General features: G+C 64.8%; 46 protein-coding genes (2 of these 46 cut by a window edge). 30 read left to right on the top strand and 16 right to left on the bottom strand.

The features are described from left to right. Positions 1 to 575, top strand: the 3' end of a protein-coding gene (locus ABID59_RS16195) for an MFS transporter (RefSeq protein WP_354084006.1). It extends 766 nt beyond the left edge of the window; 575 of the gene's 1341 nt are visible here — the last part of the coding sequence; the start codon falls outside the window, past its left edge; it ends in the stop codon at positions 573 to 575. A 64-nt stretch (positions 576 to 639) separates the two neighbouring features. On the opposite strand, the gene ABID59_RS16190 is transcribed toward ABID59_RS16195, so the two are convergent. The 3 genes from ABID59_RS16190 to galE all read right to left on the bottom strand — a co-directional run bounded on the left by ABID59_RS16190 (position 640) and on the right by galE (position 4312). Continuing rightward, on the bottom strand, positions 640 to 1341 hold the full coding sequence (locus ABID59_RS16190) for a fumarylacetoacetate hydrolase family protein (RefSeq protein WP_354084005.1): 702 nt from the start codon (positions 1339 to 1341) through the stop codon (positions 640 to 642). Between the two features lie 35 nt (positions 1342 to 1376). Next, the gene (locus tag ABID59_RS16185) at positions 1377 to 3179 is read right to left on the bottom strand and encodes an ABC transporter ATP-binding protein (protein ID WP_354084004.1); all 1803 of its coding nucleotides are present in this window, start codon (positions 3177 to 3179) and stop codon (positions 1377 to 1379) included. 119 nt (positions 3180 to 3298) lie between these two features. Continuing rightward, positions 3299 to 4312 carry a UDP-glucose 4-epimerase GalE gene (galE, locus tag ABID59_RS16180; protein ID WP_354084003.1) on the bottom strand — a complete coding sequence of 338 codons (1014 nt, stop codon included), beginning with the start codon at positions 4310 to 4312 and terminating at the stop codon, positions 3299 to 3301. Between the two features lie 126 nt (positions 4313 to 4438). Here galE and ABID59_RS16175 point away from each other — a divergent pair, with 126 nt between their 5' ends. Next, entirely contained in the window at positions 4439 to 5476 is a 1038-nt protein-coding gene (locus tag ABID59_RS16175) for a glycosyltransferase family 4 protein (protein ID WP_354084002.1), read from the top strand. A gap of 523 nt (positions 5477 to 5999) precedes the next feature. After that, entirely contained in the window at positions 6000 to 7715 is a 1716-nt protein-coding gene (locus tag ABID59_RS16170) for an arylsulfatase (RefSeq protein WP_354084001.1), read from the top strand. Between the two features lie 115 nt (positions 7716 to 7830). On the opposite strand, the gene ABID59_RS16165 is transcribed toward ABID59_RS16170, so the two are convergent. Both ABID59_RS16165 and waaF read right to left on the bottom strand, forming a co-directional pair. After that, entirely contained in the window at positions 7831 to 8361 is a 531-nt protein-coding gene (locus ABID59_RS16165; protein WP_354084000.1) for a D-glycero-alpha-D-manno-heptose-1,7-bisphosphate 7-phosphatase, read from the bottom strand. After that, entirely contained in the window at positions 8354 to 9424 is a 1071-nt protein-coding gene (gene waaF, locus ABID59_RS16160) for a lipopolysaccharide heptosyltransferase II (RefSeq protein ID WP_354083999.1), read from the bottom strand. Before waaF ends, ABID59_RS16165 begins: the two co-directional genes overlap by 8 nt. Positions 9425 to 9586: 162 nt before the next feature. Between waaF and rfaD the strand changes: the two genes are divergently transcribed. The 4 genes from rfaD to ABID59_RS16140 all read left to right on the top strand — a co-directional run bounded on the left by rfaD (position 9587) and on the right by ABID59_RS16140 (position 15372). Beyond that, entirely contained in the window at positions 9587 to 10567 is a 981-nt protein-coding gene (gene rfaD, locus ABID59_RS16155; protein WP_354083998.1) for an ADP-glyceromanno-heptose 6-epimerase, read from the top strand. A 28-nt stretch (positions 10568 to 10595) separates the two neighbouring features. Beyond that, the gene (gene rfaE1 / locus ABID59_RS16150; protein WP_354083997.1) at positions 10596 to 12080 is read left to right on the top strand and encodes a D-glycero-beta-D-manno-heptose-7-phosphate kinase; all 1485 of its coding nucleotides are present in this window, start codon (positions 10596 to 10598) and stop codon (positions 12078 to 12080) included. Next, positions 12077 to 13366, top strand: a complete 1290-nt coding sequence (locus tag ABID59_RS16145) for an O-antigen ligase family protein (RefSeq protein WP_246229862.1) — start codon at positions 12077 to 12079, stop codon at positions 13364 to 13366. Before rfaE1 ends, ABID59_RS16145 begins: the two co-directional genes overlap by 4 nt. A gap of 83 nt (positions 13367 to 13449) precedes the next feature. After that, the gene (locus ABID59_RS16140; RefSeq protein WP_354083996.1) at positions 13450 to 15372 is read left to right on the top strand and encodes an SDR family NAD(P)-dependent oxidoreductase; all 1923 of its coding nucleotides are present in this window, start codon (positions 13450 to 13452) and stop codon (positions 15370 to 15372) included. Here ABID59_RS16140 and ABID59_RS16135 read toward each other — a convergent pair. Continuing rightward, on the bottom strand, positions 15350 to 16123 hold the full coding sequence (locus ABID59_RS16135; protein ID WP_354083995.1) for a glycosyltransferase family 2 protein: 774 nt from the start codon (positions 16121 to 16123) through the stop codon (positions 15350 to 15352). The two genes, ABID59_RS16140 and ABID59_RS16135, sit on opposite strands and share 23 nt — an antisense overlap. A 103-nt stretch (positions 16124 to 16226) precedes the next feature. Next, a complete protein-coding gene (locus ABID59_RS16130) occupies positions 16227 to 17186 on the bottom strand; it encodes a lysylphosphatidylglycerol synthase transmembrane domain-containing protein (RefSeq protein ID WP_148751281.1) in 960 nt (319 codons plus the stop codon). 151 nt (positions 17187 to 17337) lie between these two features. Between ABID59_RS16130 and ABID59_RS16125 the strand changes: the two genes are divergently transcribed. The 8 genes from ABID59_RS16125 to ABID59_RS16090 all read left to right on the top strand — a co-directional run bounded on the left by ABID59_RS16125 (position 17338) and on the right by ABID59_RS16090 (position 26298). Then, entirely contained in the window at positions 17338 to 18327 is a 990-nt protein-coding gene (locus tag ABID59_RS16125) for an SDR family NAD(P)-dependent oxidoreductase (RefSeq protein ID WP_354083994.1), read from the top strand. Positions 18328 to 18334: 7 nt separating this feature from the next. Then, positions 18335 to 19747, top strand: coding sequence for a mannose-1-phosphate guanylyltransferase/mannose-6-phosphate isomerase (locus tag ABID59_RS16120; protein WP_354083993.1), 1413 nt, complete (start codon positions 18335 to 18337; stop codon positions 19745 to 19747). A gap of 182 nt (positions 19748 to 19929) precedes the next feature. After that, on the top strand, positions 19930 to 20934 hold the full coding sequence (locus ABID59_RS16115) for a Gfo/Idh/MocA family oxidoreductase (RefSeq protein WP_354035067.1): 1005 nt from the start codon (positions 19930 to 19932) through the stop codon (positions 20932 to 20934). A gap of 52 nt (positions 20935 to 20986) precedes the next feature. After that, positions 20987 to 22138, top strand: coding sequence for a DegT/DnrJ/EryC1/StrS family aminotransferase (locus ABID59_RS16110; RefSeq protein WP_354083992.1), 1152 nt, complete (start codon positions 20987 to 20989; stop codon positions 22136 to 22138). A 47-nt stretch (positions 22139 to 22185) separates the two neighbouring features. Then, a complete protein-coding gene (murJ, locus tag ABID59_RS16105) occupies positions 22186 to 23712 on the top strand; it encodes a murein biosynthesis integral membrane protein MurJ (RefSeq protein ID WP_354083991.1) in 1527 nt (508 codons plus the stop codon). Positions 23713 to 23963: 251 nt separating this feature from the next. Further along, the gene (locus ABID59_RS16100) at positions 23964 to 24368 is read left to right on the top strand and encodes a YjiS-like domain-containing protein (protein ID WP_354083990.1); all 405 of its coding nucleotides are present in this window, start codon (positions 23964 to 23966) and stop codon (positions 24366 to 24368) included. Between the two features lie 287 nt (positions 24369 to 24655). Continuing rightward, positions 24656 to 25696 carry a glycosyltransferase family 2 protein gene (locus tag ABID59_RS16095; RefSeq protein WP_502916802.1) on the top strand — a complete coding sequence of 347 codons (1041 nt, stop codon included), beginning with the start codon at positions 24656 to 24658 and terminating at the stop codon, positions 25694 to 25696. Further along, the gene (locus ABID59_RS16090) at positions 25696 to 26298 is read left to right on the top strand and encodes a class I SAM-dependent methyltransferase (RefSeq protein WP_354083988.1); all 603 of its coding nucleotides are present in this window, start codon (positions 25696 to 25698) and stop codon (positions 26296 to 26298) included. The genes ABID59_RS16095 and ABID59_RS16090 overlap by 1 nt, the downstream gene beginning before the upstream one ends. Positions 26299 to 26323: 25 nt before the next feature. Here ABID59_RS16090 and ABID59_RS16085 read toward each other — a convergent pair whose 3' ends face one another. Further along, a complete protein-coding gene (locus ABID59_RS16085) occupies positions 26324 to 27865 on the bottom strand; it encodes a glycosyltransferase family protein (protein WP_354083987.1) in 1542 nt (513 codons plus the stop codon). A 275-nt stretch (positions 27866 to 28140) separates the two neighbouring features. Here ABID59_RS16085 and ABID59_RS16080 point away from each other — a divergent pair, with 275 nt between their 5' ends. The 3 genes from ABID59_RS16080 (at position 28141) to ABID59_RS16070 (ending at position 32641) form a co-directional block, all read left to right on the top strand. Continuing rightward, complete coding sequence (locus tag ABID59_RS16080; RefSeq protein WP_354083986.1) at positions 28141 to 30450, top strand: xanthine dehydrogenase family protein molybdopterin-binding subunit; 2310 nt, start codon at positions 28141 to 28143, stop codon at positions 30448 to 30450. Positions 30451 to 30561: 111 nt separating this feature from the next. Further along, a complete protein-coding gene (locus ABID59_RS16075; protein WP_354083985.1) occupies positions 30562 to 31011 on the top strand; it encodes a cytochrome c in 450 nt (149 codons plus the stop codon). A gap of 346 nt (positions 31012 to 31357) precedes the next feature. Further along, entirely contained in the window at positions 31358 to 32641 is a 1284-nt protein-coding gene (locus ABID59_RS16070; RefSeq protein WP_354083984.1) for a cystathionine gamma-synthase family protein, read from the top strand. A gap of 108 nt (positions 32642 to 32749) precedes the next feature. Here ABID59_RS16070 and ABID59_RS16065 read toward each other — a convergent pair whose 3' ends face one another. Further along, positions 32750 to 33169 carry a CHRD domain-containing protein gene (locus ABID59_RS16065; RefSeq protein ID WP_148751292.1) on the bottom strand — a complete coding sequence of 140 codons (420 nt, stop codon included), beginning with the start codon at positions 33167 to 33169 and terminating at the stop codon, positions 32750 to 32752. A 153-nt stretch (positions 33170 to 33322) separates the two neighbouring features. Here ABID59_RS16065 and ABID59_RS16060 point away from each other — a divergent pair, with 153 nt between their 5' ends. Beyond that, on the top strand, positions 33323 to 34249 hold the full coding sequence (locus ABID59_RS16060) for a c-type cytochrome (protein ID WP_354083983.1): 927 nt from the start codon (positions 33323 to 33325) through the stop codon (positions 34247 to 34249). Here ABID59_RS16060 and ABID59_RS16055 read toward each other — a convergent pair. After that, positions 34246 to 34491, bottom strand: a complete 246-nt coding sequence (locus ABID59_RS16055) for an Lrp/AsnC ligand binding domain-containing protein (protein WP_129271476.1) — start codon at positions 34489 to 34491, stop codon at positions 34246 to 34248. The genes ABID59_RS16060 and ABID59_RS16055 overlap by 4 nt on opposite strands. 114 nt (positions 34492 to 34605) lie before the next feature. Continuing rightward, a complete protein-coding gene (locus ABID59_RS16050; protein ID WP_354083982.1) occupies positions 34606 to 36585 on the bottom strand; it encodes an ATP-binding protein in 1980 nt (659 codons plus the stop codon). 280 nt (positions 36586 to 36865) lie between these two features. On the opposite strand from ABID59_RS16050, the gene thiD reads away from it, so the two are divergent. The 4 genes from thiD (at position 36866) to ABID59_RS16030 (ending at position 40786) form a co-directional block, all read left to right on the top strand. Then, a complete protein-coding gene (gene thiD, locus ABID59_RS16045; protein WP_148751295.1) occupies positions 36866 to 37666 on the top strand; it encodes a bifunctional hydroxymethylpyrimidine kinase/phosphomethylpyrimidine kinase in 801 nt (266 codons plus the stop codon). 215 nt (positions 37667 to 37881) lie between these two features. Continuing rightward, positions 37882 to 38694 (top strand): UDP-2,3-diacylglucosamine diphosphatase, encoded by an 813-nt coding sequence (locus ABID59_RS16040; protein ID WP_354083981.1) that lies wholly within the window; start codon positions 37882 to 37884, stop codon positions 38692 to 38694. Beyond that, positions 38694 to 39737 carry a glycosyltransferase family 4 protein gene (locus ABID59_RS16035; RefSeq protein ID WP_354083980.1) on the top strand — a complete coding sequence of 348 codons (1044 nt, stop codon included), beginning with the start codon at positions 38694 to 38696 and terminating at the stop codon, positions 39735 to 39737. The genes ABID59_RS16040 and ABID59_RS16035 overlap by 1 nt, the downstream gene beginning before the upstream one ends. 65 nt (positions 39738 to 39802) lie before the next feature. Continuing rightward, complete coding sequence (locus ABID59_RS16030; RefSeq protein ID WP_148751298.1) at positions 39803 to 40786, top strand: threonine/serine dehydratase family protein; 984 nt, start codon at positions 39803 to 39805, stop codon at positions 40784 to 40786. Between the two features lie 74 nt (positions 40787 to 40860). Here ABID59_RS16030 and ABID59_RS16025 read toward each other — a convergent pair whose 3' ends face one another. Beyond that, a complete protein-coding gene (locus tag ABID59_RS16025) occupies positions 40861 to 42606 on the bottom strand; it encodes a caspase family protein (protein ID WP_354083979.1) in 1746 nt (581 codons plus the stop codon). 240 nt (positions 42607 to 42846) lie between these two features. Beyond that, positions 42847 to 44133: a hypothetical protein gene (locus ABID59_RS16020; protein ID WP_354083978.1), complete on the bottom strand. Its 1287-nt coding sequence runs from the start codon at positions 44131 to 44133 to the stop codon at positions 42847 to 42849. Between the two features lie 75 nt (positions 44134 to 44208). On the opposite strand from ABID59_RS16020, the gene ABID59_RS16015 reads away from it, so the two are divergent. Next, positions 44209 to 45405, top strand: a complete 1197-nt coding sequence (locus ABID59_RS16015) for an MFS transporter (RefSeq protein WP_354083977.1) — start codon at positions 44209 to 44211, stop codon at positions 45403 to 45405. Here ABID59_RS16015 and dgcA read toward each other — a convergent pair. Next, on the bottom strand, positions 45375 to 46370 hold the full coding sequence (gene dgcA, locus ABID59_RS16010; RefSeq protein ID WP_354083976.1) for an N-acetyl-D-Glu racemase DgcA: 996 nt from the start codon (positions 46368 to 46370) through the stop codon (positions 45375 to 45377). The genes ABID59_RS16015 and dgcA overlap by 31 nt on opposite strands. Positions 46371 to 46504: 134 nt before the next feature. Here dgcA and ABID59_RS16005 point away from each other — a divergent pair, with 134 nt between their 5' ends. Genes ABID59_RS16005 through ABID59_RS15995 form a run of 3 tightly spaced genes read left to right on the top strand, consistent with a single transcriptional unit; the run spans position 46505 to position 49321 of the window. Continuing rightward, positions 46505 to 47638, top strand: coding sequence for an MlaE family ABC transporter permease (locus ABID59_RS16005; RefSeq protein ID WP_354083975.1), 1134 nt, complete (start codon positions 46505 to 46507; stop codon positions 47636 to 47638). 2 nt (positions 47639 to 47640) lie between these two features. Next, complete coding sequence (locus tag ABID59_RS16000) at positions 47641 to 48423, top strand: ABC transporter ATP-binding protein (protein WP_354035096.1); 783 nt, start codon at positions 47641 to 47643, stop codon at positions 48421 to 48423. A 16-nt stretch (positions 48424 to 48439) separates the two neighbouring features. Then, the gene (locus ABID59_RS15995; RefSeq protein WP_148751304.1) at positions 48440 to 49321 is read left to right on the top strand and encodes an MlaD family protein; all 882 of its coding nucleotides are present in this window, start codon (positions 48440 to 48442) and stop codon (positions 49319 to 49321) included. A gap of 226 nt (positions 49322 to 49547) precedes the next feature. On the opposite strand, the gene ABID59_RS15990 is transcribed toward ABID59_RS15995, so the two are convergent. Further along, positions 49548 to 55118: an apolipoprotein A-IV repeat region-like domain-containing protein gene (locus ABID59_RS15990; RefSeq protein ID WP_354083974.1), complete on the bottom strand. Its 5571-nt coding sequence runs from the start codon at positions 55116 to 55118 to the stop codon at positions 49548 to 49550. Between the two features lie 391 nt (positions 55119 to 55509). Here ABID59_RS15990 and ABID59_RS15985 point away from each other — a divergent pair, with 391 nt between their 5' ends. Both ABID59_RS15985 and ABID59_RS15980 read left to right on the top strand, forming a co-directional pair. Next, entirely contained in the window at positions 55510 to 55884 is a 375-nt protein-coding gene (locus ABID59_RS15985) for an Hpt domain-containing protein (protein WP_354083973.1), read from the top strand. A 111-nt stretch (positions 55885 to 55995) separates the two neighbouring features. Continuing rightward, on the top strand, positions 55996 to 56316 hold the full coding sequence (locus ABID59_RS15980; protein ID WP_148751307.1) for a 2Fe-2S iron-sulfur cluster-binding protein: 321 nt from the start codon (positions 55996 to 55998) through the stop codon (positions 56314 to 56316). A 6-nt stretch (positions 56317 to 56322) separates the two neighbouring features. Here ABID59_RS15980 and ABID59_RS15975 read toward each other — a convergent pair whose 3' ends face one another. Further along, positions 56323 to 56793: an acyl-CoA thioesterase gene (locus ABID59_RS15975; RefSeq protein WP_354083972.1), complete on the bottom strand. Its 471-nt coding sequence runs from the start codon at positions 56791 to 56793 to the stop codon at positions 56323 to 56325. Between the two features lie 182 nt (positions 56794 to 56975). Between ABID59_RS15975 and ABID59_RS15970 the strand changes: the two genes are divergently transcribed. Next, positions 56976 to 57671: the 5' portion of an NAD(P)/FAD-dependent oxidoreductase gene (locus ABID59_RS15970; RefSeq protein ID WP_354083971.1), read on the top strand. It continues 333 nt past the right edge of the window; only the first 696 of its 1029 coding nucleotides appear in the window; it begins with the start codon at positions 56976 to 56978; its stop codon lies off the right edge, out of view.

Raw genomic sequence — 57671 nt, 5'->3', positions numbered from 1 at the left:
CGCGCATGTCGGAGCAGGCGCCGTTCTACATCTTCACTGCCTTCGTGTTCTCCTATGGCATCGGTACCCTGCACGTTTCGCGCGACTTCCTGCTGACCGCGGTGCTCTCGGCCTCGGTGCTGTCCTTTGTCTCGATCCCGCTCTGCGGGCACATCTCCGATCAGATCGGCCGCAAGAACATGTACATGCTCGGCGCTGCTGCCACGGGCATCTTCGGCTTCATCTATTTCGCGATGCTCAATACCGGATCGCCAACCATCATCTTCCTGGCGATCATCCTGTCGCTGATTCCGCATGACATGCAGTATGGGCCGCAAGCCGCGTTGATCGCCGAGAGCTTTACCGGGCGCCTGCGCTACAGCGGCTCCTCGCTCGGCTATCAGCTCGCATCCGTGATCGCCGGCGGCCCCGCGCCGCTGATCGCCGCCTGGCTGTTCGGCACGTTCCACTCGGCGACCGCCATTGCGGTCTATATCGCGATTTGCGCAGTCATAACGCTGGCCGCAACCGCGATGATGACCGATTACACCGGGAAGGACATCAACGCGGTGGGCGCGCACGAGCGGCGAGTTTGAGACCACAAAAAGCCCCGGACGCCATCTCCGGGGCTTTGCTTTTCCCGTGATCTCGAGGTCAGCCTTACTCCGGCTGGCCGATGCTCACCTTCAGCGTGCCGACGCCGTCGACGCCGCATTCGAGCTTGTCGCCGGGCTGGAGCTGCGACACCCCGGCCGGCGTGCCGGTCATGATGATGTCGCCGGCGGCGAGCTTCACCTGCTGCGAGAGCTGCCAGATGATTTCCGGCACGTTCCAGATCAGCTCGTTGAGGTCGCCCTTCTGGGCTTCCTTGCCGTTGACCGTGAGCCAGATCTTGCCCTTGGCGGGATGGCCGATCTTCGAGACCGGCTGCACCGCAGAGGCGGGCGCCGAGCCGTCGAACGACTTGCCGATCTCCCACGGGCGCTCCTTCTTGCGCGAGGCGATCTGGAGGTCGCGGCGGGTGAGGTCGATACCGACGGCGTAGCCGTAGACGTGGTCGAGCGCCTTGTCGGCGGGAATGTTGAGGCCGCCGCTCTTCATCGCGACGATCAGCTCGACCTCGTGATGCAGATCCTTGGTCAGCGGCGGATAGGGAATGGTGGCGCCGTCCGGCACCAGCATGTCGGCGTGCTTGGCGAAGAAGAACGGCGGCGCGCGCTCGTCATTGCCCATCTCGCGGATGTGCTCGAGATAGTTGCGGCCGACGCACCAGATGCGGCGCACCGGATAACGGCCGGCCTCGCCGACGACGGGAAGCGAAGCCTGCGGCGGAAGCGGAATGACGTAGGAGGCGGCGTTCATGAAGCGATCTCGCTGCTCTTGAGGTGGACAGAACTCTATGCGGTGGCGCTGATCGGCGCCAGAGCGCCGGCATCGTGATGCTGCAGGCGGAAGAACGAGGCGTAGCGGCCCGAGCGGCGCAGCAGCTCGTCATGCCGGCCCTGCTCGACGATCTCGCCGCCTTCGACCACCAGGATCGCATCCGCATGCATGATGGTGTGCAGCCGGTGCGCGATCACGATGGTGGTGCGGTTCTGGCAGAGATGCTCGATCGCCTGCTGGACCTGGCGTTCGGACTCGGAATCGAGCGCGGCGGTGGCTTCGTCCAAGAGAATGATCGGCGCGTTCTTGATCAGCGCGCGCGCAACCGCGATGCGCTGGCGCTGGCCGCCGGAAAGCTGCGTGCCGTGCTCGCCGACCGGCGTGTCGTAGCCGAGCGGGAAGCTCATGATGAAATCATGCGCGCAGGCTGCCTTCGCGGCGTCGATGATCTCGCTCTCGCTCGCGCCCGGTCTGCCGAAGGCGATGTTGTTGCGGATGGTATCGCGGAACAGATAGACGTCCTGGCCGACATAGGCGGTCTGCGCCCGCAGCGATTTGCGCGACACCGCTCCGATCGGCTGGCCGTCGATCACGATGTCGCCTTGCGTCACCTCGTAGAAGCGCAGCAGCAGCGCCAGCACGGTCGACTTGCCGCCGCCGGAGGGGCCGACCAGCGCGGTGACCTTACCGGGCTCGGCGACAAAACTCATGCGGTTGAGCACGATCTCATTGGCGCGATAGCAGAAGCTGACGTCGCGCAGCTCGATCCGCGCATCGGAGAGCTTGAGGGCCGGCTTGTCGTCGTCGGAATGCTCGCTGGCCGGGCTGTCGACGACTTCGAGCAGCATGCGCGCGCCGACGAGCTGGCTGTTGAGGTCGATGTTGAGCCGCGCCAGCCGTTTGGCCGGTTCGGTCGCCATCAGGAAGGCGGTCATGAACGAGAAGAACGCGCCGGGCGTGGCGTTGAGCGCGACCACGCTGTAGCCGCCATAAAGCAAGCAGCCGGCGACCGCGAAGCCGCCGAGCATTTCCATCAGCGGGTTGGAGCGGTTGGCGACGCGGGCCATCTTGTTGGCGTTGCGCTCGACGATTCCGATGTTCTCGTCGATGCGCTTCTGCATGGTGTCTTCGAGCGTGAACGCTTTCACCGTGCGGATGCCTTGCAGCGATTCCTGCATCGTTTCCATGATGTCGGCGGTGCCGGTGAACTGGTTGAAGGCGAGGCCCTTGATGCGCTTGACCAGCTTGCGCAGCACCAGCATCGCCGGCGGCACCGCGACGAGCCCGATCAGCGACATCAGCGGATCCTGCCACACCATCACGCCGATCATGGCGAGCAGCATCAGCAGATCGCGCCCGATGGCGTTGACCAGCATGTTGAGCACATCGGTGATCGACTTGGCGCCGGCCGTCAGCCGGGCCAAAAATTCGGACGAATGCCGCTCGGAGAAGAAGCCGACGCTCTCGCGCATCAGCTTGGCAAACAGCTGGCGCTGGTTGGTGGCGAGGATGGCGTTGCTGATCTTGGTCAGGATCACCATGTGGCCGTAGGTCGCCACGCCCTTGATGAACAGCAGGATCACGGTGACGCCCGAGAACATCGCGATGCCCGGGATGTTCTTGTCGACATAGGCCTGGTTGATGACCTGGCCGAGCACGTAGGTCGCGCCTGCGGTGGCGCCTGCGGCCGCCGCCATCAGCGCAAAGGCGACGAGGTAGCGCCGCCAGTAGACGACGCCCTGTTCCGTGACCAGGCGGCGAATGAGGACCATCGCCTCATAGGGATCGTCGGTGATTTTCTTTGGAAACTGGGCCATCCGTAGTCCATTGACGGCCAAGGCGAAAAGCCTGCCCGCGCGTCAGGGATCGAATGGCCTCTGTGCCCGCTAAAGCTACGCTTTTCAAGCCCAATTAAGGGCTTGCGCCTGGAGAGGTTTTAGGCCGAGACGGCGTGGCGGAGCTCGCCATGGCGCTCGCGGAACAGCTTGTCCTCCCAGGCCAGCGCGTGCGCCGCGATGGTCTCGAGGTCCTCATATTGCGGTTTCCAGTCGAGCAGGCCGCGGATGCGGCTGGTGTCGGCGACCATGGTCATGATGTCGCCGGGCCGACGCGGGGCGTATTGCACGGCGAAGCTGCGGCCCGACACCCGGCGTACGGCGTCGATGGTTTCGAGCACCGAATAGCCGCGGCCATAGCCGCAGTTCAGCGTCGTCGAGGCGCCGCCATTGCGCAGGTAAGCCAGCGCCGAGCGATGCGCCTGCGACAGGTCCGTGACGTGGATGAAGTCGCGGATGCAGCTGCCGTCCTGGGTCGGGTAGTCGGTGCCGAACACGTCGATCTTGGCGCGCTGCCCGGTCGCGGCTTCCACCGCGATCTTGAGCAGATGCGTGGCGCCGGCGGTGGCAAGGCCAATGCGGGCCTGCGGGTCGGCACCGGCGACGTTGAAATAGCGGAGCACGACGTACTGCATGCCGTAGGCGGCGGCGACGTCGTGCAGCATGATCTCGGTCATCAGCTTCGACGAACCGTAGGGCGACAGCGGCCGCGTCGGCGCGTGCTCGGGCACCGGCACCTGGTCCGGATTGCCGTAGACGGCGGCGGTCGAGGAGAAGATGAAGCGGCTGATGCCGCGCTTGACCGCGACGTTGAGCAGGTTGCGCGCGGTCATAAAATTGTTGCGGTAGTAGCCGAGCGGATCGCGCATCGACTCCGGCACGACCACCGAGCCGGCGAAATGGATGATGCTCTCGATGTTGTGCTGGGCGATCACGCCCTCGAGCAAATTCTCGTCGCCGGCATCGCCGATGAACAGCGGCACGCCTTCCGGCAGGTAGGCGGAGAAACCGGTGGAGAGATCGTCGATCACGACGACGTCCTCGCCGGCTTCCGCCAGCGCGAGGACCGTGTGACTTCCGATATAGCCGGCGCCGCCGGTGACTAGCACAGTCATGATCTCACCCGTCTTCGATCAACGCACCAAGTTAACGTTTGCGCGGTGAAGAGGGGGTTTCGGCAGCCCTGAACTGGTCACTATGCTTAATGTTGCGTATAGGGGGCGCATCAGACGGAGCATGACGTGGCGAATTTCCCGGACGATCTGCAGGTGATCGTACCAAATCTGCACAGGCGCTATTCCGGGGTCACCGCGACCAACCGGATGGTGGCGCCGCGGCTGGCAAAACTCTATCGCGCCGCATGGTTCGGATCGGACGCGCCGGAGGGAATCGCGCGGCTTGATGCCGCCGATGTCCTGAAACTGTGGCGCCGCAAGTCGCCGCTGATCTGGCATGCGCGCCGCAACAACGAGATGATCGCAGGCGTCGTGCTGCGCGCGCTCGGCTGGCCGCTCAAGCTCGTCTTCACCTCGGCGGCGCAGCGGCATCACAGCTGGATCACGCGCTGGCTGATCCGGCAGATGGACGCGATCATCGCGACGTCAGACATCTCGGCCTCGTTTCTCAAAGTGCAATCGACCGTGATCCCGCATGGCGTCGACACCGATGTCTATGCGCCGCCAGCAGATCGCGCCGCCGCGTTCGCGGAAAGCGGCTTGCCGGGCCGTTACGCCATCGGCTGCTTCGGCCGCGTGCGCGCGCAGAAGGGCACCGATGTGTTCGTCGATGCGATGTGTAGATTGCTGCCGCGCTATCCGGATTTCACGGCCGTGATCGTCGGACAGGTCACGGCCGAACAGGCGCCCTTTGCCAACGATCTGAAGAAGCGCATCGAAGCAGCCGGCTTGCCGTCGCGCATCGTCATCACCGGCGAATTGCCGATCGAACAGGTGCAGCGCTGGCACAAGCGGCTGACGATCTACGCCTTCACCTCGCGCAACGAAGGCTTTGGCCTGACGCTGATCGAGGCGATGGCGGCCGGCAGCGCGCTGGTCGCTGCGCGCGCCGGTGCGGCCGAACTCGTGGTCGAGGATGGCGTGAGCGGCGTGCTGATCCCGACCGGTGATGCGGAGGCGCTGATGGCTGCGCTCGAGCCGCTGATGCGCGACGTGGCTCTCGCGACCGCGATGGGCGAGCGCGGTCGCGCCCGCGTGCTCGAAAAGTTCAGCCTCGACGCCGAGGCGGCGCGGATCGGCGAGATCTATCGTCCGCTGCTCTGAGCGACCGCAGACAAAAACGCGAAACAAGCCCATGCACAGTAGCCCGAGGCAGCAAAATCAACGGCTTGCCGGGCAGGCACGGGAAGGTGCGGATTTTACGAATTTCATTTGACTCGTCGGGCAAAACAAGGGCACGATGTCATGATCGGCGTAGCTTCGGTGGCTACTTGAGTCAAAACGCCGCCTTCGCAAGCGTCAGCGACGCTGCCCTTTCTCCGCGAATGAACTGACAACGTCACTAAGGCAAGCGGGCGGAAATCGAGACCTTTTGCTGGATCACGGCCATGCTCTCGCGGCTTGTGTTCATTTGATTTTAATCGACCCCCGGTTGCCATTTTGCTTTTATGCAATCGGGCCTCCCACGAAAGCCCTTTGTCCGCGAGGTGCCTAAGAGGCGGCTGGCATCTTTGCTCTCTCGATTTATAGCCGCCGAGAACACCCCGGCCGCGCGCAATGCCGAGCCGGGTCGACACTTCTGCAAGCCATGTCGGCTTCAGGTGCATGCCAGGAGGAGGATCATGTCATGAGTAACGATAGGATTCCGGCAAAGCCCGAGACAACCTCACGGCCAACGGGTCCAGAATTGAAGCGCCGCGATCTCTTGTTGAGCGGTAGCTCTCTCACCGCGGCTTTGGCACTCTCCGCCGTCGGTCCGATAAGTTTCGCGCAAGCGCAGCAGCCAACCGCGGCCCAGGCCCCAACCCCGGCCGGGCAACGGCCCAATATCGTCGTCATCATGGGCGACGATATCGGCATCTGGAATATCGGTGCTTACCATCGTGGGATGATGGCTGGCCGGACGCCGAACCTCGATAAGATTGCGGCCGAGGGCATGCTGTTTACCGATTACTACGCCGAGGCGAGTTGCACCGCGGGCCGCGCCAACTTCATCACTGGCGAGCTCCCGATCCGCACCGGCATGACGACAGTCGGTCAAGCAGGCGCCCCCACAGGCTTGCCCGCGGAGGCCGTGACGATTGCCACCGCGCTAAAAGGGATGGGTTATGCCACTGGCCAGTTCGGCAAGAACCACCTTGGCGACAAGAACGAGTTTTTGCCGACAGTGCACGGCTTCGACGAATTCTTTGGCTATCTGTACCACCTCGATGCGATGGAAGACCCGGCCCACCCGGCCTATCCGCAGGAGCTGCTGAATAAAGTCGGTCCGCGCAACATGATCCATTCGTGGGCAACGACTGTGGACGATGCCACCGTCGATCCGCGCTGGGGCAAGGTCGGCAAGCAGAGGATTGAGGATGCCGGAACGCTTTATCCCAAGCGGATGGAAACCGTGGACGACGAGATCCGCGACTTAGCGCTGGGGTTCATTGAAAGGGCAAAGGCGGAGAACAAGCCGTTCTTCTTATGGCTCAATCCAACCCGCATGCACATCGTCACGCACCTGTCGCCGAAGTACCAGGCGATGCGCAACTCCAAGAACGGCTGGTCGATTCATGAAGCCGGCATGGCGCAGCTCGACGACGATGTCGGCATCGTGATGCAAAAGCTCAAGGACATGGGCGTGGATGACAACACCATCGTCATCTTCACCACCGACAACGGCACCGAGGTCTTCACCTGGCCGGATGGCGGACAGACGCCGTTCGCGCAGAGCAAAGGTACGGTCATGGAAGGCGGCTTCCGCGCGCCGGCGATGATCCGCTGGCCGGGCAAGGTGCCGGCCGGCAAGGTCGAGAATGGTATCATCTCCGGGCTGGACTGGTTCCCGACCTTGCTGGCCGCTGCCGGCAATCCGAACATTGCCAACGAGTTGAAGAACGGCAAGCTCATCGGTGACCGCAGCTACAAATGCCATCTGGACGGCTACAATCAGATGGACATGATCACCGGCAAGGGACCGTCGAACCGGCACGAAATCTGGTACTTCGGCGAAAGCGAGCTGGGGGCCGTGCGCATCGACGACTACAAATATCGTTTCATCGACCAGCCCGGCGGATGGCTCGGCGAAAAGAGCAAGGTCGACGTACCGTACCTGATCAACCTTCGCCTCGATCCGTTCGAGCGAACGGGCTGGCCAGACAGTGGGACCAAATACGGCGCGCAAGAATACTTCGACTGGTTCAAATATGAGTTCTGGCGATTCGTGTTTGTCCAGCAGGAGGTCGAGAAACTGGCCATGACCGCCGTCGAGTTTCCGCCAATGCAGAAGGGCGCGAGCTTCAACCTCGATGCCGTGAAGGCGAAAATCGAGGCTGCAAGGACGGCGATGGGAAAATAAGCTGTGCCTATGATCGTCATGGTGGGACGGCCCGCATCCGGGCCGCCCCACGCCCCAGGCGACATGCATCAACGTTGGTGATAGTCGCTTTGCGGGAGTCGAGCGGACCGGCCGTCTAAGCCCGCCTGTTCCGCGCCAGCACCCCCGCCACGAACGCGTCGAGGTCGCCGCCTGGAAAGAGAAAGCCAGGCAGCCCGAGCGCCTTGCCGGCTTCGATGTCCCGGGCCTGATCTCCGATCACGAAGCTGCCGTCGAGTTGCACCGGCCAGTGCTGGACGAGATCGCGCAACATGCCGGGCGCGGGCTTGCGCCAATCATGCTCGGCGATGTAGCCGGCGACCGTTCCTTGCGGATGATACGGACAGAAGCGGATGTCATCGACACGAGCGCCTTCGCGGGCGAGCTCGTCGCGCATCCAGCCGTGCAGCCGGTTCACGTCCTCTTCGGTGAAGAGGCCGCGCGCGACGCCGGACTGGTTGGTGAAGACGAACACCCAATAGCCGGCCTCATTGAGACGGCGGATGGCTCTGGCGACGTTGGGCATCCAACGGATGCGGTCGCGCGTGCCGATATAGCTATCGTCATGGTTGATGACGCCGTCGCGATCGAGGAATGCGGCGGGCTTCGCCGCGCGGCCGTCAGACATTTGCAAGCCCCTGAGTCCTGGCCAGCACGTCTCTTGCGATCTCGACCACGTCCTGTGCCGCGATGTCACGCATGCAGCGGTGGTCATTCATCTTGCAGATCGTGCTCTGGCAGGGCTGGCAGGCGAGCGCGCTCTTGTTCTGGACCACGGTCGCGGCGAGGCCGTTGAGGGGCGCCCAGAGAGAGGGGCTGGTCGGGCCGAAGATGCCCATGGTGGGGGTGTCGAGCGCGGCCGCGATATGCATCAGGCCCGAGTCGTTGGAGATCGCGACGCCGGCCGCGGCCATGGCGAGGACGCCGTTGCGCAGATCGTTGCCGGTGAGGTCCCTCACGCCCGCGCCACCGGCCGCGACAATCTCCTGGGCGAGGCCCTTTTCTGCGGGGCCGCCGACCACCCAGACCTCGAGCCCGCGCTCGACCAGCAGGCGGGCAGCCTCCGGATAGAAGGTCCAGCGTTTTGACGCCCCGACCGAGCCGGGGGCGAGCGCCACGGCGGCGCCGGCGCTGAGGCCATTGGCCTGCCGCCAACCGGCGATCTCCTCGGCCGGCACCCGCAATTGCGGCACCGGCCATTCCCGCGGCAGGGGCGCGCCGTCGGGCTGGGCCAGCGCGGCGTTCTTGTCGATGAAGCGGGGCAGCTTCTTCTCGCCCCAGCGCCAGCGGTTGAGCAGGCCGAACCTGAATTCGCCGACGAAGCCGACCCTTTCAGGGATGCCGGCCAGCGCCGGTGCAATGGCCGCCTTCCAGGTCCGCGGCAGCACTAGGGCGGTGCCGTAGTTCCGCTCGCGCAGGAGCCGCGCCAGGCCGAGCTGGCGGCCCACGGCGAGGCGGCTGCGGGGCAGGTCCCAGACAAGCCCGGCGCGTACCCCGGGCATATAGTCGACTAGGGGCGCGCACAGAGGCGTGGTCAGGAGATCGACCGGCCGATTCGGCCATCGCTCCTTCAGCACCCGAACCACGGTGTGATTCCGGACGAAATCACCGATCCACATATAAGGGACGATCAGGATCGGGCGGGTGTCGCTCCGATCCTCACTTCCGCCAAATTGCGAATCATTATTCATTCGTTGAAGGTGCCCGCCGACGCTCTGATGAGGCGGTTCGGTTAGCCGCTCCGGACCGGCAGGTAAAGCCGGGAGAAGTGCCGGTCCCAAAATGCTTACACTTTGGCAGATGATGCGCTACGGCAGATATCGGGCCGCAAAAACTCGGGCAGGGTGATTGGAATGTTGCTGGTGACCGGCGGGGCCGGTTTTATCGGATCGAATGTCGTCGCGGCGCTGAACGACGCCGGCCGCAGCGACGTCGTGGTCTGCGATCTCCTCGGCAGCGACGGCAAATGGCGCAATCTCGCCAAACGGCAGCTTGTGGATATCGTTCCCCCGGCCGAGCTGCCTGACTGGCTGAAGGGCCGCAAGCTCGATGCCGTGATCCATCTCGGGGCGATTTCCGAGACCACGGCGACCGACGGCGACCTCGTGATCGAGACCAATTTCCGCTTCTCGATGCGCCTGCTCGACTGGTGTACGGCCAATGCGGTGCCGCTGATCTACGCGTCGTCGGCTGCGACCTATGGTGACGGCGCGGAAGGTTTTGACGACGATGCCTCGCTGCCGGCGCTGAAGAAGCTGCGGCCGATGAATCTCTACGGCTGGAGCAAGCAGCTGTTCGATCTCGCGGTCGCCGAGCGCGTCGCGCGCGGCGAGAGGCTGCCGCCGCAATGGTCGGGCCTGAAATTCTTCAATGTGTTCGGCCCGAACGAATACCACAAGGGCACGATGATGAGCGTGCTGGCGCGCCGCTTCGACGACGTCAAGGCGGGCCGCGTCGTGCAGCTGTTCAAGTCGCATCGCGACGGCATCGCCGACGGCGACCAGCGCCGCGATTTCATCTATGTCGACGACGTCGTGCGCGTGATCCTGTGGCTGCTGGCAACGCCATCGGTGTCGGGGCTGTTCAATGTCGGCACCGGCAAGGCGCGCAGCTTCCGGGAGCAGATGCTGGCTGCCTATGCCGCGCTCGGCACCAGGCCCAATATCGACTATGTCGACATGCCCGAGCAGATCCGCGGCAGCTATCAGTATTTCACCGAGAGCAAGGTCGATCGTCTCCACCGCGCCGGCTATAACGGCGGCTTCACGACGCTCGAGGACGCGGTGAAGGCCTATGTCGCCGATTATCTCGACCGGCCCGACCGTTTCCGTTAAGGCCCCAAGGATCTGAGGCCCAATCACCATGCCGACGCCCATTCTCGATTTCGATGCCCTCGCGCAAGCCATCTCCGGCCGCACGGTGCTCTGCATCGGCGACATCATGCTGGACGAGTTCGTCTATGGCGAGGTGTCGCGGATTTCGCCGGAAGCGCCGACGCCCGTCATCGCGGCCCAGCGCAGCGAGATCCATATCGGCGGCGCCGGCAACGTCGCGCGCAATATCGCCTCGCTCGGGGCCCGCTGCGTCTTCGTCGGCCTCGTCGGCGAGGACGATGCAGGGGCGCGGCTCAAGGCCGCGCTGGCGGATTATGCCGGCATCGAGAGCGTACTGGTGTGCGACCCGTCGCGGCCGACCACGCGAAAAGTCCGCTTCGTCTCCGAGCATTTTTCCACGCATATGCTGCGCGCGGATTGGGAGCAGGCGATAGCGGCCTCCGACGAGGTCGAGACCAGGCTGATCGAGGCGATCCTGCCGCAGATCGCGCGCGCCGACATCGTGCTGCTGTCCGACTACGCCAAGGGCGTGCTGACCGCGCGCGTGATCCGCCACACCATCGACGCCGCGCGAAAGCTCGGCAAGCCCGTGATCGTCGATCCCAAGAGCCTGAACTGGGCGATCTATCGCGGCGCCACGCTGCTCACGCCCAACCGCAAGGAATTTTCGGAAGCCACCCGTAGCCGCGCCGACACGGTGCAGAGCATCGTCGATGCCTCGGAAGACGTGATGCGGCTGGCTGATTGCGAAGCGATCCTGGTCACCCAGGGCGAGCACGGCATGACGCTGGTGCCGCGCAAGGGTGAAGCCGTCCATGTTCCGGCTTTCCCGGTGAAGGTGCGCGACGTCTCCGGCGCTGGTGATACCGTCGCCGCCGCGCTCGCGGTCTCGATCGCGGCGGGCGCGGATTGGGACACGGCGCTGCGCGTTGCGAGTGCGGCCGCCGCCGTCGCGGTCGGCAAGCAGGGCACCGCCAGCGTGAGCGCCGACGAGCTGCGGCGAAAGATCCTGCCGCATGCCACTCTCGCGGCCGAGGAGAAGGTCGTGAGCGCGCCTGATACGCTCGAGGCCCAGCTCGCCGAATGGAAGGGGCAGGGGCTGCGCGTCGGCTTCACCAATGGCTGCTTCGACATCCTGCATCCCGGCCATGTCAAGGTGCTGACCGCGGCGCGCGCCGCCTGCGACCGCCTGATCGTCGGGCTGAACAGCGACGCCTCGGTGCGGCGGCTGAAGGGCGCGGATCGCCCGGTCCAGGACGAGCGGGCGCGTGCCGAAGTGCTGGCCGCGCTCGAAGCCGTCGATCTCGTCGTGATCTTCGAGCAGGACACGCCGATCGACCTGATCGCGCGCATCACGCCGAGCGTCCTGGTCAAAGGCGGCGATTACACCCGCGAGCAGGTGGTCGGCCACGAGGTCGTCGAGGCCGCGGGCGGCACGGTCGTGCTGGTCGACATCCTCAAGGGCTTCAGCACGACGGCGCTGGTCCATCGCGCGCGCGGAGAGACGAAGTGACGGAGCTCGTGCGGGACACGATGTGGGGGACGACGCTGCGGCGCTTGCGCAGTCCGGCGGCATGGTCCGAGACGGTCGACCTGTTTGCCATCCTGACCGCGGCCTCACTGCCGTGGTCGACGTCGCTGGCGGCGATCTTCAACGTCACGATGCTGATTTGCATGGTGCCGTTTCTCGACGTCAGGGACTTCCTTCAGTCGCTGAAGCGACCGGTCTGCGCACTGCCGATCGCCCTGTTCCTGCTCGCGCTCGTCGGCACGCTGTGGTCAGGGGCGCCCTGGGGAGCGCGGCTCTACGCCGTGAACCCGACGACGAAGCTGCTCGTGCTCCCGGTCCTGATCTATCATTTCGAACGCTCGTCGCGCGGGCACCTTGTGTTCATCGCATTTCTGGTTTCCTGTGCGCTGCTCTCAGTGATGTCCTGGCTCGTGGTTTTCCATCCCACGTTCTCCCTGAAGCCGCCTGACGAACCCAATTCGCGCGGCATCTTCGTGAAGAACTACATCGACCAGAGCCAGGAGTTCACGCTGTGCGCGGTCGCGCTCGCGTTTCCGATCGTGAAGCTGCTGCAGCAGAACAGGGTCTGGCTGGCCGGGCTGCTGGCGGCGGTCGCGCTCAGCTTCTTCGTCAACATGGCCTTTGTAGTAATCTCGCGCACCGCACTCGTGACCGTACCGATCATGCTGGCGGTGTTCGGGCTGCTGCATTTGAAATGGCGCAGCATCCTGATCATCTTCGCGGCTCTCGTAGCCCTCGCCGCGCTGACATGGAAGACCTCGTCGACGCTGCACAACACGATTGAAACATTCTCCGTTCAGTACGAGCTCTACAAGGACAAGGGCATCCCGACATCGATCGGACTTCGGCTCGAGTTCTGGCGTAAATCGCTGGGTTTCTTTGCCGAGGCGCCGGTCGTCGGTCATGGAACCGGCTCGACGCGCGGCCTGTTCGAGCTGGCTGCGACCGGCGGCCCCTACCAGGCCTCAAGCGAGGTGATCGGCAATCCCCATAACCAGACGCTGAACGTGGCCGTGCAATGGGGCGTTGTCGGCATCATCATCCTGTATGCGATGTGGGCGGTGCATCTCCTCCTGTTCCGCGGCGACGCGCTCGCCAGCTGGATCGGCTTGCTGGTCGTTGTCCAAAACGTATTCACCTCGCTGTTCAATTCCCATCTTTTCGACTTCCATGAAGGGTGGATGTACGTGCTCGGTGTCGGTGTGGCCGGCGGCATGGTGCTCAATTCGCGCCGGAACGGCCGCAGCCCGGGAGAAGCCCGCGCCTGAGCTTCGGAGCGCTGGCAAGTCCCGGCGAGATGCGCTATCAGCGCGGTCAGGTTGTATGCAGCATTGGAGATATTCGGCCGCAGATGACGCGTCTTTCGCATCTTACCTTGCGTAACTTCCTGATCGCGCTTCACGACCTGGTGGCGACGGCCGCGGCCCTGTTCGTTGCGTTCTATCTGCGCTTCGAGGGCGGCGCGGGCTTCACAGCCCGCTTGCCGCTGCTGCTGCAGATCCTGCCCTATTTCCTCGCCTTCAGCGTGGTCGTCTTCTACGTCTTCAACCTGACGACCACGAAGTGGCGCTTCATCTCGCTGCCTGATGCGCTCAACATCATCCGCGTCGCCACGGTGCTCACCGTCGCTCTCCTCGTGCTCGACTATGTCTTTGTCGCCCCGAACGTGCACGGCACCTTCTTTCTCGGCAAGATCACCATCGTCCTTTACTGGTTCCTGGAAATCTCCGCGCTGAGCGCGCTGCGGCTGACCTACCGCTATTTCCGCTATACCCGCGTGATGCATCACGTCAGGACCGAAAATGCCGCGATGACGCTCCTGATCGGGCGCGCTGCCGATGCCGAGGTCGTGCTGCGTGGCGTCGAGAGCGGCGCCATCAAGCACCTCCGTCCGGTCGGGGTGCTGTCGCCGTCCCGGGCCGATCTCGGCCAGCTGATCCGCAACGTGCCGGTCGTCGGCGCGATCGACGACATCGAGGACGTTATCGCCAGCTTCGCGAAGCGCAACAAATCGATCGCCCGGGTGGTGATGACACCCTCGGCCTTCGAGCCGGAATCGCATCCCGAATCCGTGCTGATGCGGTCGCGGCGGCTTGGCCTGATCGTCAGCCGCCTGCCATCACTCGAGCAGGGGGATATGCCGCGGCTCACCTCGGTTGCGGTCGAGGACCTGCTGCTGCGGCCGAGCGAGACGATCGACTACGTGCGGCTGGAAGCCCTGATCAGGGACAAAAGCGTCATCGTCACCGGCGGTGGCGGCTCGATCGGCTCGGAGATCTGCGAGCGCGTGGTTGCGTTCGGCGCGGCGCGTCTTCTGATCGTCGAGAATTCGGAGCCGGCCCTTTATGCGGTCACCGAGGCGCTCGTTGCGCGCGGTTCCGGCGCCGAGATCGAAGGCCGGATCGCCGATATCCGCGACCGCGAGCGCATCACGCGTCTGATGGCGGAGTTCAAGCCGGACATCGTGTTCCATGCCGCCGCGCTCAAGCACGTTCCGATTCTGGAGCGGGACTGGAGCGAGGGCGTCAAGACCAACATCTTCGGTTCGATCAACGTGGCCGATGCCGCGCTTGCGGCAGGCGCCGAGGCCATGGTGATGATCTCGACCGACAAGGCGATCGAGCCGGTCTCGATGCTCGGCCTGACCAAGCGATTCGCCGAGATGTATTGCCAGGCGCTCGACCACGACCTCGTGGCGCAGGCCGGCGGCAGCAGGCCGGCGATGCGCTTCATCTCGGTCCGGTTCGGCAATGTGCTGGCCTCGAACGGGTCGGTGGTGCCGAAATTCAAGGCGCAGATCGAGGCCGGCGGTCCTGTCACCGTGACGCATCCCGACATGGTCAGGTATTTCATGACGATCCGCGAGGCCTGCGATCTCGTCATCACGGCCGCCACCCACGCGCTCGGCGCCAAGCGTTTCGACGTTTCGGTCTACGTGCTGAACATGGGCCAGCCGGTGAAGATCGTCGATCTGGCGGAACGGATGATCCGGCTGTCCGGTTTGCAGCCCGGCCACGACGTCGAGATCGTGTTCAGCGGCATGAGGCCGGGCGAGCGGCTGAACGAGATCCTGTTCGCCTCCGAGGAGCCGACCGTCGATATCGGGGTCGCAGGCGTCATGGCGGCGAAGCCGAACGAGCCGCCGATGCAGACGTTGCGCAAATGGATCTCCGCGCTCGAGCTCGCCATCGCGCATGATGATCGCGCCACGATCAGGACCATCCTGAAGGATGCGGTTCCGGAGTTCGGCCTCAACGCGAGCGCTGCATCCTGAGGGACGCCGGCGAGCGGAGCTGAAAGATCCGCCGGGCAAAGCGCAGGAAGAACGCGGCGTCGACGAACGGCGCGTTCAGATGCTGCCGGCGCGACCGCAGGCACTCCAGATTAGCGCGCAGGGTCACGCGCCAGCCACTGGTGCTGATGCCGCCCATCTGGAAATCGGCGATGACGCGCGGAAGGTAGGCGACCCTGTAGTCGTTCAGCGCCAGAGCACGCAGCATGTAATCGTAGTCGGCGGTCGTGACGTAGCTCAGATCGTAGTCGCCGACCGTCTCGGCGACCTGGCGCCGCATGTAGAACGTCGGATGCGGCGGGACCCAGCCGAGCTGAAACGAGTAGCGCCCGTAGTGTCCGCCACGCCAGGCACGCACGAGGGTCTTGGATTGGTGATCGGTGACCATGTCGAGGTCGCCATAGACGACATCGGCCTGCTCCAGCGCCGCCGCGATCGCCGCCAGCGCGCCGTCGTCGTGGAACGTGTCGTCCGAATTGAGGAAGCCGATCGCATCGCCCTTGAACAGATGCAGCCCCTTGTTCATGGCGTCGTAGACACCCTTGTCGGGCTCGGAGATCACGCGGATCTCGCTGGAGCCGAACGACTCCACGATCTTCAGCGTCGCATCCTTTGAGGCACCGTCGACCACCAGCATCTCCTTGTCGGGATGCGTCTGGGCGAGGAAGGATTCGATGGTGGCGCCGATCGTCGCCTGGGAGTTGTAGCTGGCCGTGATGACGCTGATCTTCATTCCGGATCCGTGATGCTACGCGCCGGAGATTATAGGAAACAACCCCGAGGGTTGATAGATCGGCGCAGAAGTCGCGGTGCTTCCGTGCCGGACCTGTGAACGCTTATTCACGCGCTGCGATCGGCGCCGAGCCGTGCGCGGCTTTCTCCGCGCTGAGGATCCAGACCAGGCCGCCGAACGCGCCGACGATGAAGGAGACCGCGCCGAACAGCAGCGAGACGTTGACGCCTTCGTTGGCAGCCAACCCTGCGAAGCCGAAGGCCAGCCCCATGCTGGCCTCGCGCACGCCCCAGCCGGCGATCGAGATCGGCATCAGCGTGATCAGCATCACCGGCGGCACCAGCAGGAAGACCTGCACGAAGCTGACCGGCGCTGCGATCGACTGCACCACGCACCAGGCGATGACGACGGCGAGCACGTGAACCAGCAGCGACAGGATCGCGATAACAGGTCCGCGCGTGCGGTTGAAGATCACCCGGTTGGCGATCACCGCGCAGGCGTGGATGTGGTGGGTGGCCCACCAGGCCTTCAGCCACGACCATTTCAGCGCGCCGAAGATCAGGAAGCCGATGCCGCCGGCGAGTGCGGCGAAGTCGACGAGCAGCAGCGCCGAGCGGCCGTGCGGATCGGCGATGAGCGTGTAGCTCCAGGGCAGGCTCGCGACGATGAGGACGGCCAGCGCGACCAGGCCGATCGCGCGATCGACGAAGATCGAATAGGTCGCCGCGCGCCATCCGGCGCCGGTGCGCGCCACCAGCCATAGCCGGACCGCATCGCCGCCGATTGCGGACGGCAGGGTCTGGTTGAAGAAGGAGCCGATCACGTTGTAGCGCATCGCGCGGCCGAGCTCGAGCGGCGCACCGCATGCGGCGCTGACCTCGCGCCAGCGCAGCACGCCGACGAAGATTTGCAGGAACGTCACCGCGATCGCCATGCCGATCCAGAACAGGCTGGTCGCGGTGAAGCGCGAGAGCAGCTCGGTCAGATCGACCTTGCGCAGCGCCAGATAGAGCAGCGCCGCGGAGATCAGGATTTTGGTCGTCGACAGAAGGATTCGGCGCATCTCGCCCGCTTGAACAGGGTTTCGGGAGCAACCCGACGCGAGGCGCCGAATTCGGCCGCTTTGGTATGGTTTTGGCGCCGATCTTGCAATAGCTGTCATTGAGGCGCCGCGGGCTCACGTTAAGGATGGCTTGGGATCGCTTGGGAACAGGATGACGGATCAGGCGATTTTGGTCACGGGAGCCGCCGGTTTCATCGGCTTTCACACCGCCCGGCAGCTGCTGGCCGAGGGGCGGTCCGTGGTCGGGCTCGACAATCTCAACAACTATTACGATCCGGCGTTGAAGCAGGCGCGCCTTTCGCTGCTCGGCAACGAGTCCCGTTTCTGCTTTGTCCAGGCCGATCTCGCCGATCGCGAGACGATGGCGGCGCTGTTTGCGCGGCATCGCTTTTCAGAGGTCGTGCATCTCGCCGCCCAGGCCGGCGTGCGCCACTCGATCGAGCATCCGCAGAGTTACGCCGATTCCAATCTGCAGGGCTTTCTCAACCTGCTCGAGGGCTGCCGGACGTGCGGTTGTCGTCATCTCGTCTACGCCTCGTCATCGTCCGTTTATGGCGCCAACACCAAACTGCCGTTTTCCGTGCAGGACCGGACCGATCATCCTGTGAGCTTCTACGCTGCGACCAAGAAGGCCAACGAGGTGATGGCGCAGTCCTACAGTCATCTCTACCGGCTGCCGGTCACGGGCTTGCGCTTTTTTACCATCTACGGCCCGTGGGGCCGGCCTGATATGGCCATGTTTCTGTTTGTAAACGCCATCATGGCGGGCCAGCCGATCCGGCTCTTTAACCATGGCAAAATGCGCCGCGACTTCACCTATATTGACGACGTGACCCGTGTAGTGTCCAAGCTGATCGATCTTGTGCCTGCGGACAATCCGGCTGCCGCAAATGCGCCGTCTCGGGTCTACAATGTCGGAAATCACCGTCCCGAAGAGCTGGTGGATGTCGTCGGACTTCTGGAGCGGGAGCTGGGTCGGACGGCGGTCAAAGAATTGCTGCCGATGCAGCCGGGAGACGTGGTGGAAACGTTCGCGGATGTCGAGGATTTGATGCGCGACACCGGCTTTGCACCGTCAACGCCGATCGAGCACGGGGTCCACAAATTTGTCACCTGGTATCGCGACCACTTCAAGGTTTGAAATGACGATGGACAAACGCATTATCCCCCTGATCATGTGCGGCGGCGCCGGCACGCGGCTGTGGCCGGCTTCGCGCGAGGTGCGCCCGAAGCAGTTTTTGCCGCTGTTCGGCGCGCGCTCGACCTTCCAGGACACGCTGTTGCGCGTCTCGGACGCTTCGCTGTTCGATCGCCCGATCGTCATCACCAATGCCTCCTATCGCTTCATGGTGCTGGAGCAGCTCGCCGAGATCGGCATCGAGGCCGACGTGATCCTCGAGCCGATGCGGCGCGACTCCGGTCCTGCGATTGCCGCCGGCGCGGCGTTCGCGCAGAACCGCAGCAGTGAAGCGATCGTGCTCGCGCTCGCTGCCGACCATGTGGTGCAGGACAAGGCCGCCTTTGTTGCGGCGTGCCGCGAGGGCCTCGTTGCCGCGAGCACCGGGCGCATCGTCACCTTCGGCGTCAAGCCGGAGCGGCCGGCGACCGAATACGGCTATATCAGCCCGGGTGAGGTGATCTCCGGCGAGGTGCACGCGGTCGCGCGCTTCGTCGAGAAGCCGGATGCCGTGAAGGCTGCCGACTACGTCAATTCGGGCTATCTCTGGAACAGCGGCAACTTCATGTTTCCCGCGGCCCTGCTGCTCGACGAATATCGCAAGGTCGATGCGGCAAGCGTGGAGGCGGTGTCCAATGCGGTTGCCGGCGCGGGGCGCGATCTCGGCTTCGTGACGCTCGAGCCGCAGGCTTTCGGCGCGGCGAAGGCGATCTCGATCGACTATGCGGTGATGGAGAAGACCTCGCGCGCAGCCGTGGTGCCGGTGTCCTGCGGCTGGTCCGACGTCGGCTCCTGGCACGCGGTGTGGGAATTGTCGGACAAGGACGCGCAAGGCAACGCCTCGCATGGCGCTGCGGTGTTCGAAGACTCGCGCAACTGCAACGTCACGACGGATTCGGCGCTGGTCGCGCTCGAAGGCGTCGATGATCTCGTCGTGGTGGCGACTGCGGACGCGGTCCTCGTATCGCGCCAGAAGGACGCCAACGGGCTCAAGCGGCTGGTCACAAAACTCAAGACGGTTGCGCCGAAGGTCACCGAGGAGCATCTCAAGGTGCATCGGCCCTGGGGCAGCTACCAGTCGGTCGACAATGGCGAGCGCCATCAGGTCAAGCGCATCGTGGTGAAGCCCGGCGGGCGGCTGTCGCTGCAGAAGCATCATCACCGCGCCGAGCACTGGATCGTGGTCCGTGGTGCCGCCCGCGTCACCGTGAACGAGACCGTGAAGACGGTGCACGAGAACGAGTCGATCTACATCCCGATGGGCGCGGTCCACCGGATGGAGAATCCCGGCAAGATCGTGCTGGAGCTGATCGAGGTCCAGACCGGCTCCTACCTCGGGGAAGACGACATCATCCGGATTGAAGACGACTATCAAAGGTCGTAACCAGCAAGCTCCGAATCACGCGATCCGGGCCTGAAAACTCCGCTTCATGCGGCTTAAGGCCCGGAGAACGTGTAATTTTTTGAATCAAATCGTGTCCGGGCAGTTTTGCCGGCATTCGCCACAAATGTGGCACCCGTGCTAGAAGCGGCCCGGGGATTTGCGGTGAATCGGGGTTCGATCAGATGAGTTCCAAAGGGTCACAACCGGCAAAGGCCGGCTTGCGCGTCGGCGTCATCGGCGCGGGCGTGATGGGCAGCAACCATGCGCGCGTGCTGAGCGGTCTGCCCGGCATCAGCCTGGTCGGCATAGTCGATCCTTCGCCGGCGCACCGCGCGCGCGCCACCGAGCTTGCCGGCTGCCAGGGCTTCGAGACCATCGAGCAGCTCTTCGCCGAAGGCGTCGATGCCGTCACCATCGCGGCGCCGACCCATCTGCATCACGAGGTCGCGCTCGCCTGCATCGCCAAGGACATCCATGTGCTGGTCGAGAAGCCGATCGCGTCCACGGTCGCCGAAGGCCGCGAGATCGTCGCCGCCGCGCAAAAGGCCGGCGTCACGCTGATGGTCGGCCATGTCGAGCGCTTCAATCCGGCGGTTGCCGCCGTCAAGCAGGCCATTGCGGGCGAGGACATTCTCTCGATCGCGATCACCCGCGTCGGTCCGTTCCCGCCGCGCATGTCCAATGTCGGCGTCGTCATCGATCTGGCCGTGCACGACATCGATCTGATCCGCTGGTTCACCGAATCCGACATCGTCGAGGTGCAGCCGCAGCTGTCGAGCGCGGTCGCCGAGCGCGAGGACATCGCGCTGCTCCAGTTCCGCACCGCCAGCGGCGTGCTCGCCCACATCAACACCAACTGGCTGACGCCGTTCAAGGCGCGCAGCGTCACGGTCGCGACCCGCGGCAAATACGTGATGGGCGATCTCTTGACGCGTCAGGTCACCGAATGCTTCGGCTTCAAGCCCGATGGCAGCTACTCGATGCGGCATCTGCCGGTCGGCCATGACGAGCCGCTCCGCGCCGAGCTGATCGCCTTCCTCAAGGCCGTGCGTCACGGCGAGACGCCGGCGGTCACAGGCGACGAGGGCGTCGCCAGCCTCGAGATCGCGACGCAGTGCCTCGAGACGCCGTCGCGGCCCGCAGCCACGTCATCCGCTCGCAAGGGCCCGCGCCGCGTCGCCGGCTAAAACCCTTTCCATGTCGACCGCTCAAAACCCGCAAGAAAATCGACAAGGCGCCATGAACCAGCATCTGCGTTCCGAACCCATTCCCTTCATCGACGTGGCCTCGCAGCGCCGCCGGCTCGGCGCCTCGCTCGATGCCGCGGTCAAGCGCGTTCTGGACCATTGCCAGTTCGTCAATGGCCCCGAGGTCGCCGAGCTCGAGGCGCAGCTTGCGGCCTATTGCGGCGCCAGGCATGTGATTGGCTGCGCCAGCGGCACCGATGCGCTTCTCATGGTGTTGATGGCGAAGAACGTCGGTCCCGGCGATGCCGTGCTGTGCCCGTCGTTCACCTTCATCGCGACCGCGTCGCCGGCGGCGCGAATGGGCGCGACGCCGGTCTACGTCGATGTGGACGAAGCGACGTTCAACATGAGCCCGGACTCGCTCAAGCGCGGCATCGCGACCGCGCGGAAAGCTGGCCTGAAGCCGGTCGCGGTCATTCCGGTCGATCTGTTCGGACAGCCTGCCGACCACGATGCCATCGCCGAGATCGCCAGGGACGAAGGCCTGTTCGTGATCGACGATGCCGCGCAGGGTTTTGGCGCCAGCTACAAGAGCCGCAAGCTCGGCACCTTCGGGCTCGCCACCACGACCAGCTTCTTTCCGGCAAAGCCGCTCGGCTGCTTCGGCGACGGCGGCGCGATCTTCACCGATGACGACGAGCTCGCCGCGACCCTGCGCAGCATCCGCGTGCACGGGCAGGGCGTCGACAAATACGACAACGTCCGCCTCGGCCTGACCGGCCGGATCGACACCATGCAGGCCGCGATCCTGATCGAGAAGCTGAAGATCTTCGACGACGAGATCGCCGCCCGCAACAAGGTCGCCGAGCGCTATGCGCGGGGCCTGTCCAACGTCGTGACCGTGCCGCGTCTGGCGCCGGGCAACACCTCGGTCTGGGCGCAGTACACGATCCGCCTCCCTGAGGGGACCGACCGCGACGGCTTTGCCGCCGCGCTGAAGGCCCAGGGCGTGCCGACCGCGATCTATTACGGCAAGTCGATGCATCAGCAGACCGCCTACAAGCAGTATCCGGTCGCCGAGCGCGGCCTGCCTGCTTGCGAGAGCCTGTCGCAGGACGTCATCAGCCTGCCGATGCACGCCTATTTGACTGAAGCCGATCAGGAGCGAATCATCGCCGCCGTGCGCGGCGCGCTTTCGGCCTGATTTGGCCTGATTTTGCAGCGAGCCGTCTCTTCCTCTAGAAGGGACGCATGCTCGGACGCATCTTCACGGTCGGTGGTTATACGCTGCTCTCGCGGCTGACGGGATTTGCCCGCGACATCATGCTCGCGGCGATCCTCGGCGCCGGCCCCGTGGCCGACGCCTTTTTCGTGGCGCTGCGGCTGCCCAATCATTTCCGCGCGATCTTTGCCGAAGGCGCCTTCAACGCCGCCTGGGTTCCGGCCTATGCCCATGTCCATGGCGAGCGCGGGGAGGGGGCGGCACGATCGTTCGCCGACCGCATCTTCACGCTGCTACTGGCCTCGCAGGTCGTGCTGCTGATCGTCGCCTGGCTGTTTATGCCGCAGGCCATGAGCATTCTGGCGCCCGGCTTCGGCGATGACGCCGAGCAGCGCAAGCTCGCGATCGAGCTGACCCGGATCACCTTTCCCTATCTGCTGCTGATCACGCTGGTGACGCTCTATGGCGGCATGCTCAACGTGATGCAGCGCTTTGCCAGCGCAGCCGCCGCGTCGATCTTCCTCAACGTCGCGATGATGATGACGCTGGCGCTCGCCGCCTGGTTTCCGACCGCGGGCCACGCAGCCGCCTGGGGCGTCCTGATTTCCGGCTTCCTGCAATATTTCCTGCTCGCAGGCGACCTCGCCCGCCATGGCGGCCTGCCGCGCTTCGCGCCGCTCAAGCTCGACGAAGACGTCCGCGGCTTCTTCAGGGCACTGGGACCCGCGACGCTGGGCTCGATGGGCACGCAGGTCGCGCTGTTCGCCGACACCATCATCGCGACCTTCCTGCCGGCGGGCGCGCTGTCGGCGCTCTACTACGCCGACCGTCTCAATCAATTGCCGATCGGCGTCATCGGCATCGCGATCGGCACGGTGCTGCTGCCGGAGATGTCGCGGCGGATCACGGCCAACGACCATGACGGCGCGATGAAGGCGCAGCGCCGCGCGTTCGACTTCACGCTGCTGTTCTCGGTGCCGTTCGTCGCCGCGTTCCTCACCGTGCCCGACGAGATCATGCGCGCGCTGTTCGCCCGCGGCGCGTTCTCCAGGGACGATGCGGTTGCCGCAGGCAGCACGCTCGCAGCCTATGCCATCGGCCTGATCCCGTTCGTGCTGATCCGCAGCGCGGTCGCGACCTTCTATGCGCGCAAGGATACCGCGACGCCGGTGCGCGCCTCGCTGTCGGGTATCGCGGTCAACGTCGCGCTGAAACTCGCTTTGATGGGATCGTTCGCCCAGATCGGCCTGGCGCTGGCAACCGCAATCGGGGTCTGGACCAATCTGCTGCTGGTGCTGTTCTTCGCCGTGCGCCGCGGCTTTCTCGTGCTGGACCGCGCCTGGCTGTCGTCGCTCGCCAAATTCCTGCTGACCGGAATAATCCTCGCCGCCGCCTTCTGGCTGATCGCGCGCTTTGGCGGTTCTGCGCTGGGTGCGCTGCGCTTCCGGGACGAAGTGATGTTGGTCCTGCTGGCCGTCGGAGGCACCATCGTCTATGCGCTCGCGATCCTCGTGCTGTTCGGCCGCAGCTGGCTGGTTTCGCTGGTGCGTGGCTAGCTCGCCTCCAGGGTGCAGCCGGCCTCTGCACATCTCTTGATTTCACGCGATTGCCGTGCTATGAGCAGCGCATGATCAAATGGTCGCGCAAAGTCAACTTCAACCACATGACCCGCTTCGGCTGGGCCGTGGAAGGAGTCGTGCGCTAGGAATTCGTCGACGACATCTTTTCCACCAGGCCCCGCCGGCATCGGACGGGGCCTTTTGTTTGGCCACGCTCCCTGCCGGCACCACCACAGCAGGAGCGTCCGATGCCACCCCAATTGACGAACAGCTCACCCGGGATTGAGGGCGACGCCGCGAGGCGCGGCCTCACCCTTACGATCTTGTCGGCGAAGAGCGCAGTCGACCAAGCACTGGCAGCACGCCTCAAGGCGTCCGCTGCGGCGCTGGACGACGCTTTGCAGGATAAGGATGCTGCCGGACCAGCGGGCGCATCGACGCCAAGCGTCCCGGGCTTGCTCAGGCGATATTGGCTGGCGTTTCAGGAGCGGCGGCGGCGCCGGAGCCTGCGCGTCAACCTGCACGAGTTGAGTGACAGGGAGCTGATGGACATCGGCTTGACGCGCGGTCAAATCGACTACCTCACACCTCAGCGAGCGATCGATACGCTGAGGGATAGCACGATCTATCTCTGGAGCCGCCGTGGGATGTAGCGGATTTACCGCCAGAGGCGGACATGCGTTTTGAGAGCAAGCAGCGGCTAGCACGGCTGCTTGTTCTCACATGCCGTTGCATCGCGACACAACGTTTAGATAGCGCCTAAACATTTGATTAATTTAGCCACGGCGGCTTCGACGAATCGAGCCTCTGTGGCTCCATAAATTGATGAACAATTAACCGGGCCTCGTTGATTATCGCACGCAGCACTTCGCACCGATTCATTGCCGGACAGGCTGCCAAACCCATGGAAATTCAGGACGGGACGCCACGCCCCGGCAGGATGTTTCTGTCCATCGTTGTACCCTGCTACAACGAAGAGGAAGGCTTGCGCGAATTCCACCATCAGATGACGGCCGCGGCGCGCGCGCTGTGCGGTCAACGGTTCGAGCTGATCCTGGTCGATGACGGCTCGACCGACAACACCTGGAAGCTGATCAACCAACTCTCGGCGGAAGACCGCAACGTGGTCGCGGTAAGGCTCTCCCGCAACCACGGACATCAACTGGCGCTGACGGCGGGGCTTTCCACTGTGCGCGGTGACCTCGTGCTTGTCATCGACGCCGACCTGCAGGACCCGCCGGAACTGCTGACACCGATGTACGAGATGATGGCGCGGGAAAGCGCCGACGTCGTCTACGGCCTGCGACGCAGTCGCGCCGGCGAAACCCGCTTCAAGAGGAAATCGGCCGAGGCCTTCTATCGCCTTCTCGCCCGGATCACCCGCGTCCACATCCCCGTGGATACCGGCGACTTCCGCCTGATGACCCGCCGCATCTCCGACCAGCTCGTGCAGATGCCTGAGCACGATCGTTTCATCCGCGGGATGGTGGCCTGGCTCGGCTACAAGCAGGTCGCCTACGAATACGACCGCAATCCGCGTTATGCCGGCAGCACCAAATACCCGCTGGCGAAGATGATCGGCTTTGCGGCGGACGCACTGGTCAGTTTCTCGATGGTGCCGCTGCGGATTGCGACCTATGTCGGCGCGCTCCTGACCACCGTCCTCACCTTTGTCGGTATCGGTGCCGTCATCAGCTGGATCTTTTCAGGCACCGTGCCGGGATGGACCAGCCTGACGCTGCTGGTCGTGATGATCTCCTCGGTCCAGCTCCTCGTGCTCGGGCTGATCGGCGAATATGTTGGTCGCATCTACATTCAATCGAAGAACCGTCCGCTGTTCGTGATCTCGCACATTCACCGGCGCGGACGGCTGCCGCACGGCGCGACCGACGGCCGGGACGATCAGGAAACGGCGCCGTTGATGACGTTGCTGGCCCAGTCGGAATCCAACAGGCGCAGCGAAATATACGAGGCCTCCTGATGAAGGCGATGATCCTGAGCCATCCCGTCCTCTATCAGGCCTATCAGGCTGCCGGCGGCTTTTTCGGCGCGCGGGTCAAAGCGATCGCGGATTACCTGACCATGCGGCCGGGCATGCGGGTGATCGACATCGGGTGCGGACCGGGTCATATCCTGCAATATCTGCCCGAAGGCACCAACTATAACGGCTTCGACATCGACGAAACCTATATCGCCTACGCGAAGCGATCGTTCGGCCATTTCGGCACCTTTCATTGCCGTTGTTTCGATGCCGCCGCCGCCCGGGAATTCGCCGGCGCAGACCTCGTCATGATGAACGGCGTCCTGCACCATATCGGCGACGAAGATCTGAGATCCACGCTCGCCAACATCCGCGACGTCCTGAGAGACGATGGCGTCCTGTTCACGACCGATCCCTGCTATCGCGAAGGCCAGTCGCCGATCGCGAAATGGCTGCTCGACAACGACCGCGGCGAGTTCATCCGCGATCAGGACGGCTACTCCAGGGTGCTCGGCAACGCGTTTGCGAGGGTGAAGCTCACCATCCGAGAAGACTTGTCGCGCCTGCCCTATACGTTCGCCATCGGCGTCGCACAGAAATAACGGCCGGCGCGCCGGCTAACACGGATCATTCAGTCCGGCGCAGGATGTCGATCCCCTCGACGGATCGTACCAGCGAATACGGTTTGAGAAGTTGCGACAGTTCGGCATCGGCGCGCACCCAGTCCCCCCATCCGTCGCGCAGATTGTCAACCAGGACGATGTCGGGCGGCAATTTCCTGAAATCCTCGATCAACCATTTGCGCTCGAGCGCCAGATAGTCGTTCAGCCGGGCGGCCGTCGCGGCGTCGACCGAGGTCTTTTCGCGCGTCAGCCGCCCGAATACCCTAAGCCACAGATTCTCCTGACGAGAAACCCAGACGCCGCCGACATCCCGCACCAGCGGGTGACCAATGGCGGCCTCGCCGCTCAGCACGAGGATCCGCGGATGCGGCATGAGACCCTCGATCGCTTGCCTTACCGGGCCAACATAGACGTTGCCGTTGAACCATTGCGCGCCGAACAAAAAGGTCGCGGCCAGGATCAGCGGCGCCGCCAGGCCAAGGCGGCGGCGCGACGGCGCGTCGCCCGCGACCAGCAGCGTGTATCCCATCGCGAGCGTGGCGACCGCCACCATCGGATAGGAATGATAGGCCCAGCCGCGCCGCTGCAGGAAAAACGAGATCGCAAAGCCGCCAGCGGCAAGAACAGCCGCAATCAGCAGCGAGTCGGGCGTTCGTCCCCACGTCGTCAACAGCACCGACAGCATCGCGACGGCGAACAGCAGCGAGGCAGCATTCAGGAAGATGACGGAGAGCGGCATCGACCAGGACAGATACGTGTCGCGCACCAGGGGATAGGTCACCGTGAAATATTCGGGATAGAGGAGGTAGGTGCCGATACTGACGGTGGCTACCAGCACGCCCGCGATGATGTTTTCCGGTGCAAACAACACAAGCCACGAACGCGCGCGAACGGCGCTCGCCAGCATGCACAACGCCACCGGCACAGCGAAGAACGGCTTGAAGGCGAGCGTGATCCCGGCTCCCAAGCCGGCAATCAGGATCGCCCACAGCGGAACCGAAAGGCGATCGCTGCGCAGTGCATAAACCGCGAGTGCAGGCAGGAAGGTCAGCGTCGCCATATGTTCGCGCTGGCCGAACACGTGCATTGGCAAGAGGGTCACGACGGCCGCGGCCCAGACCGCGAACGGTCCCCAGTTCGCCTGAGCCCATGCCGGCGACAGCCGCACGATCCGCGACACGGCATAGAGCGACGCTACCGCCAGCAGCAGAAGCTGAATATCGATGACGTGTCTCGGATCGACGTCGAGCAGGCGGCCCAGCGCAACGCCGGGGAGATAGGCAAACGCCGCCATCGGCGGATTGATCTCGATAATATCGCCGTAGAGGTGCTGGCCATCCAGCATGCGCTCGCCGACCACGAGCAACCAGCTGACGTCGGTATTCAGCGGAACGAACTCCCGCATCAGGAGCGCGAGCCCAAACACGGCGCCGATCAGCAGCCAGGGCGTCGGGGCCGACCGTTCGCGGTCATGCGGGCTGACATGCGCCTGGTGGGAAACGTCTGCGATCTTCGAACTGCTCTCCGAACTGCTCTCCAAACTCATGGGCCTATCCTGCGAGGAAACGCAGCCACGCTACCCGAGGTGCGTTAACGAGTGACTTTCGCGGCAAACTACAGCGCGGTCGGAGTGCCTGAAGAGTTCGATGGCAATTTTGGGGCTTGATTGAACGAACGTAGGGCGTGGAAAGCCCTGGAAGGCACACCGCTGCACGATCTCCAAGGATGCCACTTATGGGGGCGAATTCCTAAAGCCATTTGCGCTCTCCCTCGTTCCACGGCAATATGGTTCGCAAAACAACCATAGGACGGGACAAGACAATGGCGGCTCCCATCAAGTTCGGCGTTGGCCAAAGCGTGCTGCGCAAGGAGGACGACGCGCTGATTCGCGGCAAGGGCCGCTATACCGACGATTACGCGCCGCAGGCCGCGCTTCGCTGCCTGATGCTGCGCTCGCCGCACGCGCATGCCAAGTTCACCATCGATGCGGCCCGCGCCCGCACCCTTCCCGGGGTGGCGCTGATCCTGACCGCCGCCGAGGTTGCGGATCTCGGCAATCTGCCCTGCCTGTTCAATCTCGAGACCGATCCCTTCACCGGCCCGCCTTACCCGATCCTTGCCAAGGACGAGGTGCGCCATGTCGGCGATTCCGTCGCCTTCGTCGTCGCCGAGACCATCGATCAGGCCCGCGACGCGATCGAGGCGATCGAGGTCAAATGGTCGCCGCTGCCATCGGTGACCGGCCTCGTCAACGCCGTCAAGAAGGGCGCGCCGCAGGTCTGGCCGGACAAGCCCGGCAACGTGCTGTTCGATGTCTCGATCGGCGACAAGGCCGCCACTGAAGCTGCGTTCGCCAAGGCGCATACGGTCGCCGAGATCTCCATCGTCAATCCGCGCGTGGTCGCGAGCTTCATGGAGACGCGCGCGGCGGTCTGCGAATACGACGCCAAGAACGATCATCTCACGCTGACGATCGGCAGCCAGGGCAGCCACCGCCTGCGCGACATCCTGTGTCAGAACGTGCTGAATATCCCGACCGAGAAGATGCGTGTGATCTGCCCCGATGTCGGCGGCGGCTTCGGCACGAAACTGTTTCCCTATCGTGAATACGCCCTGGTGGCGGTCGCGGCGCGCAAGCTGAAGAAGGCGGTGAAGTGGTCGGCCGACCGCTCCGAGCACTTCATGGGCGATGCGCAGGGGCGTGACAACGTCACCACCGCGAAGATGGCGCTGGCCGAGGACGGCAAGTTCCTCGCGATGGATTGCGACCTGATGGGCGACATGGGCGCCTATCTCTCGACCTTCGGACCCTACATCCCGCATGGCGGCGCCGGCATGCTGCCGGGCCTCTACGACATCCGGGCTTTCCACTGCCGGGTGCGCACCGTCTTCACCAACAGCGTGCCGGTCGATGCCTACCGCGGCGCGGGCCGCCCTGAAGCGGCCTATGTGATCGAGCGCCTGGTCGATGCCTGCGCGCGAAAACTCGACATGACGCCGGATGCGATCCGCCGCAAGAATTTCATCCAGCCGAAAGCGCTGCCCTACAAGACCGCAACCGGCAAAGTCTACGATTCCGGCGACTTCGCCGCGCACCTGAAGCGCGCGATGGAGATCGCCGACTGGAAGGAGTTTCCCAAGCGCGCCAAGCTCGCCAAGAAGCACGGCCTGATCCGCGGCATCGGGCTTGCGAGCTATGTCGAGGTCTGCGGCGTGATGGGGGAAGAAACCGCCAATGTGCGGCTCGACCCCAATGGCGACGTCACCGTCTTGATCGGCACCCAATCAAGCGGGCAGGGCCACCAGACGGCTTACGCGCAGATCGTCGCCGAACAGTTCGGCTTGCCGCCGGAGCGCGTGCACGTCCGTCAGGGCGACACCGCCGAGATTGCGACCGGCCTCGGTACAGGCGGTTCGGCCTCGATTCCCACAGGGGGCGTCTGCGTCGAGCGCGCCTCGAGCGAGCTAGGCAACAAGCTGAAGGAGTTCGCCGCGCAAGCACTGGAGGCGAGCGTCGGCGACCTTGAAATCACCGACGGCGTGATCCGCATCGCCGGCACCGACCGCTCGATCTCGTTTGCCGATTTGGCCAAGCGGCCCGGCGCCGATCCATCGAAGTTGAACGGCAGCGCGACCTTTGCCAGCGCTGACGGCACCTATCCCAACGGCACGCATCTGGCGGAGGTCGAGATCGATCCGGCCACCGGCATCATCAAAATCGTCAACTATGTGATCGTCGACGATTTCGGCAAGACGCTCAATCCGCTGCTGCTTGCGGGGCAGGTGCATGGCGGTGCCATGCAGGGCATCGGCCAGGCGCTGATGGAGCAGGTGGTCTACGGCGCCGGTGACGGCCAGCTCATCACTGCCACCTACATGGATTACGCGCTGCCGCGGGCGGCCGACGGCCCGTCCTTCGTGTTCGAGACCGCCAACGTCCCCTGCACCACCAATCCGATGGGGGTGAAGGGCGCGGGCGAGGCCGGCGCGATCGGCTCCTGTCCGGCGGTCGTCAACGCCATCGTCGATGGGCTCTGGCGCGAATACAAGATCGACCACATCGACATGCCGGCGACACCGGAACGTGTTTGGATCGCGATCAACGAGCATCATCGTCGCCATAGCCTGTAAAGCTTGGCCCCCGCGGCGGGAATAATCGGCCGCCGCCGGGTTCTAACCATGAATGACCTTCCCCAAGCCGAGCTTCCCCCAAAGCGACGTGCGAGCCGGAGAAACAAGCCGATGAAGCGAATTTTGATTGTCGCGGGCACCCTCATTCTGGGTGCGGGCGCCGTCATGGCCCAGCAGGAGATTGCCGTCCAGCAGGACAACCTGATGCGCTCGCAGGCCAAGAGCATGTACGGCGTGATCCTCAAGATGACGAAGGGCGAAATCCCCTACAATCAGAAGGCCGTCGACGCGGCGATCGCCAGTCTCGAGGCCGACGTCGCCAAGATCGCAAAGACCTTCGAGGTCAATCCCAAGCAGGACGTGGTCAACGCAACTTACGGTGCTTCGCCCAAGGTCTGGCAGAACAAGGCCGATTTCGACTCCAAGATCCCCCCGGTGCAGAAGGCGATCGCCGAGGTCAAGGGCAAGATCACCGATGTGGCGAGCCTGAAGGCCGCCTACACTGCGATGAATGATCGCTGCACCGACTGTCACGAGACGTATCGGCTGAAGCTGAAGTAGAGCGGCGCGGGCGCATCACTACAAGTTCGGTGTCATCGCCCGCCTTGTGCGCACTTGCGCACTGGGGCGGGCGATCCAGTACGCCGAGGCGGTTCGGGGAACGTTGATGTCTCTAGAATACTGGATTCCCCGCTTTCGCGGGGAATGACAGCAGTGGGTGAGGCTTCGCAATCGCGTTCATGCTGCTGCATTACCGGCGCGCAGCTCATCAGCAAATTCTCCTCTCATGGCCTGACGGATCGCCGTCAGAGTGGTTATGTTTGCTCGCGCCGCTGCAGCGTTGATGCCTCACGATGTCTGGAGTTCCAACGCGCGGCGCGGATCTCGAGCAACAGCGAGGCAGGCCATGGTCAAACCGTTCCCGTCGAAAACCCATATCGGCAACCATATGCTGCATCCGGAAACGCTGATGCTGACCTATGGCTATGATCCGCAGCTGTCGGAAGGCGCCATCAAGCCGCCGGTGTTCTTGACCTCGACCTTCGTGTTCAGGACGGCCGAGGACGGCCAGGATTTCTTCGATTTCGTCGCGGGCCGGCGCGAGCCGCCGGAGGGCATGGGCGCAGGCCTGGTCTATTCGCGCTTCAACCATCCCAACAGCGAGATCGTCGAGGACAGGCTCGCCATCTATGAGCGCACCGAGAGCTGTGTCCTGTTCTCATCCGGCATGGCGGCGATCGCGACCACGATCCTGGCTTTCATACGCCCTGGCGATGTCATCCTGCACTCCCAGCCGCTCTATGGCGGGACGGAAACCCTGTTGACGAACACGCTTTCGCGTCTTGCGATCGACGCAGTCGGCTTTGCCGACGGCATCGATGAATCGGCGGTCGGCCAGGCTGCGGAGGAGGCCATGCACAAGGGCCGGGTCGCGATGATCCTGATCGAAACGCCGGCCAACCCGACCAATGGCCTGGTCGACGTCGCGATGATGCGCCGCGTCGCCGAGACCATCGGAAAGGCCCAGGGCCACATGCCGATCATCGCCTGCGACAACACGCTGCTCGGCCCGGTGTTTCAGCGGCCGATCGAGCATGGCGCGGATATTTCGCTGTACTCGCTGACCAAATATGTCGGCGGTCATTCCGACCTGATCGCGGGCGCCGCGCTCGGCTCGAAGGCGATCATGAAAAGCATCAAGGCGCTGCGCGGCGCGATCGGCACCCAGCTCGATCCGCATTCCTGCTGGATGATCAACCGCTCGCTCGAGACCTTGAGCCTGCGCATGGAGAAGGCCAATAGTAACGCGCGCCTCGTCGCGGACTATCTACTCGACCACGCCAAGGTCGCCAAGGTCCACTATCTCGGTCATCACGACGAGGCCTCGCCGGCCGGACAAGTGTTCGCGCGGCAGTGTCTCGGCGCGGGATCGACATTCTCGTTCGACATCGTCGGCGGCCAGGCGGCGGCGGAGAAATTTCTCAACGGCTTGCAGATCTTCAAGCTCGCGGTCAGCCTTGGCGGAACGGAGTCGCTGGCGAGCCTGCCGGCGACGATGACCCATTCCGGCGTGCCCGCCGACATCCGCCATAAGATCGGCGTTCTGGATTCCACGATCCGGCTCTCGATCGGCATCGAGCACCCGTCGGACCTGATCGCGGATCTCACGCAGGCGCTGGGTGCGGCGTAGGGACAGGCATGCTGTGAGCAAGCGTCCCGTCTGACACGCTCAGCCGGAATCGAAAAGGCCGGACGCGCAACTCGCGCCCGGCCCCCGCAGAAAAAATTGCAACAAAACTTACTTGGTCACCTGGCCGCGGATTTCGCCGCCCGGGTTGGCCGCGGTGTGAATGTTGACGTAGAGCTTGCCGGCGAGCAGATCGGAGGCCTGCGCGTCGGTCAACGTCGCCGAGCCCTCAGCCGGGCTGTTGGCAGCACCCGGGATCGGCACCGCGACGCCGGCATTCTTGCCGGCCTCGGCGGGGCCATGGAAATGGGCGGCGGTTGCGGGGCCGGAGAGGCCGGAATAGCTCAGCTTCCAGGACAGCTTCTTGGTGGCGGCGTCATAGTCGAGATCGGCGGTGCCGGTGCCGCTGCTGGTGGTGGCGGGCACTTCGGACTTGCCGTCCAGCGTCGCCTTCAGTTTCTCCGCGCTGGCCGAGCCTGCGAATGCGACGGCGGCTCCGAGCGCCAGCGTGGCAAAAAGCGCTTTGTTCATGGGTCTCTCCCTGTTGACGCCTGATTGCGGTCAACTTGCAAACAGTGCGGTTCCGACTTTATTCCCGGATTCCGATCAAACCATCTAAATTATTCGTGGCTGGAGCGGCTGCGGGATGATCCGTAAATTCGCCGGAGCTCGATGGGATCCTCAATGCCGCGACGAATAATTTCTGTCATTTTGATTGCTGCTGTTGCAGCACTTGTCGTCTACTGGTGGCTGACCGCGCCGACCGCTTTGGCCTTGCCGGCGCCGATGCGCGGGCCTGATCTCGTCAATGGGCAGGAGCTGTTCAATGCCGGCGGCTGCTCGTCCTGCCATGCCGTGCCCAACCAGCCCGACCGGCTGCGGCTTGGCGGTGGCCTGGCGCTGGGCTCGCCCTTCGGAACGTTCTATGCGCCGAACATTTCGCCCGATGCCGCCGACGGCATCGGCCGCTGGAGCGAGGCCGATTTCGTCAATGCGGTGATGCGCGGCATCTCGCCTGCGGGTACGCACTACTTCCCGGCATTTCCCTACACGTCCTATCACATCGCCAAAGTCGACGACGTTCGCGATCTCTTTGCCTATCTGAAGACGCTGCCGCCGGTGTCCAGCCGGGTGCGCGACCACGATTTGCCATTTCCCTTCAACATCCGCCGCAATGTCGGCATCTGGAAATTGCTGTTCATGGAGGTCAGACCGTTCATGCCGGATGCAGCGCGATCCGCACAATGGAATCGCGGCGCCTATCTCGTGAACGGTTTTGGCCATTGCGCCGAATGCCACAGTCCGCGCAATTTTCTCGGCGGCGTCATCACTTCGCAGCGCTTCGCCGGCGGCCCCAATCCCGAAGGCGAGGGCTGGGTGCCGAACATCACGCAGAAGGGTATTGGCGGCTGGAGCGAGAAAGATATTGCCGACTTCTTAGAGACCGGCGACATGCCCGAAGGCGACAGCGCATCGGGCTCGATGCGGCCGGTGATCAAGAACCTCGCGCAGTTGACACCGGAGGATCGCGCCGCGATGGCGGCGTATCTGAAGTCGTTGCCGCCGGTCGACGGCCCGACGCCGCCCAAACGCAAGGAGGCTGGCGGTTAGCTGGTGCCGAACGCCTTGAAGGTGATGATGGTGAGCGTGTCCTGGATGCCGGGCAGCACCTGCACCTTCTCGTTGATGAAGTGGCCGATGTCGGTGTCGTTGTCGACATAGAACTTCACCAGCAAATCGTAATGGCCGGCTGTCGAGTAGATCTCGGAGGCGATCTCGGCTTCGGCAAGCGCATTGGCGACCGTATAGGACTGGCCGAGCTTGCATTTGATCTGGACGAAAAAGGGAACCATTGCAGTCACTCCGAAGGCGTATCTTGCCGGCTAATAGGCCAAAACCGGCCGGATTTAGCAAGCGGACTTGCGGCCTGCGGGGACAAGCCGCCCGCGCGCAAATACGGTTTTGCCCTACGAAGTCACCGTCACCGCGGCGAAGGCGTCCCTGAGCCGCTGGGCGAGCTCGGCCTTGCGATAGGGCTTGGTCAGGACCACTGCGTCGGCTTGCGCGCGGCCCTGCTCGACCAGGGTCTCCAGCGCATAGCCTGAGGTGAACAGCACGGGCAGGCCCGGCCGAATCCGCCGGGCCTGGTCGGCGAGCTCCCAGCCGCTCATTCCGCCGGGCATGACGATATCGGTGAACAGCATGTCGATGCCGGGGTCGGCGCGCAGCCGCTGCAGGGCATCCTGGCCGTTGACGGCGGCGACGACGCCATAGCCGAGCGCCTCCACCCTTTGGATCACCGAGGAGCGCACGAACGGATCGTCTTCCGCGATCAGGATCTTCTCGTGCCCGCGCGGCGCGACGTCCTCGCTTTCCCGCGCATCGGCCAACGATTGTCCGGCACCGGCACGCGGCAGGTAGATCCGAATCGTCGTTCCCAGGCCCTGTTCGCTATAGATCGAGACGTGACCGTCGGACTGCCTGGCGAAGCCATAGACCATGCTCAGCCCGAGCCCTGACCCCTTGCCGACCTCCTTGGTGGTGAAGAATGGTTCGAATGCGCGCTCGATCACCTCGGGCGTCATGCCTTCGCCGTCATCAGTGACGGAAATCAGCGCGTAGGCGCCCGAAGCCACTTCCGGGTGCAGGGCACGATAGTCCTCGTCGATCGCGGCCAGTTCCGTGCTCAACGTCAGGTGTCCGCCTGATGGCATCGCGTCCTGCGCATTCAGCGCAAGGTTCAGCACGGCGGATTCGAGCTGGGCGCGGTCCGCAAAGGCCAAGATCGTGCCGGGCCCGAAGGCTGTCTTGATCTCGATGTTCTCGCGCAAGGTGCGCTTGAGCAGCTTGAGCATGGACCCGAGCAGCTCGCGGCAATCGACCGTCTGCGGCTGGAGCAGTTGGCGGCGACTGAACGCGAGCAGCCGCTGCGTCAGCTCTGCGCCGCGTTCGCCGGACTCGCAGATGTCATCGGCGAATTGCCGCAAATCGGGCCGCGTCTTGAGCTGCTCGCTGAGATGCTCGGCGTTGCCAATGATCACGGTCAGGAGATTGTTGAAGTCGTGCGCGATGCCGCCGGAGAGCTGGCCGACCGTCTCCATCTTCTGCGCCTGCTGGAGCTGCTGCTCGGTCAGCTTGCGCGCGGTCAGATCGTGGATGATGCCGACATGGATCAGGTCGCCGTCCTGCCACGCCTGGCCCACCGACAGATTCATCGGGAAGGTCGATCCGTCCTTGCGCAGGCCGGCGGCTTCGCCGGTCGCGAAGCGCCGCGCATGACCGGTGGATGAGGGCCTCTCCTGGTTGGACATCAGCATGCCGATGTCGAGATTCATGACCTCGGCGGCGTGATAGCCGAACAGCCGTTCGCAGGCGGGATTGAACAGGAGAATGCGGGCTTGCGCGTCGAACAGGATGACACCGTCGACGGCGGTCTCGACGACCGCGGTGAGACGCGTCACGCTTTCGCGCATCGCGCGCTGGGCGTCTCCGACCTGCCGCAGCAGCAGCGTCGCGTCCCGGCTCTTGATCTCCTCCTCCTCGAGCGCAGCCTGAACCTTCTGCAGCTCAAACGGGGAGGGGATGGTCAGGATTTTCGGCAAGAGCGGCCAAAGTGCACCGGCGGTGAAGATGGAGGCCGCAGCCGTGACCGCCTTGACCAGGCCCTCGATGCCGTAGATCGGGACCCAGAGCGTGTAGATCGACAGCACATGGGTCAGGCCGCAGGCCATGATGAAGATCGCGAACGCCCAGTAGACCCAGCCGAATTGGAGGTCTCTCCGCTTGGTGACGAGAATCGTGAGAGCGAACGGGATCGAGAAATAGGCGGCGGCTATGATGGCATCGGAGACGACGTGGAGCCAGATCAGCTCAGGTTCCCACAACAGGCAGATGCCGTGTGGTGAGAACATCGAGGAGTCGAGAATGCGTTCGAAGTAGGCCCACATGATACAGTCCCGAGAGGGTTTCAGGCCGGGGGCGGCCCGCAACATGGCATCGCCAGCGAATCGATCAATCTTTCACTGATTTGGATGGACCCGCCAAGGCCGGGCGATGACTAGGTCTTATTTCTCCGGATGTGCACGTTTCCGGGACGACGATACTGCGTGGCACCGCGCGTGCACGATTCGCGGCTTGCTGGTGTTCCGAGCGCGCGGTAGGAGAAGCCATGACTTCGAAATGCCTGACTTTGAAACGCCTGGCTTCGAAAACCCGGAAAACCGCCCGATGACCACGCCCGTGGCGCTCACCATCGCCGGCTCGGATTCGAGCGGCGGCGCCGGCATTCAGGCCGACCTGAAGACCTTTGCCGCGCTCGGCGTCTACGGTGCGTCCGCGATCACGGCGCTGACGGCGCAGAACACCAAAGGTGTCAGCGGCATTCACGCGGTTTCCGCGGCGTTCGTCACCGCGCAGATCGATGCGGTGCTCTCCGATCTCGACGTCGGCGCGGTGAAGATCGGCATGGTGGCGCAGGCCGAGACTATCGATGTGATCGCCTCTGCGCTGGCGCGCTGGAAGCCTCGCAATATCGTGCTCGATCCCGTGATGGTCGCAACCTCCGGCGACCGCCTGCTGGCGTCCGAAGCCGTCGAGGCCCTGCGCAAGAAGCTGATTCCGCTGGCCTCGGTCGTTACGCCAAATCTGCCCGAGGCCGCCGCTCTGCTCGACGGGCCGCTTGCGCGAAGCGAAGCCGAGATCGAGAGTCAGGGCCGCCGCCTGCTCGCGCTCGGCTGCCACGCTGTCCTTATCAAGGGCGGGCACGGCGAGGGCGCCGAGAGCATCGACTATCTCGTCGATGCCGGAAACACGATTGCGCTTGCCGCGCCGCGCGTCGCCACGAAGAACACCCATGGCACCGGCTGCTCGCTCTCGTCGGCGATTGCGGCGGGTCTCGCCAAGGGCGAGACCCTGGAGCAGGCGGTGCGCAACGCCAAGGCCTGGATCAGTGTTGCGATTGAAGCTGCCGACCGCTTCAGCGTCGGCCACGGCCACGGGCCGATCCATCATTTCCACAAGTTTTACTGACGCCGGCTGCGAGCTGCGTGTCGGTCCCGCCGTTAACCAGCAGGACCAGGGTGTTCCGGGCTTTTGCGGGCAACCAATGCCGCCTCATGTCGCCTGATTGTCGCATGCGCCTGATATTCGCGGGGAGGGCGAGGCGAGGTTTGATTCGTAGCTGAGGTGCCTCAAAGGTCCAATTGGTCATCCCCCTGTCACGGGACATTGTTACAGGCTGTCGCATGGGAAGTTACGATGTGAGTGACGAGAGCCCTGAAAGGCGCTTTCGCACCTTGTTCATTTCCGATGTCCATCTCGGAGCCCGCGGCTCGCAAGCCGACCTGCTGCTGGACTTCCTGCGCTACCACGACGCCGACACCATCTATCTCGTCGGCGACATCGTCGACGGCTGGGCGCTGAAATCGAGCTGGCACTGGCCGCAGTCGCACAACGACCTGGTGCAGAAGCTGCTGCGCAAGGCGCGCAAGGGCGCCAAGGTCATCTACGTCCCCGGCAATCACGACGAGTTCCTGCGCAACTATTACGGCACGCATTTCGGCGGCATCGACGTGGTCGAGAACACCGTCCACAGCGGCGTGGACGGCAAGCGCTATCTCGTCATCCATGGCGACATCTTCGACCTCGTGGTGCAGAACGCGCGCTGGCTCGCCCATCTCGGCGACAAGGCCTACGACTTCGCGATTCAGATGAATCGCTTCGTCAACTTCTTCCGCCGCATGTTCAAGGTGCCCTACTGGTCGCTCTCGCAGTGGGCGAAGCAGAAGGTCAAGAACGCCGTGAACTATATCGGCGCGTTCGAGCAGGCGCTCTCCGCCGAGGCACGGCGCCATGATGCCGACGGGGTGATCTGCGGCCACATCCACTACGCCGTGATCCGCGACGAGAATGGCATCCGCTACATGAATTGCGGCGACTGGGTCGAGAGCTGCACCGCGCTGGTCGAGCACGATGACGGTCGTTTCGAGATCATCACCTGGGCCGACCACGCCCAAAAGCCTGCAGCCGTACCGCAGGTGGCAGCAAGGGCGGCTTGATGCGTATCCTGGTCGCGACCGACGCCTGGCACCCGCAAGTCAACGGTGTGGTTCGGACGCTGACCAAGCTTGCTGACGCCGCCAAGACGCTCGGTACCGAGTTTACGTTCCTGACGCCGCAATCGTTCCGTACCTTTGCGATGCCGAGCTATCGCGACGTGCGGCTCGCGATGCCGCGCCCGGCGCGCATCGCAAGACTGATCGAGGAAGCGCGGCCCGACAGCATCCACATCGCGACGGAAGGGCCGATCGGCCTGATGGTCCGCCGCTATTGCCGGCAGCGCAAGCTGCCGTTCACGACCAGCTTTCACACCCGCTTTCCCGAATATGTCCGCGCCCGCGTGCCGGTTCCGGAATCCCTGATCTGGCGGGCGCTGCGGCGCTTCCACAGCGCCAGCCGCGCCGTGATGGCGGCGACGCCAGCACTCGCCCGCGAGCTCAGCGAGCGCGGCTTTGCCAATGTCGTGCTGTGGCCGCGCGGCGTCGACACAAAGCTGTTCCACCCTCGCGCCATCGATCTCTGCCTCCCGGCACCGGTGTTCCTTTCCGTCGGCCGGGTCTCGGTCGAGAAGAATCTCGAGGCGTTTCTCGACCTCGATCTGCCCGGCACCAAGGTGATCGTCGGCGATGGCCCGGCGCGCAACACACTGGAAGAGGCCTATCCCGACGCGATTTTCCTGGGCGAAAAGCACGGCGAGGAGCTGGCCGACATTTATGCGGCAGCCGACGTCTTCGTGTTTCCGAGCAGGACCGACACGTTCGGCCTGGTCCTGCTCGAGGCGCTCGCGAGCGGCCTGCCGGTTGCGGCGTTCCCGGTGAAGGGGCCGCGCGACGTCATCGGCGATGCGCCGGTCGGCGTGCTGGACAATGACCTGCGCAATGCCTGCTTCGCGGCGCTCGATATCTCCAGGCCAGCCTGCGTCGAATTCGCCGCCAATTACACCTGGGAAGCCTCGGCGAGGGCATTTGTGGACAGCATCCGGGCGGTCGGCGCGGTGCTGCCCGGCCGGACCGGCACGGAACAGCCGCGCTTCGTCGCCTGAACGGATAAAAATCCTCGCGCGGAGATGTCTTGCCCGCGCCGCATCCGCCGCGATAACATCGCCCCATGTCCGAACAGCCCCTTCCGATCGGCCCCGCCGATATCGACGCCGCAGCGCGCGTGCTCGCGCCTTTCGCCGTCCGCACCCCGCTGTTGTCCTTTCCCGTGCTCAACGAGCGCGTTGGCGCGAAAGTGTTCCTGAAGCCGGAGATGCTCCAGCGCACCGGCTCCTTCAAGTTCCGTGGCGCCTTCAACAAGGTGTTCTCGATCCCGCAGGACAAGCGTGCCGGCGGCGTCGTCGCGTTCTCCTCCGGCAATCACGCCCAGGGCGTGGCGGCGGCGGCCAAGATCCTCGACATGCGGGCGACCATCGTGATGCCGGCGGACGCGCCGCTCTCGAAGCGTGAGCGCACCAAATCCTATGGCGCCGAGGTCGTGCTGTACGATCGCGACCGCGACGATCGCGAGGCGATCTCGCGCGGCATCGCCGAGAAGCGCGGCGCGACGCTGGTCAGGCCCTATGACGATCCTTTCGTGATCGCAGGGCAGGGCACCGCGGGCCGCGAGATCGCGGAGGACATGGCAACGCTCGGCCTCTCACCTGACATCGTGGTGGCGCCGGCCTCCGGCGGCGGCCTGATCGCAGGCGTCGCGACCGCCGTGAAGGCGCGCTACCCACTAGCCGAGATCGTGGTGGCCGAGCCCGAGGCGTTCGACGATCACGGCCTGTCGCTGACCGCAGGCCATCGCGAGCCGCACGCGCCGGCGGGCCGCACCATCTGCGACGCGCTGATGGCGCTGATTCCCGGCGAGATGACCTTTGCGATCAACAGCAAGCTTCTGGCGCGCGGCGTGACCGCGTCGGACAAGGAAGTCGGCGCAGCCGTCGCCTTTGCCTATCGCGAGCTGAAGCTCGTGGTCGAGCCCGGCGGTGCGGTGGGCCTTGCCGCGTTGCTTGCGGGGCGTCTCGACGTCGCCGGCAAGAACGTGGTCATCGTGCTCTCCGGCGGCAACGTCGATGCGGATTTGTTCGCTGAACTGGTGGCTTGAGGTTTTGAGCTTTTGACATGAAGAAGGGGCAGAGCGTCGCCGCACTGCTCCTTCGTCGCGTGCGGTCGCCGCCATCAGTGCATGAAGCCGCGGAGGTTGTTGCCGCCATTCATGTTTGACTGGTTCATCGATTGACGGACATTGTTGCCGCCGCCATTCCCCGTCGCATTGAACTGCGGCCGGTTGTTCTGGACTTGCACCTTGTTCACCGGGGTGTTGTCGAGTTTCACGCCGTTGTTGATGCGGATCGGATTGTTTTGGGTCTGGACATTCACCGGCTTGGCATCGCCAGTCGTGACGCCCTTGCCGATCGTCACGGGCATGCTCACGACCTTACCCGGCGTGCCGGCATTGTTGTTGCCGGTGTTCTGTGTGGTCACCGGCAGTGTCGTGATCTTGCCGATGCCGTTGTTGTTCGTCGTCGTGTTGGTCGGCGCGGGCAGGGTGACGATCTTGCCCGGGGCCTGCGACGGCGTGCCATTCTGCGAATTGCCCGCCGGCAGGGTGACGATCTTGCCGATGCCGTTGACCGGCTTCTGCACGACCGGCAGGTTGGCGTTCATCTGCGAGCCGCCGTTGCCCTGCTGGATCAGCGGCATATATTTGGGCTGGCCGAGATTGCCGATCTTGAGCGTCGGGGCAATGTTCTGCGGAGCCAAAAACTTCGTCGCCTGCATCAGGGGGATCAGCTTCGGCTGCGTCTCGAGCTTGTGCGCCATCTGCGCATATGGGCTGTTGCCGTAGCTGTCGTAGAAGGCCTTGTAGCCGATCGGCGAGTTCGCGAGCACCGCCTGGTGCCAGGCCTGCGAGATCAGCAAACTCGACAGCAGCCAGCGGATATGATCGCACAGCGGGTCGTGCGGATACATCTGGAGGAACTCCTGATAGTACTCCGGCCGTCCCTCGGACACGACGTAGTCATAGGCCTGCCGCGTTGAACGGCTCGGCAGGTTCGAGGCCATCTGCACCACCGGCGCATTCACCGGCGCGCGGTTGGCGGCAATGGCCGTATCGCCGAAGAAAGTGAAGTCGGAGGTCAGCGAGGAGCTCTCCCACGGAATCTGCGCGCCGCTGGTGGTCTGGTTGACCTGGAGCCGCACGCGCTTGAAGAGCTGCTCGATCGGCACGTTGGGCTCGCGCGCGACGTTCAGGAAGGCCTGGGTGTAGGGGCTGTGGCCGGCATTGCCATCGAGCGCTTCGGCGCCCGGCGCGGTCGAATAGCCGACGATGGAGCCGTTCGGCGCATCGACGATGGCAAGGCCGCGGCCGGCGTCGTTGACGTCAGGGAACGGGTTGTTGCGGCAGGCATCGAGGATGACGATGCGCATCCGGCTCGGGATCGTCTCCAGCGTCGACATCACGTCGACCAGGCGGACCGAGTCGTTAACGAGCTCGGTCTGGTTCGACACCTTCGCGTCAACAGGGACGAGATAGTTCTCGCCGGCGAGCTGCACGCCGTGACCGGCATAATAGACCATCGCCACCGTGTTCGGACCGCGCGCGGAGACCTTGGCCGAGAAGTCCTGCACCACGCGCAGCATGTCGTTCTGGCCGAGGTCGGTCGCCGAGACCACCTCGAAGCCGGCCGAGTTGAGGAACTGCGCCATCGACTGCGCGTCATTGTCGGGATTGGCGAGCTGCGGCGCGTTCTGGTAGTTCGAATTGCCGATCACCAGCGCCACTCGCTGCTCCGGGCCTTGCAGCGCGGCAGGCGCAGCCGGTTCGACGGGGGCGACCTGTGCGGAAATGGGGCCGCAGGCGAAGCCGAACAGGCTTCCCAGCAGGCCGGCGGTCATCAGGGCGGATTTCAGGCGGAACATGGCGGGCTCCTCGGGGCTCATCTCGATGCGAGATTGGTTGCGAGGAAGCTAGGCGGCGTTCGATCCCTGGTCCGTGATCGCGATCACCCCGGCGCGGTGCGTGATCTAGATCACGCCGTGGGGCGCTTGCCTCGCGCTCCGTCATTGCGAGCGGAGCGAAGCGATCCAGAATCTTTCCGCGGCGGCAGTCTGGATTGTTTCGCTGCGCTCGCAATGACGGTGGAAAGAGTGCGAGCGCCTTTACGAGAAGAACGCGATCTTCTCGGCCTGGGTCATGCGGCGGATCGGCGCCAGCGCGTCGTTGGCCGCAGGGCGGGGCTTTTGCACGATGCCGCTGGCGAGAATGGTGGCGCCGAGCGAGGGTTCGGGCAGGGGGGAGGGCATCGGCAGCGACGCGGTCGGTGCTGCGCCGTAGGTTGCTGCGGCCGTCATCATGGAGGCCGGTTGCTCCATCGCTTCGGCTGCGGCTTCGGCGATGGCATCGGTGAGACGCGCGAGCGATTCCATCGCGATCGGGGCTTCGACGACCGGCTCCTCAACAACCGGTTCCTCGACATGCGGCGCGATTGGCGCCTCCATGGCGAACGGCTTCGCGACCTCCGCGGCCATCGGCTCCGGCTTGGGAATAGCCGCTTCCATCTCCATCGGCTCGACGATCTCGTCGAACTCCGGATCAGGCGCAGCCATCTCCAACGCGATCGCCGCGAGCACGGCGTCGTCTTCGGCCTCCGCGGCGGCATCGAACGAGAACTCGTCCGTGATCTCGGCGACGGAAGCGGGATCGGCGAGGCTGTCCTCGACCGCAGCAAAACTCTCTTCGACGGTGGCGTGGCTTTCGGCAATCTCGGGCGCGATCGCGACGTCCATCATCGCGTTCTCGGCGATGCTGCTCGCGTCAGCGGTCGCCTCGGGCTCCGGCGCGATGTCCTGCGGGGTCTCCGTAGAAGCCACGGATGCTTCGCTCGCCATCGCAACGGGCGCTCCGACGCCGTCAGCGTCCGTCTGCTCGACACGGTCCCTGAGCAGATCGAAGGCGGCCTTGAGGTCGGCGCGCGGGTCGATGGTCGACACCTGGGCGCAGGCCGCTTCGATCGAGGCGAGCTGCGAATCAATCAGGTCGCAGATTCGCCCGTCGGCGCCGATCTCGCGCCAGCGCCAGGAGATCTCCTTGATGATGCGCACGCCGCGCGGAATCGGCGCGAGGCTCGCCTCGAGCACGGCCGGATCGAAAGCGTTGCCGGCGGCGCTTTCTGCGTCCTCGACCGCGCGGCGGATCGCGACCAGCGCCTCGGGCAGGCGGTCCTCGACGACGGGTTGTCGCTGTGCCGCAAGGGTTTCTTCGATTTTGGCGACCGCGTCGAGCACCATGCTGGTGTCGGCATTGCGGTTGCGCTTGGCGTATTCGCCGAGGAACCAGCGGCCGCGCGCGGTCTCCATGAAGGCTTCACGGATCGCGTCGTAATCCTGCTCGTTCGGCTCGGCCGCGCGGGCCGACATGGGCGAGAGGGCGAATGCTTCGTTGGCCATGACAATCTCGTCGCGCAAATCACCGCGCGTTACTGTAACGATCACCACGATATCGACCGAATCGCAATTGGTTTGATGGCAGGCGAATCACAAATCCCCATCGCGACATCCGTCAAGCGGCGATTCGCCGTGCGTCTTGCGCTGTTCTACGCGGCCGTGTTCGCGGTGACGGGCACGCATCTGCCGTTCTTCCCGGTCTGGCTCAAGGCGATCGGCGTCGATGCGGCCTGGATCGGGATCATCAACGCGCTGCCGGGGATCACGCGCTTCACCACGCTGCCCTACGCAACCGCCTTTGCCGAAAAGCGCTATGCGATTCGTGCCGGCATGATGGTTTCGGTCGTCGCGACGGCGGCGGGATTTGCGCTGGTCGGCGTGCAGCACCAGCCGCTGGCACTCCTGCTGATCTATGCGCTGACCTGCATCATGTGGACGCCGGTCGTCCCGCTGACGGATGCGTACGCGTTGCGCGGCGTCATTCGCTACGGCTTCGACTATGGGCCAATTCGGCTGTGGGGCTCGGCGGCCTTCGCGGCCGGCGCACTCGCCTGCGGCTATCTCGTCGACAGCATCGACACGCGCGAGCTGATCTGGGTCATCGTCGCATGGGCTCTCGTTGCGGGCGTCGCGGGCCTGTTGCTCCAGCCGCTCGGCGATGTCAGGCGAAGGAGCGCGGAAAAGCCCGCCGGCAATGCCCTGCTGCGCGATGCCGGCTTCTGGTCGGTCATCATTTCGGCCGCGCTGATCCAGGGCAGTCACGCTGCCTATTACTCATTTTCGGCGATCAGCTGGCAGGCCCATGGGCTCGGCGGGTTCACCATCGCAGGACTCTGGACGCTGGGCGTGATCGCCGAGATCGTCGTCTTCGCGCTGTCGCCGCGCTTCTCGCTGCATCCGTCATCGCTGATGGCGATCGGCGGCGCAAGCGCGGTGCTGCGCTGGATCGTCACGGCGCAGGAGCCGTCGCTAGCGCTGCTCGCGATCGCGCAGCTCGGTCACGGCCTCACTTTCGGCATGACCATCGTCGGCACCATGAATTTGCTGGTGCGGCGGGTGCCGTCGTATCAGATTGCGCGGGGGCAGGGTTACTATGCTGCGTGCAGCGGCTTGCTGGGCGCGACGAGCTCGATCGCCTCAGGCGCGATCTACGCCAGCATCGGCGACAGCCTCTATTACGTCATGGCGGCGATGGCGGCGGCCGGCGCGATCGTGATCTGGTCGGCGCGGCATCGGCTCATGGCTCAGCCCCAGAGCGAAGCGTCCGGCGGATAGACCAGGCTCTCGTCATAACGCAGTCCATGATCGCGATCGCGCGCCAGCAACAACGGGCCGTCGAGATCGACGAAGCGCGCCTGCGGGGTCACCAGCATGGCGGGCGCCATCGACAGCGAGGTCGCGACCATGCAGCCGATCATGATCTCGAAGCCGAGCGCCTGCGCGGCATCGGCCATGGCCAGCGCCTCGGTGAGACCGCCGGTCTTGTCGAGCTTGATGTTCACGGCGTCGTAGCGCGCGCGCAAGGGGGCCAGCGAGTTGCGGTCATGCACGCTCTCGTCGGCGCAGACCGCGAGCGGCCGCTTGATCCGCGCCAGCGCGTCGTCCTTGCCGGCCGGCAGCGGCTGCTCGACCAGGGTAACACCGACGGCGGCGCAGGCCGCGAGGTTGGCTTCCAGATTGGCCTCGGTCCAGGCCTCGTTGGCGTCGACGATCAGCTCCGACTCGGAGGCCGCCTTGCGCACGGCCGTGATCCGCTCGGGATCGCCGTCGCCGCCGAGCTTGATCTTGAGCAGCGGCCGGTGCGCCGCCCTGGCGGTCGCCGCCGCCATGGCCTCAGGCGTGCCCAGCGAGATCGTATAGGCCGTGGTGCGCTCGCCCGGCACAGGGCGGTCGAGCAGGTTCCAAGCCCGCAGGCCCGAAGCCCTGGCCTCGAGGTCGATCAGGGCGCAATCCAGTGCATTGCGGGCCGCCCCTGGCGGCATGGCGGCCTGGAGGGCCTGCCGCGTCAGCCCGCCCGCGACAGCCGCCTGCATGGCCTGGATCGCGGCCAGTGTTGCCTCGGGCGTCTCGCCATAGCGGGGATAGGGGACGCATTCGCCGCGGCCGATCAGGCCGTTTTGGCTCACTTCGGCCACTACGGTCACGGCTTCCGTCTTGGCGCCGCGGCTGATCGTGAAACTGCCGGCGATGGGAAACCGCTCGATTCGGGCGGCAAGCGCAGGAACTTTGCTGGAAGTCATTTTGAACTCTGGCGAAATCTGAACCTGCTGGTTACCTCTAGCAACTAACATTAACCAGTTGGGGATACCTTTTCTGGGTAAGGGCGCGTGCGCAATGATTTGATTTTCTCCGCCCCGGCACGGGAGCGGACACCTTGAGCGGCGATCCGAAGCTGGAGCGGATTGCCAAAGGCAACGCGCTGGCCCTCTGCGCCACCGGAACCTGGACCGCGAGCTTCGCGCCGGTCCTGGAACGGATGGTGGCCGACGCCGAGAAGCTCGCCGGCGGCCCCCAAAGCATCTTCATCGACGTCTCCGAGGTCGCCAAGCTCGACACGTTCGGGGCCTGGCTGATCGAACGGCTGCGTCGCACCCTGACCCAAGGCACCGTCGAGGCTCAGATCGCGGGGTTGTCCGCGAACTATTCGAGCCTCGTCGACGAGGTGCGGCGGGTCCGCGCGACGCCCGTGATCGACACCACCTCGATCACCATCACCGGCATGCTGGAGCAGATCGGCCGCGCCGTGGCGGGCATCGGCGGCACCATTGCGAGCCTGATCGACATGCTCGGCGCGGTGCTCGCGGCGGGCGGGCGGGTGCTGATCCATCCGCGCTCACTCCGCCTGACCTCGACCGTGCATCATCTGGAGCAGGTCTGCTGGCGCGCGGTGCCGATCATCGTGCTGATCACCTTCCTGATCGGCTGCATCATCGCCCAGCAGGGCATCTTCCATTTCCGCCGGTTCGGCGCCGACATCTTCGTCGTCGACATGCTCGGCGTCCTGGTGTTGCGCGAGATCGGCGTGCTGCTGGTCGCCATCATGGTCGCGGGCCGCTCGGGCAGCGCCTACACCGCCGAGCTCGGCTCGATGAAGATGCGCGAGGAGATCGACGCGCTGCGCACCATGGGGTTCGACCCGATCGAGGTCCTGGTATTGCCGCGCATGCTGGCGCTGGTGCTGGCGCTGCCGATCCTCGCCTTCCTCGGCGCCATGGCCGCGCTCTATGGCGGCGGTCTCGTCGCCTGGCTCTATGGCGGCGTCGATCCCGAGGCGTTTCTGCTGCGCCTGCGCGACGCCATCTCGATCGATCATTTCATCGTCGGCATCGTGAAAGCGCCCGTCATGGCCGCGGTGATCGGCATCGTCGCCTGCGTCGAGGGCCTCGCGGTACAAGGCAGCGCGGAATCGCTCGGACAGCACACGACCGCGTCGGTGGTGAAGGGCATCTTCTTCGTCATCGTGATGGACGGCGTGTTCGCCATCTTCTTCGCCTCGATCGGAATGTGACGATGGCGCAGGAAACTCAAAACGCGATTCAGGACCCCATCATCCGCGTCCGCGACATCACCGTTCAGTTCGGTGCGACGCGTGTGCTCGACGGCCTCAACCTCGACGTCCGGCGCGGCGAGATTTTGGGATTTGTCGGCCCCTCGGGCGCAGGCAAATCAGTGCTGACGCGGACCATTATCGGCCTGGTGCCGAAGGTCGCGGGCTCCATCGAGGTGTTCGGCGTCGATCTGGATTCCTCCAACACCTCGCAGCGCCGCAATGTCGAGCGGCGCTGGGGCGTGCTGTTCCAGCAGGGCGCGCTGTTCTCCTCGCTCACGGTGCGGCAGAACATCCAGTTTCCGATGCGCGAATACTTACGCGTCTCGCAGCGGCTGATGGACGAGATCACCATGGCCAAGCTCGCCATGGTCGGCCTCAAGCCGGAAGTGGCGGAGCGTTTCCCCTCGGAACTCTCCGGCGGCATGATCAAGCGTGTCGCGCTGGCCCGCGCGTTGTCGCTCGATCCGGACCTCGTCTTCCTGGACGAGCCGACCTCCGGCCTCGATCCGATCGGCGCCGGCGACTTCGACGATCTGGTCAGGACGCTGCAGCGTACTTTGGGGCTGACCGTTTTCATGGTAACCCACGACCTCGACAGCCTTTACACGGCTTGCGACCGGATCGCCGTTTTAGGAAACGGTAAGATCATTGCGGCAGGGTCGATCGCCGACATGCAGGCCTCGCAGCATCCCTGGCTGAGGCAGTATTTCCATGGCAAGCGCGCCCGCGCGGTCGTGACTTGAGTAGCCGGAGCAGCTGATGGAAACGCGGGCGAATTACGTACTGATCGGATCCTTCACGCTGGCGGTGCTCGCGGCTGCGATCGGCTTCGTGCTGTGGTTCCAGTCGCTGCACACCATCAAGCAGCGCAGCCCCTTCCGCGTCGTGTTCGAGGGCCCGGCCGCGGGCCTGCGCAACGGCGGCAGTGTCAACTTCAACGGTATCCGGGTGGGCGAAGTGGTCTCGGTGAAGCTCGACAATCCGCGGCGGGTTGTCGCACTCGCCATGATCGAGAACAACACGCCGCTCCGCAAGGACACTCTCGTCGGCCTCGAATTCCAGGGCCTGACGGGTGTGGCCGCGATCTCGCTCAAGGGTGGCGAGGAGGCGGCTCCGCCGCCGCCGCTCGACGAGGACGGCATCCCGACGCTGACCGCCGACCCCAACAAGCTCCAGGACGTTACCGAGGCGATCCGCGGCACGCTACAGAACATCAACAAGATCGTCGCCGACAATCAGGAATCGGTGAAGAACTCGCTGAAGAATCTGGAGACCTTCACCAACTCGCTCGCCCGCAATTCCGAGAAGATCGACGGCGTGATGGCCAAGGTCGACGGCGTCATGCTCAAGGCCGACAACCTCATGCTCGGCCTCAACACGCTTGCCGGCGGCAAGGACGGCGGCGAGCTGTTCCTGACGGTCAAATCGATCCGCGAGCTCGCCGAGGATTTCGACAAGCGCTCGGGTGCGCTGATGACCGACGGCCGCCGTACGCTTGGCGACATCAGCCGCGCCGTGAACAACTTCGACCGCAACCCGACCCGCGTGCTGTTCGGCGCCAGCAACAGCGCACCGGCCGCTGCCGCGCCGTCGGCCGAGGCGCCGAAGCCGGCGCCGGCCAGCGAGCGCAAGCGGCAGTAGCGCCTCTCTCCTCCGTCATTGCGAGCGAAGCGAAGCAATCCAGACTGTCTCCGAGGAGGCAGCCTGGATCGCTTCGTCGCAAGGGCTCCTCGCAATGACGGAGCTTGTGGGGGCGTCGTAATTTCCCAACGCGCGGTGAACTGCTGGCGCAATAACGGCCAAAACAAAACGGAGCCCGACAGGGCTCCGTTTCTTCATTCGCTATTCGCCACTCGCGAGCTTTGTCTTACCCCAGCCGGCCCGCCGCGTGAGCAAGCAGCGTATACACCAGGCCCGTCTCCGAGGTGAGGTGGCTGCGTAGCTCCTGCGGGCCGCGGCCGTCGCGGGCGACTTCGTCGAGCAGACGTTCGAACTCGCTGATGTAGCGGTCGACCGTCGCCTTGAAGTTGCGGTCGGCGCGATACTTGCGGGCGACCTCGTCAAAAGCCTTCTGGCCGGCGGGCGTGTACAGGCGCTTGGTGAAGGCCTTGTTCTCGCCGCGCTGGTAGCGGTCCCACATCTCGGTGGCGAGGTTGCGGTCCATCAGCCGGCCGATGTCGAGCGACAGCGATTCCAGCGGATTGCCGCCATTCTGCGGGGCCTGCGGCTGCGGAGCGGGTGCAGCCTGGCGGCCACGCGGGGCCTCACGACCGGTCGGGGCAGCCTGGTTGGCGTCCGTGCGGTTCAACAGATCCGACAACCAGCCGTCGCGGCCGGGGTCGTTGCCGCCCGGTGCGACCGGCGGCGCCTCGGTGCGCCGCGAGGAGGCGGGCATGCCCAGGTCCGGCGGCGGCAGCGTGGAAGCGCTGCCTGTGTCGCGCGTGCGGGTCTCGTTACCCCGTCCGCCCGCACTTGCCATCACCGGCTCTTCCTGACGCTGGACGGCGACAGAAGCGCGGCCCGTCGTGGTGACGTCGAGGCCGCGGCCGTGCTGGGCCACGATGCGGTTGAGCTCGGCGAGCGCCTCGATCTGGTCGACGATCACCTTGCGCATCTGCGCAGTGCTCTCGGCGGCCTCCTGCGGCATCTCGAGCACGCCGCGGCGCAGCTCGTTGCGGGTGGCTTCGAGCTCGTTGTGCATCTCGAACGCCATCTGCTTCATGCTGGAGACGAGGTTGCCGAACTTCTCGGCCGACTGCTTGAACATCGCATCCGCCTCGTCGGTGGTCTGGCGGTAGATGTCGTGCATGGCATCGATGGTCTGGCGATGCTCCTCTTCGGAGGCCGACCGCACCGCCTCGAACTGGCGGGTGATCGCGGCCGAACCTGCGCCGGCGGTCTCCGCGACCACGCGGGCGATGTCGCGGGCACGCTCTTCGGCCGCAGCGAGCGACTCATCGAGCAGCCCGGTGAAGCGCGACAGCCGCTGGTCGAGATCGGTGGTACGCAGGTCGATGGTGGTGACGAGCGATTCCAGCGCCTGCTTGCGCTCGGCGAGCGAGGCGGTGGTGTTCTTGTTGCTCTGCTCGACGACCTGCGCGGCATCGACGAGTGCCTTGCCGTGCGCGTCGAACTGCGTCGACAGCTCGCCGAGATCCTGGAGCGCCCGCGTGGTCTTGGTGTTGAAGACGTTGAGCTGGTCTTCCAGGTTCTGCGTCGCAGCGCCGTTGCGCGAGGTGACGTCGTTCATCGCCGAGACGAAGTCGGCGACGCGCGTCACCAGCGCCCGCTCGAGCGAGTTGAGGTTGTCGTGCGCACCGGTCAGCACCTCCTGCAGGAGGATGTTGCCTTCGCGCAGACGCTCGAACAGGGCGACCGTGTCGGTGCGCAGGATCTTGCTGGTCTCCTGCATCTCGGTGACGGCCGCAATCGAGACCTGGCGCGACTGGTCGATCGCCGCACGCGAGGCCTGTTCGAGGTCCTTGAGCGACCGGCCGACCGCGCTGGTCGCGACCTCGCTCGCCGCGTTGATGGTGCGGGCGACTTCGTTGCCGTTGCCCATCATGGTCTGAGAGAACGCCGTGCCGCGCGTCTCGATCGACTTCAGCGCGTCGGAGGTGACGCGGTCGATATCGAGCGTGAGCTGGCTGGTCTTCGAGCCGATCGCATCCACGAGCGAGCCGCGCTTGGCGTCGATCATGTTCGAGAGGCGGTCAGCCTGCTGCTGCACGTAGGTGACGATCTCGTCGGTCTTGCCGGTCATAGCCTGGCCGAAGCTGCTCGAGGCGGAGAGCACTGAGCGCTCGACGTCGGCCGAGCTCGACTTGACCCGCGAGCTCGCTTCGTTGGAGGCGTTGATCAGCGCATTCTGGGCGTTGAGCGCGCTGGTCTGGATGTCGTTGGTCGCGTTCGCCGTGGCCGTGCTCAGCGCGCGCTCGATCTCGGTCGAGATCGTGCGGATCTGGCTTGCGGCATCTGCCGAGGTCGAGGTCAGCGAGGTCTGGGCCTCGCGTGCGCTGTTGAGGATGGTCGACGCAGTGTCGGCGCCGACTGCGGTCAGCGTGCGCTCGATGTCGGTCGTCAGCGACTTGATCTGGCTCGCCGCATCGGTCGACGCAGTGATCAGCGTGCCCTGGGCCTCGCGCACGCCGCTGGTCAGCGCCTCGATGGTGGCGCCGCCGGCAGTCGCCAGCGCGCGCTGCATCTCGGCTGCGAGCGAACGGACCTGGCCGGTCTGTTCGGCCGAGACCGCGAGCAGGGTGCTCTGGGCGTCGCGGGCGCTGGCCGTGATCGTCTCGGCAGTGCTCTGGCCGACCTGCGAGAGCGAGCGGTGCACCTCGGCCGCGAGCGACTTGACCTGGCTCGCCGCATCCGAGGACGCGTTGACCAGCGTGCTCTGGGCTTCGCGTGCACCGGTCATGATGGTCTCGGCCGTCGAGGTGCCCGCCATCGAGAGCGAGCGCTGCACGTCGGAGGACAGCGCCTTGATCTGGTTGGCGGTCTCGGTCGAGGCCGCGATCAGCGTGCCCTGCGCATCGCGGGCGCCGGCGGTGATCGATTCCGCCGTGCTGGTGCCGGCGAGCGACAGCGAGCGCTGCACGTCGGCGGTGAGCGTCTTGACGTGGTTGGCCGCGTCCGAAGAGGCGGTGACGAGCGTGGTCTGCACCTCGCGGGCGCCGGCCAGGATCGAGGCCGCGGTGGCCGAGCCGGCCGCGGACAGCGTGCGTTCAACGTCGGCGGCGAGCCCCTTGATCTGGTTGGAGGCATCGCCCGAGGCCGCGACCAGGGACGACTGCGCCTCGCGGGCGCTGGTCAGGATCGAGTTTGCAGCACCGGTGCCGACCGCGGTCAGCGCACGCTCGACCTCGGCGGAGGTCATCTTGAGCTGGGCGTTGACGTCGGAGGAGACCGTCATCAGCGATTGCTGCGCGGTGCGCGCACCGGTCTGGATCGTCTCGCTGGTGTTGACGACGAGGTTGGTGAGCGAGCGCTCGGCGTCCTCGACATGCGAGCGGATCGCGGTCGAGATCATCTCGGCGCGGGACATCATGTCCTCGCTGGCCTGGCGGCCGCTGCTCTCGATGCGGCCGGCAACGGCCTCGACACGCGAGCCGAGCAGGTCTTCGAACTGCGCGACGCGCACGTCGATGTCGCTCGCAACCGAACCGACCTTGGTCTCGATCGCCTGGTGGATGTCCTGGAAGCGCGCCGTGACCGTGTCGGTCAGGTGCATGCTGCGACCGTCGATCAGCTCGGCGACGCTGGTGATGCGGCGGTCGACCGCCTCGATCGCCTGCGCCGTGCCGTCCGTGAGCGTCGAGGTCAGCAGGGTGAGGCGGGTGTCGATCGACTGCACGGCCTGCGAGGCGCCGTTGGTCAGGGCGGTCGTCAGATAGGTGAGGCGGCTGTCGACGGACTCCAGCGCCTGCGATGCGCCGCTGTTGAACGTGGTCGTGAGGTGCGTCAGCCGCGTATCGATCGACTGGATCGCCTGCGTCGCACCGTCGGTCAACGTCGTGGACAGCGTGTTGAGGCGCACGTCGATGGTCTCGGTGACGGACTTCGCGCGGGTGTCGAACGACTCTTCGAGAGCGGCGACTCGGCCAACGAGCCGTTCGTCGAAGGTCCTGATGTGGCCTTCGATGGTGCCGTCGAGGCTCGTGATCTTGCCGTTCAGCGAGGCGTCGAGGTTGGTGACGCGTTCGCCGATCGTGGTCTCGAACTGCACCAGGCGCTGATCCAGCACGGCCGTGATCGCGCCGCCGTTCGAGGTGAAGCGGGTGTCGAAATTGTCGACATAGGTCTTCAGCGACTCATGGATGTCGTGGGTGCGCTGGCCCATGCGTTCGACGATCTCGCCGCCGAACGTTTTCACGGTGCGGTCGAACTCGGAGATGTGGCGCGTGATCAGGGCACCCAGCGTGCCGGAATCGCGGGCGAACTTCTCGACCAGCTCGGAACCCTGGTTCTTCACCAGCTCGTCGAACGCGCTCATCTGCAGCGACAGCGAGTCGTGCGCGGTCTCGGTCTGGCTGACGACCTTGGCGACGAGGGTGTTGACCGTGGCGTCGAGCGCTTCGCTCGCCTTGTCCCCGGAGGTCATGATCTGGCCGGCGAGGCGGTTGCCGGCGTCGTCGATCTTGGCGGAGAGGTCGTTGGAGCGCAGCTCGAGCTCGAGCAGCAGCGAGTCCGACGAGTTCTTCAGGCTGTCATGCACCTGCTCGGTGCGCTCGGAGATGCCGTCGACGATCGCGGCGGAACGCTGCTCGAACTCGCCGGTGATGCGGTCGATGCGCTCGTTCAGCATCTCGTGGACGCGGTCGGCGAGGTCGACGAACTCGTCGTGGACGTGGCCGGTCTTGAAGTTGAGGCTGGTGGTCAGCCGCTCGCTGGCGTCGAGCACCGCGCGCGTCGTCTCGGCGCTGGCCTCCTCGAGGCGGTCGAGCAGGTCGCCGCCGCGCTCGCCGAGCGCCAGGATCATGTTGTCGCCGGCGTGGCTCAGCGCGCCGGTGATGTGGGCGCCGCGCTCTTCCAGCGCGCCGGTGATGGATTTCGCGACCTCGTCGACGCGCGAGGCGATCGCGTCCGAGATCAGCGCGATGTCGTGGCGGAGGTCGATCTGCACGCCGGAAATGGCGCTGCGGACCTGCTCGGCCTGGCCGACCAGGTTGTCGCGCTGATGCGCGATGTCCTGGAGCAGGGCGCGGATGCGGACTTCGTTGTCGGAATAGGCGCGCTCAAGCGCGGCGACCTCGTTGGCGACCAGCGTCTCGAGCTCACCGGCGCGCGCGATCGCGCGCTCGATGCCGTCGCCCATCGCCGCGACCTCGCGGCGGATGGCCTGGCCGACGGTGACCATGGAATCGGACGCAGAGCCTTCCGGCTCGGAGAAGCGGATCGCGACCTGCGCCATCGCCTGCGCGACCTGGCTCATCTGCTGGCCGCGCCAGACCAGGCTCGCGAGGAAGTAGAACAGCATGATCGGCGCGAAGAACATCGTGACGAGGCCGGCGATCGCCAGCACGCCGCCGCTCTGGCCCATGGCGGCCTGGATCGAGGGCAGGAAGCCGACCGTCAGCGCGGCGCAGGCCGCAAGCCAGACGACGGTGAAGATGGTCGCGCCGGTGTAGATGTTGCGGGCCGGGCGGCCCGTCTGCAGCGACTGGAGCAGCTGGCCGATGGTCTCGCGGTCGTCATTGGCGGCGCGGCGCGAGGTCCGCGGTTCCTCGATCGGATCGAACACGTCGCGCTCGTTGGCAGCAGGGCGCGGCTCGAATGTCGGCTCGTCGAACACGGAAGGTGCCGGCGGCGCCGTTTCGTTGCGCATCGATGCGTTGCGGCTGGTGTCGGCAGCCGTGTCGCTGATGTTGAGGGCTTCCTGGATCGCAGAAAGCGCAACTTCTGTGGGATCTTTGACCTTCTTGGGAGTGTTGGCCATGTGCAGTCGAGCCCTCGTTACTTGTACGCGTCCCCCCGCGAGCCCTGCGCGCTGCGCAAGCCCACAGTCCGGATCATGCCGCTTGCGCGGATCTCCGAGCCATCCCCACCCGGATGGCTTGTCCGCCAATTTCCGAAACATCCTATTGGCAGAGCGTCGCGAATGAAATGCCTGCGGTTAAGACAATCTTAATCATCGTTAACAGGATCGCGCCGTAACACCTTAGGCCTAAATGAAATTCTCCACGGAACTTGGCCAATTGCGGCAACTTTTCGTCAATAAACGGGCGGATTTGCGTAAAACGGTCCGAACACTTCGTTAACCATTTCCATGCTTCGGTGGGGCAAACCGCCGGACCGGCGGACCGTCGCGCGATGCCGGGGCCTGCGCCATGATGCCTGAACTGCAACGGATGGACTGGATGCCCTCGCCCCCGCTTGCGCCCATCGATAGCCCCCTCGACCTCGACCACCTCTCGCGGATGACGCTCGGCGATGCCGAGCTGGAACAGGAAGTGCTTGCGATGTTCGCCGAGCAGGCGGTTCGGCTGATCGCGGCGATGACGGCGCTGCCGGCCGAGACCGGTGCGCTCGCGCATAAGCTTAAAGGCTCGGCGCGGGGGATCGGCGCCTTTGCGGTTGCGGATGCCGCTGCCAGCCTGGAAACCGCGGCCCGGATCGGCCACAACCAGCCCCGCGCGTTCGCCGTGCTGAAAGAGGCGGTTGCCGAGGCTCGCGCGGCCATTGCGGCGATCCTGAAGCATTAGGCGGCGCTCCCACGAATGCGGGTGGACTGCGCACTAGCGCTGCCCTGACCGACCCGTTATAGGACAGCCCGGACCCTCCTTTCTCCCTAGATCGCGGCAGCACGAGCACTCATGGCCAAAATTCACTTTGTCGACCACAAGGGCGAAACCCGTACGGTGGATGTCGAGAACGGCGCGACCGTGATGGAAGCCGCCATCCGCAACAGCGTCCCCGGCATCGAAGCCGAGTGCGGCGGCGCCTGCGCCTGCGCGACCTGCCATGTCTATGTCGACGAAGCCTGGCGCGAGAAGGTCGGCAGCCCGACGCCGATGGAAGAAGACATGCTCGACTTCGGCTTCGACGTGCGCCCGAACTCGCGCCTGTCCTGCCAGATCAAGGTCTCCGACGAGCTCGACGGGCTCGTGGTGTCGACGCCGGAACGTCAGGCCTGATCTTTCTTACGATATGCTCGGCCGCGCGACCTCGATGCCGCGCTTGTGCCAGGGGCTGAACCTCTCGACGATCTCCATGGTCAGCGGCGCCGGCCGCCGCGTCGCCTCGTCGAGCAAGACGCCGACTGACGTCGCCGAGGCGATGCATTTTCCCTGCGAGAACACGACCTGCTCGAAGGTCACGGACGTCCGTCCCAGTTTCACGACGCCAAGCCCGAGCTCGATCGTGTTCGGCCAATGCAGCTCGGCCCGGAAATGGATGTCGAGCCGCACCATGATCCAGGCGAGCCCTGGCGGTGTCAGCCCGTATTCCGGGAGCTTCATCAGCGTGACACGGCCGGTCTCGAAATACGTGGCGTAGACCGCATTGTTGACGTGCTGGTTCGGATCGAGATCGCCGAAGCGGACATTGTCGCTGAGGCGAAAGGGGAAGTCTTCCAGACGCGGCGTCGTATCGAGGCGGCTTGGTGCGTTCACCGATTGATCTCCGTCATATCCAATCTCGTTACAGCCCAGTTATTTTGACCCGGCAAGTGGGCGCGGCTGCGGGGCGCTCCCGCTTTTATGCCTTCCCTGATCCATCCCCGTTGGCTAGACAGGCAGGGTCACCTCTGCCCGCAGGGCGCCGTCCAACCGATAACGACCGATAAAGAGACGACATGAGCGAAGTGATCAAAACCGATGTGCTGATTATTGGCGCTGGCCCTTGCGGTCTGTTCGCCGCCTTCGAGCTTGGCCTTCTCGACATGAAGGCGCATTTCGTCGACATCCTCGACAAGGTCGGCGGCCAGTGCGCCGAACTCTATCCGGAAAAGCCGATCTACGACATTCCCGGCATTCCGCATGTGTCGGGGCAGGCCCTCACCGACGCGCTGATGGAGCAGATCAAGCCGTTCCACCCGACCTTCCATCTCGGTGAGATGATCGAGACCGTGGAGAAGATCGGCGATCCCCTGTTTCGCTGCACCACCGATACCGGCAAGGTGTTCGAGTGCAAGGTGGTGGTGATTGCGGCCGGCGGCGGCTCGTTCCAGCCCAAGCGTCCGCCGGTGCCGGGGATCGAAGCCTATGAAGGCACCTCGGTGCACTACGCCGTGCGCAAGATGGAAAATTTCCGCGATAAGAACGTGCTGATCGTCGGCGGCGGCGATTCCGCGCTCGACTGGACGCTCAATCTGCATCCGCTGGCCAAGCGCATCACGCTGCTGCACCGGCGCGACGATTTTCGCGCCGCGCCCCACAGCGTCGAGCAGATGCGCGCGCTGGTGGCCGGCGGCAGGATGGATCTGCGGCTCGGCCAGGTCACCGCGCTCTCAGGCGCCGATGGCCAACTGACCGGCGCCACCGTCAAGGGC

It is taken from the genome of Bradyrhizobium sp. S3.3.6 (genome assembly GCF_040546905.1).
Lineage (GTDB): Bacteria > Pseudomonadota > Alphaproteobacteria > Rhizobiales > Xanthobacteraceae > Bradyrhizobium > Bradyrhizobium cytisi.
The sequence above is the reverse complement of the archived record's forward strand: the minus strand, read 5'-3'. Positions and strand labels throughout refer to the sequence as shown.

Excerpts from the sequence above, each read along its gene's own strand:
- ABID59_RS16120 (WP_354083993.1), top strand. The coding sequence starts at position 18,335 with ATGGACAAACGCATTATCCCCCTGATCATGTGCGGCGGCGCCGGCACG.
- ABID59_RS16060 (WP_354083983.1), top strand. The coding sequence starts at position 33,323 with ATGCCGCGACGAATAATTTCTGTCATTTTGATTGCTGCTGTTGCAGCA.
- ABID59_RS16065 (WP_148751292.1), bottom strand. The coding sequence starts at position 33,169 with ATGAACAAAGCGCTTTTTGCCACGCTGGCGCTCGGAGCCGCCGTCGCA.
- rfaE1 (WP_354083997.1), top strand. The coding sequence starts at position 10,596 with ATGCCGACGCCCATTCTCGATTTCGATGCCCTCGCGCAAGCCATCTCC.
- dgcA (WP_354083976.1), bottom strand. The coding sequence starts at position 46,370 with ATGACTTCCAGCAAAGTTCCTGCGCTTGCCGCCCGAATCGAGCGGTTT.
- ABID59_RS16125 (WP_354083994.1), top strand. The coding sequence starts at position 17,338 with ATGACGGATCAGGCGATTTTGGTCACGGGAGCCGCCGGTTTCATCGGC.
- ABID59_RS16025 (WP_354083979.1), bottom strand. The coding sequence starts at position 42,606 with ATGTTCCGCCTGAAATCCGCCCTGATGACCGCCGGCCTGCTGGGAAGC.
- ABID59_RS16075 (WP_354083985.1), top strand. The coding sequence starts at position 30,562 with ATGAAGCGAATTTTGATTGTCGCGGGCACCCTCATTCTGGGTGCGGGC.
- ABID59_RS16040 (WP_354083981.1), top strand. The coding sequence starts at position 37,882 with ATGGGAAGTTACGATGTGAGTGACGAGAGCCCTGAAAGGCGCTTTCGC.
- ABID59_RS16170 (WP_354084001.1), top strand. The coding sequence starts at position 6,000 with ATGAGTAACGATAGGATTCCGGCAAAGCCCGAGACAACCTCACGGCCA.
- ABID59_RS16140 (WP_354083996.1), top strand. The coding sequence starts at position 13,450 with ATGACGCGTCTTTCGCATCTTACCTTGCGTAACTTCCTGATCGCGCTT.
- ABID59_RS16020 (WP_354083978.1), bottom strand. The coding sequence starts at position 44,133 with ATGGCCAACGAAGCATTCGCCCTCTCGCCCATGTCGGCCCGCGCGGCC.
- ABID59_RS16070 (WP_354083984.1), top strand. The coding sequence starts at position 31,358 with ATGGTCAAACCGTTCCCGTCGAAAACCCATATCGGCAACCATATGCTG.
- ABID59_RS16030 (WP_148751298.1), top strand. The coding sequence starts at position 39,803 with ATGTCCGAACAGCCCCTTCCGATCGGCCCCGCCGATATCGACGCCGCA.
- ABID59_RS16095 (WP_502916802.1), top strand. The coding sequence starts at position 24,656 with ATGTTTCTGTCCATCGTTGTACCCTGCTACAACGAAGAGGAAGGCTTG.
- ABID59_RS16000 (WP_354035096.1), top strand. The coding sequence starts at position 47,641 with ATGGCGCAGGAAACTCAAAACGCGATTCAGGACCCCATCATCCGCGTC.
- waaF (WP_354083999.1), bottom strand. The coding sequence starts at position 9,424 with ATGAATAATGATTCGCAATTTGGCGGAAGTGAGGATCGGAGCGACACC.
- ABID59_RS15995 (WP_148751304.1), top strand. The coding sequence starts at position 48,440 with ATGGAAACGCGGGCGAATTACGTACTGATCGGATCCTTCACGCTGGCG.
- ABID59_RS16115 (WP_354035067.1), top strand. The coding sequence starts at position 19,930 with ATGAGTTCCAAAGGGTCACAACCGGCAAAGGCCGGCTTGCGCGTCGGC.
- ABID59_RS16015 (WP_354083977.1), top strand. The coding sequence starts at position 44,209 with ATGGCAGGCGAATCACAAATCCCCATCGCGACATCCGTCAAGCGGCGA.
- ABID59_RS16190 (WP_354084005.1), bottom strand. The coding sequence starts at position 1,341 with ATGAACGCCGCCTCCTACGTCATTCCGCTTCCGCCGCAGGCTTCGCTT.
- ABID59_RS16085 (WP_354083987.1), bottom strand. The coding sequence starts at position 27,865 with ATGAGTTTGGAGAGCAGTTCGGAGAGCAGTTCGAAGATCGCAGACGTT.
- galE (WP_354084003.1), bottom strand. The coding sequence starts at position 4,312 with ATGACTGTGCTAGTCACCGGCGGCGCCGGCTATATCGGAAGTCACACG.
- ABID59_RS16100 (WP_354083990.1), top strand. The coding sequence starts at position 23,964 with ATGCCACCCCAATTGACGAACAGCTCACCCGGGATTGAGGGCGACGCC.
- ABID59_RS16055 (WP_129271476.1), bottom strand. The coding sequence starts at position 34,491 with ATGGTTCCCTTTTTCGTCCAGATCAAATGCAAGCTCGGCCAGTCCTAT.
- ABID59_RS15985 (WP_354083973.1), top strand. The coding sequence starts at position 55,510 with ATGATGCCTGAACTGCAACGGATGGACTGGATGCCCTCGCCCCCGCTT.
- ABID59_RS16035 (WP_354083980.1), top strand. The coding sequence starts at position 38,694 with ATGCGTATCCTGGTCGCGACCGACGCCTGGCACCCGCAAGTCAACGGT.
- ABID59_RS16165 (WP_354084000.1), bottom strand. The coding sequence starts at position 8,361 with ATGTCTGACGGCCGCGCGGCGAAGCCCGCCGCATTCCTCGATCGCGAC.
- ABID59_RS16080 (WP_354083986.1), top strand. The coding sequence starts at position 28,141 with ATGGCGGCTCCCATCAAGTTCGGCGTTGGCCAAAGCGTGCTGCGCAAG.
- ABID59_RS16130 (WP_148751281.1), bottom strand. The coding sequence starts at position 17,186 with ATGCGCCGAATCCTTCTGTCGACGACCAAAATCCTGATCTCCGCGGCG.
- ABID59_RS16135 (WP_354083995.1), bottom strand. The coding sequence starts at position 16,123 with ATGAAGATCAGCGTCATCACGGCCAGCTACAACTCCCAGGCGACGATC.
- ABID59_RS15980 (WP_148751307.1), top strand. The coding sequence starts at position 55,996 with ATGGCCAAAATTCACTTTGTCGACCACAAGGGCGAAACCCGTACGGTG.
- ABID59_RS16185 (WP_354084004.1), bottom strand. The coding sequence starts at position 3,179 with ATGGCCCAGTTTCCAAAGAAAATCACCGACGATCCCTATGAGGCGATG.
- murJ (WP_354083991.1), top strand. The coding sequence starts at position 22,186 with ATGCTCGGACGCATCTTCACGGTCGGTGGTTATACGCTGCTCTCGCGG.
- thiD (WP_148751295.1), top strand. The coding sequence starts at position 36,866 with ATGACCACGCCCGTGGCGCTCACCATCGCCGGCTCGGATTCGAGCGGC.
- ABID59_RS16050 (WP_354083982.1), bottom strand. The coding sequence starts at position 36,585 with ATGTGGGCCTACTTCGAACGCATTCTCGACTCCTCGATGTTCTCACCA.
- rfaD (WP_354083998.1), top strand. The coding sequence starts at position 9,587 with ATGTTGCTGGTGACCGGCGGGGCCGGTTTTATCGGATCGAATGTCGTC.
- ABID59_RS15990 (WP_354083974.1), bottom strand. The coding sequence starts at position 55,118 with ATGGCCAACACTCCCAAGAAGGTCAAAGATCCCACAGAAGTTGCGCTT.
- ABID59_RS16090 (WP_354083988.1), top strand. The coding sequence starts at position 25,696 with ATGAAGGCGATGATCCTGAGCCATCCCGTCCTCTATCAGGCCTATCAG.
- ABID59_RS16110 (WP_354083992.1), top strand. The coding sequence starts at position 20,987 with ATGAACCAGCATCTGCGTTCCGAACCCATTCCCTTCATCGACGTGGCC.